Here is a 57,303-nt window from a genome sequence, read left to right as displayed (position 1 = left end):
CCCATTGTCAGGACGACGTCAAATTTGCCAGCGAGAAGCGATGGAATCTGGCCATCCCAGTCCTGCGCCACGATATTGCATTCAAGCTCAGCCCGCTTGCAGACTTCCTTAATGACATCAAGATCAAGTCCCTGAAGCTCGCCGCTGGGCGTGGTCAGATTGAAGGGCGGAAAAGCACCTTCAACGCCAACGGTTACCGTTTTCCATTCTTTGGCAAGAACGCTGCCGCTGTAAAAAACGGACAAAGTGCAAAGGCTGATAGCTGCGATTTTTTTGAACATAGTTCCCTCGTTCTTATCGATATCGGGATGCGGTCTTCTGCTGAGAACCATTTTTCGCACCCGTCTCATCAATGAGTGTGGACCTGCTATCGGGTGATGAAAAGCAGAATATTGTTCACATATATGAATTTAATTCCGATTTTGTGAACGAGGCGATGGCGCAGGACAAAGCGGTATCACCCGGCCCGAATCCCGGACCAGGTGCAATATCTTGATCAGAAAAACCAGTCGTATCAGCCGTTTAGCGTCGCATACCGCGCAATGTCCGCATGTGTTGCGAACCAGATATCCTTGTGTTGACGAATGTGGCCAATCAGCTCTTTGAGTATCCAAATCCGCGACCGATGGCCGATTATGTCGGGGTGCATGGTCAGCTGGAAAATCCCGCCTTCTTCATAGGCCGCATCAAACTCGCGTATGAATATCTGGAGAATATCATGCGGCGCGATTTGCGGGCGCAGGCCGCCCCAACGATCCATCACAAGATAGGCCGCATCGTCGCGAATCCATTCGACAGGCAGTTCGGTTACACCAGAGGGTTCACCGTTGAGCAGCAGCTCATAGCAGTCGACATCGGCCATGAGGGATGAGTCATAAATCAGGCCCATCTCGGCTGTGATTTGCAGCGTGTTGTCGCTGAAGTCCCATGATGGTGTCCGGATGCCGACAGGACGAACTCCGGTAATCTTTTCCAGAGCATCAGCGGATCGATGCTGAAGATCACGTTCGGTATCGCCGTCGAGCAGGGTGTTGCGCTCATGAATCCAGCCATGCAGGGCAATCTCATGGCCTTCGTCGATCAGGGCACGCTGTTCTTCAGGATAATGTATTGCTGAAACCGCAGGCACAAAGAACGTTGCAGGAATATTGTCGCGGCGCAAAAGCTCGCGAATGCGTGGAATACCCTGTCTTGGTCCGAACTGGCCTTGCGAAAGGGCCGAAATAGAGCGGCCGCCGTCACGCAATTCAAACGTATCATGGTCGGAATCAAACGACAGGCCAACCGCGCATCTGGCACCTTCAGGCCAAACAGACGGTTTCAGACTGCGTCCAGCGCGCGCGCGGTTCATGATGGTCTGCAGCCGTTCTTCCGGCCACGTCCATGTTGGAACAGGTGTTTCTGTGGTCATGTTGTTGGCCCTCCACTAACCGACAAGGTCTGCCCGGTGATCCAGCTCGCATAGGGGGAAGCCAGGAACAGAACGGCGTTTGAGATATCTTCCGGCAACCCGATCCGGCGCAGCGGAATTTCATTGAGCATCGCGGCCTGGCCGTCGTCTCCATATGAGGCCCACTGACGTTCGTAATCGGGGCTTGTGCGCAGGAAACCGGGTGCGACGGCATTCACATTGATGCCGAATGGCCCAAGTTCATGACCAAGCTGGCGCGCAAGACTGATGAGAGCCGCCTTGGCGCTGGCGTAAGCTTGAATCCCGGTCAGGCTGACACCGAGACCGGCACCGCTCGAAATGAAGACCATTTTGCCTGAGCCACGGCTTTTCATCGCCGGGACGATGGCGCGCGCAACGAGAAAAGCGCCGCGCACATTGATATCATAGATGCGATCCCAGTCTGCGGCGGGCACATCTTCCAGCGGGCGCTTTTTCTGACCCAGAACACCACCGGCCACATGTACGAAAACATCGAAGCCGCCTTCGGCCTCGGCCTCAGATGCCAGTTTCGCGATCGCGGCCTCATCGGTTACATCGAGATGAACTGCGCGAATTGATCCACCGCGTGCAGGACGCGCTTGGCTGACAAGGGTTGCGAGTTCGTCGTCAAGAACATCGGTGGCGGTCACATGGGCGCCATCGGCGGCAAATGCCTCGCATATTGCACGACCAATTCCCCTTGCGGCACCGGTCACCAGGACTCTTTTTTCTTCGAAATGAATGTCCATTTTACTGCTTGTCTGTTGTGGATGGTTTGTGTCCGAGGCGCGCGCTCAGTTCGCTCGCATGCTTGACCACAGCGTCGATCATGCGCTGTCGGCAAGCGGTGAAGCGTGATGAAATCGTAGCCATATTGAGTGTTGCGATAACCTCGCCGCTGGCGTCAAACACCGGCGCAGCAACGCCCGAGCCGCCAATAACGGCCTCTTCATCGCAAATCGCGTAACCGTTCTCGCGGGTCGCATCGATGATACGGCGGATTTGCACGCGGTCGATCACGGTCTTGTCGGTCAGGGGAATGATGCGCTCTTTTGCGAGATAGCTCGCAGTCTTTTCCGGCTGCCAGTGTGCGAGAAGGACGCGTCCCATTGCCGTGCAATATGCGGGGTCTGAGCCAGTGAGATCGGAATCAAAGCGCACGACCTGATGGCTGGCACTCTTGGCGAGAAGCTTAACCCGGCCATCTTTGCGGCGCGTGCCGAGAAACACGGTCTCCCCTTCAGTGTCGCGCATGGCATCCATGATCGGCTGTGCTGTGGCAATCAGATAAGCGTCGCTGCCGCTGCACCAGCCGGGACCGTTCCGGAATGTATCATGAATTTTATAGGATTCAGTGTCGTCGCGAACGACATAGGCGCGGGCCACCAATGTGGCGAGCAGATTGAAGGTGCTGCTCTTGGGATAGCCCAGCTCCGCAACGATTGCTTTCAGCGTTACTGGTTTGTGGGCGCGCGCAAGGAACTCAAGGATTTCGAGAACCCGAACCGCGGATTTCACTTCGCCGTTATTTTCAATGTTCATATATGTGAACCAAATTCCTGTTGTGGAATAATGTGACAGACATACCATCACATGGCAACACAAAAGGAGCACGTTTTGAAATGAACACTGAAAACAAGGTTGCCATCGTCACCGGAGGCGCGCGGGGCATCGGAAAGGCTTGTGCTCTTGATCTGGCGCGTGCCGGTTATCACGTCACACTGGTCGATTTGCTGGAAGCGGAACTGGCGGATACGGCTGCCGAAATCGAAAGCCTTGGTGTGCGTGCGCTGCAATGTGTTGCGGATGTTTCGAGCCATAAGCGGGCAGGCGAAGTTGTCGCCGAAACCGTTGATGCGTTCGGTCGTGTCGATTTCCTTCTCAACAATGCCGGGCGTTCCGCACCTGTCGGCATTCTTGATATTTCGGAAGACGAATTCGACCGCGCCATCGCGATCAATCTGAAAAGCTGCTTCAACTACATTCAGCATACTGCACCACATATGCTGAAGCAGGGCGGTGGCCGGATTGTTTCGATGTCGTCGCTCAATGCCTATTCAGGCGGCGTGACGGCTGCGGTCAGCAAGTTCGCTTATGCGGCAGCAAAGGCCGGTATCCTTGGCATGACTCGTTCACTTGCCAAGGAACTGGGACCAAACATTGCTGTTAATGCCATTTGCCCCGGTGTTATTCGTACCGAGATCGATACGAATGTGACCGAACGTGCGGATGAAGTTATCAGGGGTATCGCGCTGGGACGGCTTGGCTGTGCCGACGATGTTGCCCGTCTGGTAACTTTTCTGGCGACCTCCGAGCCTTGTTTCATCACGGGACAAGCATTCACGGTTGATGGCTTCCAGTTCAATGTTTGAATTTTTGCGCGCGAGACATGGATGAAGTTGAGCTCGAAAGCGCTCACCTACCCATCGGAGGCTGTGTCGGTTCTCACCGGGACGGCCTTCGGTCGGGGTCTTACTTGATCTTCTCTTGCAAGAGATTTCGCGTTCATGTTCGCACAAGTGCTTATCAATCCGGCAACTCTTGCTGGCCATAATGTCGATTTTGAAGGGGCTTTTGAGCAATTTCACTTATATCTGTTGCCACAAGTTTAGAGTACCTCTAGTGGATTGAATTTGGCGTTTGAATGCCGGCTGACATACACGCTGTTTCAAACGTCAAATTCGAAAAACCCACTGGATTCATGAACTTGCTAGTGGTCTGATTCCGACATTTGTCCGGCACTTGTAACAGCGCGATGCAAATGTCGAAATCAGACAACTAGTACAGCTCGGGAGGAGCGCTCTCTTCTGTGGCGGCAGTCATATCGGATTGTTTCAGCCATAAAAGCCGATAAAGCAGAAGCCGGAATGTGGGACTTCTCTATTGTCCATGATCTGCTTCTTCCGTCCAAAATGTTAAAACCTGAGCCGAGAGCGTGAACCTCAAGTTGAAGAACCACCACGACATCTGGGATATTGTCGACGCGAAAAGCGCCGCCTATTTTGAACTGAGCGATGCGGTTTGGGATACCCCGGAAACGAATTTCGAAGAATATAAGTCCAGCGACGCTCATGCAGCGATGTTGCAGGCCGAAGGCTTTCGCGTCGAGCGCGGTATTGCTGGTCTGCCGACCGCTGTAATGGGCGAGGCGGGCGATGAGGGTCCGGTCATCGCTATTCTAGGTGAGTTCGACGCGCTTCCAGGGTTGAGCCAGTTTGCAGGCGTTGCCGAAGAACGACCAATTGATGAAGGCGGCAATGGCCACGGCTGCGGCCATAATCTGTTGGGTTCAGGCTCGTTGCTGGCAGCAAGTGCGGTCAAGGATTACCTCGCTGCTCACGGCATCAAGGGTCGTGTACGTTATTATGGCTGTCCTGCCGAAGAAGGCGGGTCGGCCAAGGGGTTCATGGTGCGCGAAGGCCTGTTCGACGACGTCGATATCGCTTTCTGCTGGCATCCGGCACCTTTTGCTGGTGTGAACGATCCGGTTTCACTGGCCTGCAACGAAATCAATTTTCACTTCACGGGTCGCGCCGCCCACGCAGCTTCTGCACCGCATCTGGGGCGCAGTGCGCTTGATGCGGTCGAACTGATGAATGTCGGCGTCAATTATATGCGTGAGCATATGCCGTCTTCGGCACGCATTCATTATGCCGTCACGGATACGGGTGGATTTGCACCCAATGTCGTGCAGGCAAAAGCCAGTGTCCGCTATCTGATCCGCGCGCGAAACCTGCCGGAAATGCAGGTGCTGCTTGAGCGGGTTAAAAAGATTGCCGAGGGCGCTGCCTTGATGACCGAAACTTCGGTCAGGAGCGAGATCGTCAGCGGTGATGCTAATCTCGTTGGCAATGCACCGCTGGAACAGCTGATGCAACGTGAGCTTGATCGTCTTGGCCCGCCAGTTTTTGATGAGCAGGACCGCGAAACAGCACAACGCTTTCAGGCGACACTGTCAAAAGAAGATATTTCCGATGCGTTCCGAAGGTTCGGGGTTGAACCCAAGGCAGAACTTGCGCTTTGCGAAGGCGTCTATGAGCTTTATAAGGGCGATAACTCGCTCGTCGGCTCGACGGATGTGGGAAGTGTAAGCTGGGTTGTTCCGACTGTGCAGATGCGAGGCGCAACTTGTGCAATCGGAACGCCGCTTCATTCATGGCAGATGGTGGCGCAGGGTAAACTGCCCGCGGCCCATAAGGGCATGGCGCATGCGGCAAAGATTATGGGAAGTACGGCTATCGAGCTGTTCCGGAATCCGGAGCAGATTGTCGAGGCCAAAAAAGATCATGAGAAAAAGCTCGGCGGTGCCGTTTTTGTGAATCCTATCCCCGATAGTGTTCAACCTGCCTTGCCTGTTTCTGCTAAAGCGCATCCCGAAAAGTGAAAGCGGTTTTCGGATAAGATGTGCGTTGGATTAAAATATCAAGACACGCGCTAAATTCAGTACCAGCCTAAAAGAGATTTCCGGAAAACAATATGACGTTCATTTCCTTATGCCCCAAAAGGCCTGATGCATCATGAAGGCCTTTCTAGATATCCTGAGTTTCGGGCCGGACGGCTGGGGCCATGTGCTGATGATGGCCGCCCTGGTAAGCGTGTCGCTTGCCGTTCTCGGCTTTCTGCTTGGCGCAATCATCGGCGTGTTTGCAGCCTGGGCGAAGATTTCGGGCGGTCTTGCGCTGCGCGGCATTGCCGATGGTTACACGACAATCATCCGCGGCATTCCTGATCTGCTGGTGATCTATCTGTTTTATTTCGGTGGCAGTGCCGCCGTGACAGCGATAGGCCGCATGTTCGGAGCGCAAGGCTTTGTTGGCTTTCCGGCATTTCTTGCAGGTGTGCTGGCAATTGGCATTTCCTGCGGCGCGCATCATACGGAAGTGTTTCGCGGTGCATTCCGTGCCGTTTCCAAGGGCGAGCTTGAAGCAGCTTCAGCTTGCGGCATGGGGCAGGCGCTTAAGTTCCGCCGCATCATTGCTCCCTTGTCGCTGCGTCACGCGCTGCCGGGTCTGGGCAATGTCTGGCAGGTAGCGCTTAAGGAATCTGCACTGATCTCTGTCGTCGGCGTGGTTGATATTTTGCGCCAGTCACAGATTGGTGCCGGCTCGACGGGTTTGCCGTTCAACTTCTATCTCATTGCCGGTGCATTGTACCTGCTGATTTCATCGGTCTCAGGCACTATCCTGCAAAGAGCTGAACGCCACTTCTCGCGCGGCGTCAGGAGGGCAAAATGAACCTCGAATTTTACTCCGAAGCATTCATGCAGATGTTGAGTGGCGTGCCGCTCACCCTGAAGCTTGCCGCAAGCTCGATTGTGTTTGGCGCTATTCTGGCACTGCTTTTTGCCATGATGCGTTTGTCGGGTATCGCTGTTCTTGACTGGATTGCACGGCTCTATGTGTTCGTGTTTCGCGGCACGCCGCTTCTGGTACAGATTTTCATCATCTATTATGGCCTGAGCCAGTTTCCGGTCATCCGCTACTCGTTCCTGTGGCCGATCCTGCGGGAGCCATATTGGTGTGCGATCATTGCGCTGACCCTGAATAACGCGGCTTACGCCAGCGAAATCATCCGTGGTGGGCTTTTGTCGGTGCCAAGCGGCCAGATTGAAGCAGCAAAAGCCTGCGGCATGTCGCGCTTCACCAGCTTCCGCCGCATCGTCATGCCACTGGCAATTCGTCAGGCACTTCCCGGGTATGGCAATGAAATGATCTCCATGGTCAAGGCAACGTCGCTGGCCTCCATCATTACGCTGATGGAAGTGACAGGCATTGCCGCCAAGCTGATTGCGGAAAGCTATCGTGCGATTGAGGTGTTCGTCATTGCGGGCGCCATCTATCTCGCCATCAACTTCGTTCTGACGCGCGCACTGATGTTCGCGGAATACAAGCTGACGCCATATCTGCGCCAGCCTGTCGTCAAGATCACCACCGAAGGAAAAACATCGTGAGTAAAGTCGCCTCTCCCAATGCCCCGATGAAGACGAACGTGGCGCTGAAAGTAGAAAACCTGCGCAAGAGCTTCGGCGCCAATGAGGTGCTCAAAGGCATCTCGCTTGAAGCACGCGAAGGCGAGGTAATCTCGATCCTGGGTTCGTCAGGTTCCGGCAAATCGACCTTCCTGCGTTGCATCAATCTGCTGGAAATCCCGACATCGGGCACGGTAACTGTTTCTGGCGAGACTATTCGCATGGCGAAGAACTCAAAGGGCGAAGCCTATCCGACTGACAAGAAGCAAGTCTCGCGCATTCGATCCGAGCTTGGCATGGTGTTCCAGAGCTTCAATCTCTGGTCACACAAGACCATTCTCGAAAATATCATTGAAGCGCCAATTTACGTTCAGGGCCGTTCGCGCGCTGAATGTGTTGAAGAAGCGGAAGCGCTTCTGGCCAAGGTTGGCATCGCAGACAAGCGCGACTTCTATCCCGCCCATCTCTCCGGTGGTCAGCAGCAGCGTGCAGCCATCGCGCGTGCGCTCGCCATGAAGCCGAAAGTCATGCTCTTTGATGAGCCGACATCGGCGCTCGATCCGGAACTGGTTGGCGAAGTGTTGCGCGTTATGCGTGGTCTGGCTGAAGAAGGCCGAACCATGCTGGTCGTCACTCACGAAATGGGCTTTGCCCGCGATGTGTCCAATCGTGTGGTCTTTGTTCATCAGGGATTGGTCGAAGAAGATGGCGCCCCTGAAGACGTGTTCGGAAATTCAAAATCCGAGCGTTTCCGCAAGTTTATCAGCCACGAAAATGCAGCCTGATCATTTCAAACAACGCTGATCTATGCCACAAGGCGCGTCAGCAAATAACTGCGTAAGGTAATTCAAATGAAGACCATGGGATTGTTCAAAGCCCTGTTTGTTTCTGCGCTGGTTCTCACGACTGCTTCTGCTCACGCAGAAGAAAAGAAGTGGACCAAGATCACTATCGCAACGGAAGGCGCTTTCCGTCCGTATAACTTCACCAAGCCAGATGGCACGCTGGATGGTTATGAAGTTGATCTCTACAAGGATCTCTGCGCACGCATGAAGGTCGAGTGCACCATGGTTGCACAGCCATTCGACGGCATTATCCCGGCACTCAACGCGGGTAAATTCGATGCGATCATGGCCGGTCTGACTGCGACCCCAAAGCGCGAAGAAACCATCGACTTCACGGTTTCCTACGGCTTGACGCCACAGACCTTCGCAACGCTGAAGGATAGCCCGTTCGCCAAGCTGCCACACACTGGCGAAACGCTTTATCTTGCAAAGGATGAAGAAGCCAGCCAGAAGGCAATCGACGAAATCGCTGCCGAAATCAAGGGTCGTACAGTTGGCGTTCAGACCGCTTCGCTTGGTCTTTCCCTTCTTGACAAGTACTTCAAGGATTCTACAGAAATCCGCGAATACAAGACCACGGATCAGCATGACCTCGACCTCAAGTCGGGCCGCGTCGATCTGGTCGTTGCTTCGCTGGCTTATCTTAGCGATGCTGCCAAGAAGCCAGGCAATGAAGACCTCATCATGACCGGTCCTTACTTCAAGGGCGGCATTCTCGGTCGCGGTGTTGCAGTTGGTATCCGTAAGAACGAGCCTGAACTGCAGAAGATGTTCAATGAAGCGATCGAAGCTGCCAAGGCTGACGGTACGATCAAGAAGCTTTCCGAAAAGTGGTTCGGCTTTGACGTAACGCCGTAACCCGGATAGATTATTCCAGATTGAACGCCGCCCATTGGGCGGCGTTTTCTTTTTGAAGAATAAAATGCACCCAAGAAATTGGTTTTGTATGTTTTCTTCGTTGGCCTGAAAATAACTGGTATTTCACTCAGGTGTTTCCTTCAGGTATTTTGATGCAAAAAATTTGCTCTTCCTTTCTTCTGGCTTTTGCCAGTGTGTTTTCTATCGCTACTGCCGCAATCGCCTCGGAACTTCCGCGGCTTGCTATTGCGACAGAAGGCTATTTGCGGCCCTATAATTTGACGCGGCCAGACGGCACGCTGGATGGCTACGAGATTGAACTCGGAAATTATCTCTGTGCACACATGAAGGTGACATGTACCTTTGTCGCGCAACCCTTCGATGGGATGATAGCCGGTCTGAATGTGGGTAAATACGATGCGATCATGGCGGGGCTATCGGCCACGCCTGCACGTGAAAAAGTCATCGATTTTTCGACTTCATACAGTCTCACGCCGCAGGTGTTTGCGACTATGAAGGGCAGCCGTTACGATCCTTTGCCGCATACGGGGCAAAGCTTCTACCTGCCCCAGGATACATCAAACGCGAATGGAACGATCCGCGATATAGCACAGGCAATTAAAGGCGCGAAAGTTGGCGTTGTCATCGGCGCCATTAATGCGGCACTTGTCGATCAATACTTTAAAAGCGGCGTGCAGGTCGTGTCCTATAAGACCGCTGAAGAAGCGGTCATGGACCTGAAAGCGGGCCGGATAGATTTGATCGTGCATTCCCGGGCTTTTCTGAATGCTTCTGAGAATATGCCGGAATACAAAAGTCTCGTCATGACCGGCCCCTATTTCAAAGGCGGCATTCTTGGGCGGGGAGTGGGTGTCGGTATCCGAAAGAACGATCCGAAACTGCGGGAGAAATTCGATGATGCTATCGCCGCCGCAAAAACCGATGGCACCATTACAAGATTGTCCATGAAATGGTTTGGTTTTGATGTGACACCGTGACAGGCCGTTTTGGCTGTGCGAGGTCCAGAATCTTGTTCCCATCTCATTGGATACGGTAGCGCGATATGATGTCATGTCTTATTACTGGCATGACATGAAACCTGTTTACTGGCGCGCTCATGGCAGATCGCTCAATGACCAGAGGCAGTTGAAGAAAGATACGCCCTTATTGACTGACGATATCGCCCATACCGAGCTGATCGCTGTTTTGACTGCCGTTACTGGGGAGCAGCCACGCGTCATGACCGTGCGTCAGGGGCAGGCTTTGCCATCCGGTCCGTTCGAGACGGAGCATCGTTCGTTGCAAGCGGGGTTGCGGGCATGGGTGCAGGCCGAAACCGCACATCCTGTTGGTTATCTTGAGCAGCTTTATACATTTGCTGATCGTGACCGCCACAGGCAGGGCGAACGTACCATTTCGATCAGCTATCTTGGCCTTGTGCGCGAGGACGATGCGGCGGGTCAACAGGCGAGCTGGCGCGGCTGGTATGATTATCTGCCGTGGGAAGATCACCGTCAGGGTGTGCCGGAGGTTGTGGGTCATTTGAGCAATGGCCTGCGTGTCTGGTCACATCAGGCTGCATCCGCAGAGCTGACCGCGCAGCGCTTGCGGCGTATTGCATTTTCGTTCGGGCTGAACGGGGAGCGCTGGAATGAAGATCTTGTGCTTCAGCGCTATGAGTTGCTCTATGAAGCGGGTCTGGTGAGTGAGGCCGGGAAAGGCGATGAAGAAAACGGTCGCCATATGTTTGCCGATCATCGCCGAATTCTTGCAACAGCCATCGCGCGGTTGCGTGCGAAGATCAAATATCGCCCGGTCGTTTTTGAACTAATGCCTGACAGTTTCACGCTGTTGCAGTTACAGCGCACGGTCGAGGCCCTGGCTGGTCTGCGATTGCACAAACAGAATTTCCGCCGCCTTATCGAACAACAGGACCTCGTTGAGGAAACGGGTGATAGCGATAGTGAAACGGGCGGTCGCCCGGCAAAGCTCTTCCGGTTCCGCTATTCGATCGTTGAAGAACGCGCCCTTTCTGAACGCCATCTGGCTGGAACAAAGCTCCCAATTTCCCGTGATTGACAATATACTCGAATCGAGTATAACTGCACATCTATCAAATACTCATTTTGAGTATAAATAGGCTATTCCACTGAGGTGGAATTTTATGCGCTGCTCGGGAGGCCGCCATGAATGAATTCGTTTCCGTATCAAAGCTTTATGATCGTGTAGCGTCGGTGCTGCCCAAAGCCGAATGGATGGGTTTTGAAGACGATGTCGCGGCGATCCTCGAGCTCAAACGCAAGCGCAATGCAGTCATTCTTGCGCATAATTATCAGACCCCGGAAATCTTTCACTGTGTAGCGGATATCGTCGGCGACAGTCTCGCACTTGCCCGCAAGGCGATCGATGTTGAGGCCGATGTGATCGTACTCGCGGGCGTCCATTTCATGGCCGAAACGGCCAAGCTGCTGAACCCGAAAAAGACTGTGTTGATCCCTGATCTGGGCGCTGGATGCTCGCTTGCGGATTCAATCACGCCGCGAGATGTGGCGCTTCTGCGTGAGGCGCATCCGGGTGTGCCGATCATTACCTATGTGAATACTTCCGCTGCGGTTAAGGCTGCATCCGATATCTGCTGCACATCCGGCAACGCGAAGAAGGTGGTCGAGTCGCTCGGCGTGCCGCGCGTGCTGATGATCCCAGACGAATATCTCGCGCAGAACATCGCGCGTGAGACCCATGTGGAAATCCTCGCCTGGCACGGCCATTGCGAAGTGCATGAGCGTTTCACACCTGACGATATTCGCGAATTGCGTGAAAGCCATCCCGGTGTGATGGTGCTGGCGCATCCGGAATGCCCGCCGGAAGTGGTGGAAGCAGCAGATTTTGCCGGATCAACGGCTGTCATGTCGGACTTTGTCGGCGAGAAGAAGCCACAACGGGTGGTTCTGCTAACTGAATGTTCGATGAGCGATAATGTTGCCGTTGATCATCCTGAGGTCGAGTTCATCCGGCCCTGCAATCTGTGTCCGCATATGAAGCGTATCACGCTTGCCAATATTCGCGATGCACTGGAAAATAACCGGCATGAAGTAACGGTTGACCCGGCGATTGCCGGGCCTGCGCGGCGTGCCGTCGAACGGATGCTTGCGGTATGAGCGCCGCTCCAGTCATCGTTATCGGCAGTGGCCTTGCCGGGCTGATGACAGCACTGACCATTGCGCCGCAGCCGGTAATGCTGGTGACAGCGGGGACCTTTGGGTGCGATGGCTCAAGCACTCTTGCGCAGGGCGGTATCGCGGCAAGCCTTGGTGAGGACGATCGCCCCGCATTCCATCTGGCGGATACATTGGCCGCCGGCGACGGTCTTTGCGAGGCAAGTGTTGCAGCAGACATAATTGAAGCCGCTGCAGAAACGATTGCGGTTCTCGAAAATTACGGTGTTTATTTCGACAAAAGGCCGGACGGGTCATATGCGCTCGGTCTTGAGGCAGCGCACAGCCGCCACCGCATTGCCCATGTCGATGGTGATGCGACGGGAGCGGGCATCATGCGCGTTCTCGCTGCCAAAGTACGGACGACCCCATCTATAACCGTTAAAGAAAACACCCGTGCGCTGCGTCTTATCAAACAAGACGGTCGCGTTGCGGGCGTTGATCTGGAAGGTGTTGGACCAGTTGCGGCTTTTGCTGTGGTGCTCGCAACAGGTGGTGTGGGCGGCCTCTATGAAGCAACCACCACCCCGCTTGGTAATCTCGGTCAGGGGGCAGCACTTGCCGGGCGCGCCGGAGCTGTGCTTGCGGATATGGAATTTGTGCAGTTTCATCCGACGGCTCTGGCGGTGTCGGCATCGCGCTTGCCTTTGATCAGCGAGGCTGTGCGGGGTGAAGGTGCGATACTTGTCAATGATCGCAGCGAGCGCTTTATGCGCGATATTCCGGGGCAGGAATTGGCTGCACGCGATGTTGTTGCACGGGCGATTGGTCGGGAACTTGCGCAAGGCCGCAAAGTTTTTCTTGATGCACGCTCGTCTCTTGGCGCTGGTTTTGCAACGCGGTTTCCCGGCATCGATGCCCTTTGCAAGCAATATGGTATTAATCCGGCTTGTGATCTGATGCCTGTGCGCCCTGCCACCCACTATCATATGGGTGGGGTGGCAACCGATGGTGCCGGGCGCACCAGCTTACCGGGGCTTTGGGCAGTTGGAGAAGCGGCCTGCACGGGGTTACATGGTGCGAACCGCCTGGCGAGCAACTCACTTCTGGAAGCGGCGGTCATGGGACTTCGTGCCGGGCACGCGATTGCATGTGCACCGCACGCCGTCGCTCTGCCAGTTGCACCCGTTGCCGCATCTTCATCGTCCAGTCTGCCTTATGTGAGATCGATTGCTTCCCGGCATCTGGGTCTTTTGCGCGACGAGGATGGCTTACGTGCGGCGATAGCAGCGCTTCTGCCGCTCGCTCAGACGGATGATGCAGCTGTAGTGGCACTTGTCATGAGTGTTGCAGCATTTGAGCGGCACGAGTCTCGCGGCAGTCATGCCCGAACAGATTATCCGGGGAAATCTGCTGCGGCCGAGCGCAGTTTTTACACTTTTGAAAATGCATTCGCATTGGCGCGCGAAATTGCTCTTCCTGAACCTTTATCGAGGACTGCATGATGGATCTGCCTCGTCTTTCGCCTTTGCTCATTGAACCGCTGGTGCGTGCTACACTCCTTGAGGATCTGGGTCTTGCAGGTGATATCACCAGCAATGCTGTTGTACCTTCGGACCATCGTTCAACGATGGCTTTTTGTCTTCGTCAGCCGGGTGCTATTGCAGGACTGGACGTCGCTGAAATGGCATTTCGGCTTGTCGATCCTTCGGTGGTCTTTGAGCGAATGGTCAGTGACGGAGACGTTTTGCAGGAGGGCACAACGATTGCTCGGGTATCCGGCCTGTCACGCAGCATCCTTGCTGCCGAACGTACCGCGCTTAATTTTCTCGGCCATATGTCTGGTGTTGCTACCGCAACGGCTAATCTGGTCAGGGCCGTTCAAGGCACGAAGGCCGCTATTGTTTGTACGCGAAAAACCATACCGGGACTGCGAGCCCTGCAAAAATATGCGGTGCGGGCAGGTGGGGGCATGAACCATCGGTTTGCGCTTTATGATGCCGTGCTCATCAAAGACAATCATATCGCGGTTGCAGGCGGTGTTGGTGAGGCTATCCAGCGTGCCAAGGCGAATGCCGGACATATGGTGAAGATAGAAGTTGAGGTCGATACGCTCAAACAATTGCATGAAGCAATGGCGATTGGTGTTGATGCGGTGTTGCTTGATAATATGTCGCCTGCGCAACTGCATGAAGCCGTGAAAATAATCGACGGTCGTGCAATCGCCGAAGCCTCCGGCGGCATTACCCCAGAAAAGGTGGCTGCTGTCGCCGAAAGCGGTGTCGACCTTATCTCCGTTGGCTGGACGACACACAGCGCCCCCAACCTCGATATTGGTCTGGACTTCAGTTTTGCCTGATAGGCTCAAGCCTATTCACTAAGGTGATGGGCAAAGGTATCGCCAGTATAATCCGATCGAAGCAACCCTGCTTCGCTCAGCCTTGGCATCAGTTCGTCAAGCGCCATATGCATCGATGATGTCGAACCGCCGGGCGCAGTGATGAAGCCGTCAATGGCTCCAGCTTCCGACCATTGGCGAATTTCAGCAACGGCATCATCGACTGTGCCTATAATCTGCCAATGGGCCGCGCTGATAACCTCTGGGCGACGCAACAAATCTTCAAGACGGAGCGTCTCTCTTTGCAGAAGGCGCTGCAACAATCCGGCATGGGTTTTGCTGCGCACTTTTTCCGGCGGCGGCGGAAGATCGGATGGGCGGATCAATCGGTCCTCGGGCCAGTCTGTCAGATCAAGGCCGGTCATATCGCGAATATAGGCGATCTTGCGGGAGTGGTCGCCGCGCGCATGGGTATAGGAAAACAGCTCTTCAGCTTCCTTGCGTGTTGGCGCAAGATAAAGACTCAAGCCCGGAAGCAGGCGAACATCATCCGCGTCGCGGCCATGGGATTGTGCGAGCGTTCGCAGATCATTGCGCAGATTAATGGCCACATCGATATCGGGTGTCGCAGAAAAGATTGCATCCGCAACAGAGGCCGCAAAACTGCGACCGGCTGGCGAGGCGCCAGCCTGCACAAGCGGGATTGGCACATTCTCAAGCGAAGGAATGTTGAGTGGTCCTTTGACCTTGAAAAAACTACCTTCATGATTGATCGGCTGAATGCCCGCTGTGTCGGCATAGCGTCCGCTGTCCCGATCGCGCTTGAGGGCGGAGCCGGGAAAGCTTTCCCATAATGCGCGCACGACTTCAGTAAACTCGGCTGCTTTCGCATAGCGTTCATCTGATGTCGGCATTTCATCGAGGCCGAAATTCACATTGCCATCAAGCGCTGTCACGATGTTCCAGCCAGCCCGGCCATTGCTCAGATGGTGCAGTGACAGGACTTGTCGTGCGACGGTATAAGGCGGCATGAAAGTCGTCGAAATGGTGGTGAGCAAACCAATTTTTGATGTTTCACGAGCCAGCGTCGCCATCAGCAAAGTTGCATCGAGACTGGCAAAGCCCGGTGTTGTCTCCATGATGGGGCTGTTGAGAAACAGGCTGTCGGGGCGGAATACGAAATCGAGTTTGGCTGCTTCCGCACGTCTGGCGATATCGAGATAAAAGTCTGATCCGAATGCGCCTTCGATGTCGCTGTTTGCGTGGCGCCAGCCATCACCGCTAAGCCAGGTGGGAGCGAGAGACATACCGATATGGAGCGTTTTGCGAGGAGCCATGATCACTTCCGGTTCAGGTTTTAAGCCAAAAACCGCGAGCCGAAAGCCCGCGGTTGTTTTGTTCGATTTTGAGCACGTCCCGAAAAATGAGAAACGATTTCCGGGGTGTGCATAGAGAGTAAGCGATCAGACGCTACCCTTGATGCCAATGCCGAATGTGCGTGGCATGGTCATGCTGGCCTGGGTGGTTGCCCCACTGATACCGCGAGTTGCCTGCAAAGAGGTTGGTGCACGTTCATTGAAGATATTCTTCACAAAGCCATAGAGCTGGAATTTTTCAGTGAAATCGTAGCTCATCCGGGCATCGGCAATTGTATAGGCGCCGACCCAATATGCCTTCGTGTTCGCAACGTCTGAATAGTAGCCGTCTGTGTGGCGAACATTACCCGAGACGTTGAATTTTTCGGTTACGTCCCAGCTTGCGCCGAAGCCCAGCATATAACCAGGAGATTTCGCGAATTCGTTGTCTTCATATGAAGCGTTGCTTGAAATCTCATCAATCTTGGTGCGCAGAATACCCGCACTCGATTTGAGCGTCAGATTGTCAAGAATACGATAGTCAGCACCGATTTCGAGACCGTAAGCGTGGGCCTTCTCGGCATTGATGGTGTAGGACTGGACGATGTTATTCGGCAGGACAACGGGAATGTTATACTGCGCATTTTTCATGTCCATGTAGAACAGGTTGGCGTTCAGAACCAGCTTGTTATCCAGCACTTCAGCGCGCGTGAACAGCTCATAATTCCACAGAGTTTCCTCATCAAACTTATTCCACTTGCTCGATGCAGGATTGGTCGTGTTCAGGTAGAGTGAGACGCCGCCCGGATTATATCCGCGGCTTACAAGACCCCCGACGGTCAGGTCAGGCGTGATAGCATATGCCAGCGAAACTTTCGGCAAGAATGCAGAGAAAGTCTCGTCAAAGTTGACGGGCTCATACGAATAGACGGAAACACCATCACGCTGAATATTATCCTGCTGATAACGCATACCACCGGTGAGTGTCCACTGATCGTTCATGCGCCAGCTCAACTCACCAAACAAACCGAGATTTGTCTTCTTGTCGTCAAACGTTGAGAGATAATTGTTCGCGGTTTTGTTGCTGGCGTTCAGCAAATACAGTTCTTCGTCCGTTTTTGTATGCGCGTAATAGATGCCTGCTACGCCACTGATAACATCTTCCTGATCGCCATAGGTGACACGTGCTTCATTTGAAATATTGGTTTGATCGATATTGGCATCGCCACCGTTCACCATCCCCGTCGTGCGTTCGACACTGGAATCGGAGAACTGCGTCTGGTTGAAGAGCTTGAATCCATTATCGAAATCATAGCTGACGTCCAGAACGCCCGTATTGGTTCGTTGATCCCATGTCGGCATACTCTGACCGTTGTAGTCCAACTCGTAGTAAAGAGGTGTTGCTGCCTCATATGTCGGGCGATTGCTCTTGTTGAAAGAGTAGGTCAGCTTGGCCTCAAGGCCAGGGAGTTCGGCAGGCTGCCACAAAAGTTTCGACCGAATGTTCAGTGACTGGAAGTCGTGATCGGTACCCGATGAGTAGAAGCCAGGATTGATATAGTCGATGAAAGTATCGCGACCCGAATAGTCGATAGCAAGGCGTCCCGCGACCTCATCCTTGTAGAGCGGAGTATTGAGCATGATCGAAGTGCGCTTGGCATTGTAATTGCCAATCTCGACCTGATATGCGCCTTCCTGTTCGAATTTTGGGTCTTTGGTGTTGACCACAATTGCACCGGCAATAGCATTCGCGCCCTGCGACGTGGTTTGAGGGCCACGGAAAACTTCGATGCTGTCGACATCCCAGATTGGCGCGGAACCAAAAACGAACTCGTTATAGTTCAGGTAATGACCGTCGAGGCTGATCGTGGCGCGCGGAACTGTTCCGGAGAAGAAGGCTGTCGCACCGCTGTTTGGTCCCTGGCTGTCCTGGCCGCGAATGACCGGTGCGCCAACTGTGTCGGAATAGACGACATTGGGCGTACCGCGAACCACTTCTGCCACCGAAGAATCGCCGGTCTTTTCCCTGTCGATTTCCTTGGCGGTAATCACAGTAACCGATGAGGCGGTATTCTTGATGTCACGAGCGACTTTCTCGCCGGTAATGACCAGTGTATCGAGCACCAGGGTTTTGGATTCGGTTGACGTCTGAGCATCTTGCGCACGAGCAGGCGATCCAGCAAGTGCGACAAGCGTCAACGCGCTGACACTATAGAAAAAGCCACGGGTAGAACGGATATTCATAGGACGCCCCAAACATGAGTGTGTAAGTCATGTTCTGTTATTCCTATGATTATGATTCCGCAATAAGGAATGCATACCGCAATACAGTATGAGTGCAAGCTGACTGGTGATGTTGCACATTGGCAACGCATTGCCCCATCGGCGCGGGTGAAGCACAGACTTTTGAAGCGAGATCATGGAAATAGGTTTCATGTCAGGCATGACTTTATGTGATCTTGACGCTACACATCGCTCAAAGCGCAAAAAAATGACCGAATGGTATTGATGATCTGGGACTGTTCGGGTGGGAGGCGGAGCATTTGAAAGAACAGGATGAATTTCCGGCTGATGAGGCAGAGACTGCGGGAGATAAACGCTCCGGCACGATCCAGTCGGTATCGATTGCGGCGCGGTTTCTGAAAATTCTGGCCAATGCCGAGAATGAACTCGCTTTGGGAGAAGTCGCAAAGCGTGCAGGTACAGGCGGATCGACAGCGCATCGCTATATGCAAAGTCTCGTAAAGGAAGGGCTCGCAAAGCAGGATCCGGTCAGCGGATTTTACGATCTCGGACCAACTGCGCTCAGCATCGGAATCGGAGCGCTCAAGCGGGTCGATGCGGTGGAAATTGCAGCGCAGCATATGAAAGCATTGGCGCAGCGCCATGCAATGAGCGGTGGTGTGGCGATCTGGACGGATCGGGGACCGACGCTGGTGCGCTGGTATCGCAGTGCCTATTTTTCGGTTAACCCGTTGGCGCTTGGCGATACGTTGCCGGTGGACAACACGGCTTGCGGTCTGGTCTTTCAGTCTTTCCTGCCCAAGAGCAGTATTGATGCGGTCCGCAAGGTGCAGCCAGCAAATTTTCGCGGCACACCACCCACAAAAGCTGTTCTGGATAAAGTGCGCGGCGATCGCTGGTCGGAGATGACCAGCCATCTTTTGTCGAACGTTACCGGGCAGGCTTCACCTGTGCTGGATGCGCAGGGCGAAATCGTTTGCGTCATGACGACAGTTGCCGATCTTGGCCAGCTGCGCACCGATGAGGAGCGCAGGGCGCTTTTTCATGAAGCTTGCATTGTCAATCAATCCACGGGTGGGCTGATTGTCGATACAAAGCTCGAAATGCCTGAAAGCTAAGTTGTTCTAGACGCCTTCGGCAATCTGCTGCGCAGCGCTGCTCTTCGGAACAATGAGTGGCGTACCGGAAACCGGGTCGGGGATGATGATCGAGGTAAGACCAAATACCTCTTCGACCAGCTTTTCCGTGACAATATCGGACGGCTTGCCTTGCGCGATCAAAGCGCCTTCGCGCATTGCGATCAGATGTGAGGCATAGCGGCAGGCATGATTGAGTTCATGCAGAACGGCGACGACAGTACGCCCCTGCTTGTTAAGCTGTGCCAGAAGATCAAGCAACTCGATCTGATGCGCGATATCGAGATAGGTTGTCGGCTCATCAAGGAGCAGTATCGGCGTATCTTGTGCCAGAACCAAAGCGATCCAGACGCGCTGGCGCTGGCCGCCCGAGAGTTCATCCACGGGCCGGTCAGCAAGTTCGGTGATCCGGGTTGCTTCCATGGCCCGTGCCACGGCGATCTCATCCGCTTCCGACCATTGCCGCAAAAAGGATTGATGCGGATAACGACCGCGCGCAACCAGATCGGCTACCGTGATCCCTTCGGGTGCGATCGAGCTTTGCGGCAATAAGCCGAGCCGGCGCGCTGTTTCCTTCGCGGGCAGGCTTGCGATATCGCCACCATCGAGAATGATCTTTCCGGACGTTGGTTTCAACAGACGCGACAAAGCCCGGAGGAGTGTCGATTTTCCACACGCATTCGGCCCGACAATGACCGTGAAGGATGCATCCGGAATAGCCACGGACAAATCCGTTGCGACTGTTCTTTCATCATATTTCAGCGTCACGGTATCAGCGTGAAGGCGATGCATCATTGCTTTGGCCTCAGTGGAAAATGAGTCGACGAGCCGGTTTCTGTCGGCAATAGTCTGTGTAGTCGCGTGGTGTCGCGTATTGCTCCTCGTATTGCATTGTAGAATGCGTTCTGCAATATGGAGCGGAACATTCATGTTTTAGCAGAGCGGTTTTATCTTGTCAGAACCGCATAACATCGATCTCATGTAAGGGTCGGCCGTGAAATCCTGGAAAATCATCGTTTCACTCCTGATTATGCTTGCGGCCTTTGCGCTGCCTTTTAAAGCTGCGCTGGCACAGGATGGTCTATGGCCGCGCACGATCAGGCACTATTCCGGCGAGCTGACGTTAAAGTCAAAGCCTTTGCGCATTGTTTCAACCGCTCCGAGTCTCACAGGAATTCTGCTTGCAATCAATGCGCCGGTTATTGCAAGCACGGCGACCACGCCCAGCATTCTGACTGACGATAAGGGCTTTTTCTCGCAATGGGCAAAGGTCGCGGATGAGCGCGGTGTCGAAATCCTCTATTCCAATCTCGATTTCGATATTGAAGCGATCATTGCACTTGAACCCGATCTTGTTGTGGCATCTGCAACGGGTGCCGACAGTGTTCTCCAGCATTATCCCGAACTGGAAGCACAGGGCATTCCAACGATGGTCGTCAATTATTCCAACCAGAGCTGGCAGGATATTGCAGCCGAATTTGGGAAGGCAACCGGCCTTGAAGATGAGGTTGTGGCAGCGGTTGCGCGCTTTGACGATTATGCAGCCAAAGCTGCCGCCACCATCACGCGCTCTGAGGCACCCGTGAGCATTGTCGGTTACAATATCGGTAGCAGTTATTCGATTGGCAAAGCAACAAGTGCTCAGGGGCAGCTGCTTGAGGCGCTTGGTTTTAAGGTCGAAGGCTTGCCTGAAGCGCTGGCCAAACAGGTGACACGCAGTTCTGACTTCGATTTTATCTCACATGAGAATCTGTCTGCTGCGATCACTGGCAGAAGCGTGTTTTTAATGCGCGGGATGGATGCTGACGTAACGGCTTTTCTGAACGATCCGGTTCTGGCCAATCTGCCTGCCGTTAAAGATAAGCAGGTCTACCCATTGGGTGCCACGTCTTTTCGGATCGACTATTATTCCGGAATTCAGCTGATTGATATCGTCGCCGCACATTTTCGTAAATGACACCTGTTCTGACATCGCTTTCGGATAGAAGCCGGGCTTCGCGCGTCTCTCTGCGCCAGCGGCGGATGTGGGGTCTTGGTGCAGGTATATTTGTGCTTGGAATTGCGGTTCTTGCCAGTCTTGCACTTGGCTCCCGATCCATACCTCTTGGCGATACATTGCAAGCTTTGTGGTCGCCCGATCTTCAAAACGATCAGCATCTGATCATTCGCGAGCTTCGGATTCCACGCACAATCGTTGCAATCCTCGCGGGCCTTGCTCTGGGCGTAGCGGGTGCCGTAATGCAGGCGGTTACGCGCAACCCATTGGCAGAGCCGGGACTGCTCGGCATCAATGCTGGTGCGGCGGTCGCCGTCATTCTTGGCATCGTTGCATTCAATCTCACAACAATGGCGCAATATGTTTGGTTTGCGTTTCTGGGGGCCGGGCTTGCAGGCGTTGCTGTGTTTATTCTCGGGCGAAGCAGCGGTGTTGGGACAAATCCGGTGCGGCTTGTTCTTGCGGGTGCGGGCGTGTCCGTGGTGCTTGCATCTGTCACCGGGATCATCATTATCAATGCGCCTTTGGCGGTCTTCGATCAGTTTCGCCACTGGTCTGCCGGTTCGGTCGAAGGCAGGGGGTATGATGTTATTGCCGTATTGGCTGTTTCCGTTGTTGCTGGATTGATCATTGCCTTTTCCATATCAGGCAAACTGAATGCTATTGCTTTGGGCAAGGAGCTGGGAGCAGCACTCGGGGTCAATGTCTATGCAACATGGTTGTTGTCCTGCCTGACTGTGATGCTTTTGGCAGGCGCTGCCACCGCCGGGGCTGGGCCGATAGGCTTTGTCGGCCTCGTAGCGCCGCATCTCGCACGTGCAGTCGTTGGGCCAAATTACCGCTGGATTTTGCCTTATTCTGCATTGTTCGCAGCCATTCTGCTGCTGGGTGCAGATATCATCGGTCGGATGATTGCGGCCCCTTCGGAAGTGGCGGCAGGTATCGTCTCAATGCTGATCGGCGGTCCGTTCTTTATTTTCGTTGTACGTAGATTCCGGTTGTCCAAGCTATGAGTGACGTGAACCGCTCCGTTTGTCGCATTGGCAGCTTCTCGATTCAGTGGCGAATGAGAAGCCTAGTCATCTGTGGTCTGTTGCTGCTTGTCGCCCTGATATTCGGCATCCTGCATATTGGTACGGGCACAATGTCTTTCACGCCGGGCGAGATCATCAGGAGTCTGATGGGTGAAGGAGCCAATCCGACAGCTGACCGTATCATTATGCGTGTGCGTCTTCCGCGTCTTGTGACGGCACTCTTTGTTGGTGCTTCGCTGGGAATGGCCGGATCGATTTTTCAGTCGATATCGCGCAATGCACTCGGGTCGCCGGACATTATTGGCTTTACAACCGGGGCTGCAACAGGCGCAATCGTCCAGATCATCCTGTTCAACGCAGGTCCGTTCGAAACAGCTTTGGCTGCGGTTTTGTCAGGCATAGGGACGGCGCTTCTTGTGTTCCTGCTGTCGATGAAAGGACGCACCACTGGCGGCTACAGGCTCATTCTGGTTGGCATTGGGATCGGGGCGGTACTGTCTGGCGTCAATACAGTCCTGTTGGTTGTGGGTGATCTGGATCAGGCAGCGTCCGCACAACTCTGGCTGGCGGGGTCGCTGAATACCAGAACATGGTCACATGCGATCCCTGCCATTCTGGGCTTTGTCGTCGTGGTTCCAATTGCGATTTACCACGCACAGCGCGTCAATCTGCTTGAGATGGGGGATGACGCAGCGAGCCAGCTTGGTGTTTCTGTCGAAGCGACCCGTCTGGTCATGGTCCTGGCTGCCGTTGGGCTGACATCGGTCGCGACGGCTGCTGCGGGCCCAATTGCCTTTATCGCGCTCGCCGCACCGCAACTCGTGCGACGATTAACTCGCGTTTCAGGCGTGCCGCTGCTCGCCAGTGCTTTGATGGGGGCGGTTCTGCTTGTGGGAGCCGATCTCGCCAGCCAGCACTTTCCGTTCAGTGTGAAAATGCCTATTGGCCTGACAACAGGTTTGTTGGGCGGTGTGTATCTGCTCTGGGTGCTCGCGCGTAGTCGACGGATTTCGTGAGAATCTATTCCGCGATCTGACAGGCTGGCTTATCGAAGTTCAATACAGATAAATGCATCTCACGCGCAGGTTTATCTGCTCGTTTGTGCCTGGCTTTATTATTTTTTGGAGGATCTGATCGGAAAACTGGAGCGGGCGAAGGGATTCGAACCCTCGACCCCAACCTTGGCAAGGTTGTGCTCTACCCCTGAGCTACACCCGCTCGCGCCAGTCATTTCCGTCAGGCAGGCGCTATATGGACTAACGACTTTGAGATTGCAACAGAGAATTTAGCGGAAAATGCCGTTTCTTGCGAAGAAAAGGTTGGTTTCGCTATAATCAATTGAAATTATTATATTTATTTTCGTTTAAGGAGCTGTTGATCAACTGCTGATCGACAAACGCAGCGCAACTTATGCGCTTTACATTGACGTCTATCCACTCTGAATCGCAACAAATTTCTGCCTTGAGTGATTCACCTGTACGAAGGGGAATCCTCCAGACCGGTCTTTGAGAAAGTCCACAATATTGCGTGTTCAGCTGATTACATTAAGAGTATATAAAACCACGAAACAGAGTGAGACAGTCTGGCTAGCTGGGGAGTAGGGTTAAGCATGCCTCTGACATCGCATGAACTTCACGACTATCTGAGAAACCTCGATATCGAGGTTAAAACGGTCGAGCATCCGCCTTTATTCACGGTCGCAGATTCACAGCACCTGCGTGGGGAAATAGCCGGCGGTCATACCAAAAACCTGTTCCTGAAAGACAAGAAGGACAATTTTTTTCTGGTCACGGTGGATGAGGAAGCTGTCGTCGATCTCAAGTCGATTCACCAGATAATTGGCGCCAGCAGCCGCGTTTCGTTCGGCAAGCCTGAAAAACTGATGGAATATCTCGGTGTGGTTCCAGGCGGCGTGACGGTGTTCGGCGCGGTGAATGATTCCGACCACAATGTGCAGATTATCCTCGATGCCGGTCTGATGGAAAATGACATCATCAATGGTCATCCTTTGACCAATGAAGCGACAACATCAATCAGGCGTGACGATCTGATCCGCTTTCTTGCTGCAACTGGGCACGAACCACGCATACTGGCTGTTTCAGAGGATGCGAAGGCGGCGGCATCGGTATAGACTGCGCTTACGGTTCTATTGCGAAAGCGGCTTGAAATTGACCGCTGTAAACACGAACTGAAATATCGAAGCCAGCTTGGTGCTGCCCTATATGCAGGCTGGAAGACATAAGGGATATCAGATGACGAGCCAGAACAATCCTTATTCGAGCGCAAGCGGACAAATGACCGGCAATGTGTCGTTTGGCACCACAACGCCAGCCGTTGGCGGTGGCGATCTCATCAAGGACACAACGACTGCGGGTTTTCAGGCGGATGTTCTGGCAGAATCGCGCAATCAGCCTGTGCTTGTTGATTTTTGGGCGCCATGGTGCGGTCCCTGTAAGCAGTTGACGCCAATTATCGAGAATGCCGTGCGTGAAGCGGGCGGCGCGGTCAAACTGGTGAAGATGAATATTGACGATCATCCGACAATCGCAGGTCAGCTGGGTATTCAGTCCATTCCGGCGGTTATTGCTTTCGTCAATGGCCAGCCAGCGGATGGCTTTATGGGCGCGTTGCCAGAATCCAAGGTCAAGGAATTCATAGCCAAGATTGGCGGCCCGAGCGATCAGGAAGCTGAAATCGCTGATGCAGTGAATGCGGCGAGGGAACTGGTTGAGGCGGGCGATTTTGTACAGGCCTCGCAGATATTCTCATCGATCCTGCAAGTAGCACCCGACAATGTTGATGCAGTTGTTGGTCTTGCGACCTGTTTGCTTGAATCCGGCGACGCAGACAAAGCGCGTGAAATTCTGGCAAGCTTGCCCGAAGACAAGCAGGATGCGGCATTAGTACGTGCGCTTGAAGCTCGTCTTGCGCTTGCAGATCAGGTGAAGCTAATTGGCGATCCAATAGAGCTGGAACGTCGTGTGCAGACTGACCCGAAGGATTATCAGGCGCGGTTTGATCTCGCGCAGGTGCGTAATGCTCAAGGACGACGTGAAGATGCGGCTGATGAATTGCTGGCGATCATGAAAGCTGATCGCAGCTGGAATGACGATGGCGCGCGTATGCAGCTTTTGCAGTTCTTCGAGGCGTGGGGCAATACGGACCCGGCAACTCTGGGTGCCCGTCGCAAGCTTTCGTCGCTCCTGTTTTCCTGAACAGGACGCGATGTAGCTGATTTTGACACGCGCCCCGACAAGGTTGAAGGGGGGCGTTCTAAGGGAGAGTGTAATGCAAGTGGGCAATGCCCGTTACCGGACGGGCGCCGATATACCGGATCTGGTGTCGATCTTTCCATTGAGAGGTGCGTTGCTTTTGCCCGGTGGACAGCTGCCGCTGAATATTTTTGAGCCTCGGTATCTGGAGATGGTGGAAGATGCGCTGGCCGGAAAGCGGATTATCGCGATGATCCAGCCGCGCATCGAAGAAAGCTCCGGTGGCGAGGATGAGGACGAGGATGACAGCGACCGGTTTGACGAGACTGCACGACCGCAATTAAGCCAGGTCGGTTGTCTTGGACGCATCACCACATATGCGGAAACCGGCGATGGACGTGTCCTTATTACGCTTCAGGGCATATGCCGGTTCCGGGTGCTGGATGAAATCAACTGCCGCAAGCCTTATCGGCAATGCCGGATTGCACCGTTTTTGACTGATCTGGAAAATGCGCCGGATCTGGGCGAGATTGACCGTGAAGCCCTTCTCCGCGCGTTCAGGGATTATCTTGAAGTGCACAATCTGGAAGCGGATTGGGACAGCATTTCGCGTGCTGGCAACGACACTTTGGTCAATGCCTTGTCGATGATGTCGCCTTTCGGGCCTGCAGAGAAGCAAGCGTTGCTGGAAGCGCCCGATTTGAAAACACGCGCAGCCACACTAATCGCTATCACTGAAATGGTTCTCGCCAAGGTCAAGGATGATTATGGCTCGCGCCTGCAATGAGTGCCAAAGTGGGTCGTATTTTATCTCATCGTGATAGGACAAGAATTCAGTCCGGTGACTGAGTTCCCTGCGAAGGCAGTTCCCACTTTTGGGAGACAAGCTTTAGGAAAAGCCAATGACTGAGCCAATGACTGAGCCCGGGACTGAGCCCGGAACTGAGAATGAAGATACCGGCAATCTGGACGTAAAGCTGCTTGAGTTGCTTGTATGTCCGCTGACCAAGGGATCATTGAAATATGATGCTGAGAACAGCGAGCTGATCTCAGAGAAAGCCAAGCTTGCATATCCGGTACGGGGCGGTATTCCGATCATGCTTCCATCGGAAGCGCGCGCTCTGGAATAGGGTGCGCGCGACCTCCTATCCGAGCTGGCAATTGCTGTTATAAAATTTCTACATATCCTCTGTTCTTTTTCATAAATTTCACGCCGCTGGTTGTTGCTTGCCACGCGAGGGGGCTCTATAACCCTCGCGGAACTTGAAAGCACGATTTCGGAATCTCATTTCCCTGCCGTTATTGTGCGAGAAAAAACAGAGGCTTGGCATTATGGCATCCAGAAAACTCCTTCTCCTGCCCGGTGATGGCATCGGTCCTGAAGCAATGGCTGAGGTCCGCAAAATTATCTCTTTCCTCAACTCCGGTCTTAATCTCGGTTTTGAAACCGAGGAAGGTCTGGTTGGCGGATCGGCATATGATGCGCACGGACAAGCCATTTCTGACGCTGATATGGAAAAGGCGCTTGCTGTCGATGCCGTACTTTTCGGTGCTGTTGGCGGTCCGAAGTGGGACAGCGTGCCTTATGAAATGCGCCCGGAAGCAGGTCTTCTTCGCCTGCGCAAGGATCTGGCACTCTATGCCAATCTGCGTCCTGCAATCTGCTATCCTGCGCTCGCACATTCGTCGTCGCTGAAGCCGGAAGTGATCGAAGGTCTCGACATTCTGATCCTGCGCGAATTGACCGGTGGTGTTTATTTCGGTGAGCCGAAGGAAATCATCGATCTGGGCAACGGCCAGAAGCGCGGTATCGATACGCAGATTTATGATACCTACGAAATCGAGCGCATTGCTGATGTGGCGTTTGAGCTTGCGCGCACCCGCCGCAACAAAGTCACATCGATGGAAAAGCGCAATGTGATGAAGTCGGGCGTTTTGTGGAATCAGGTCGTTACGGCGCGCCACAAGGAAAAGCATTCCGATGTGGAACTTGAGCATATGCTGGCCGATGCTGGTGGTATGCAGCTCGTCCGCTGGCCTAAGCAGTTCGACGTGATTGTCACCGACAACCTGTTCGGCGACATGCTCTCTGATGTTGCTGCAATGCTGACCGGTTCGCTCGGCATGCTGCCATCCGCTTCGCTCGGTGCTGCCGATGCCAAGACTGGCAAGCGTAAGGCGCTTTATGAGCCGGTACATGGTTCCGCACCTGACATCGCGGGCCAGGGCATTGCCAATCCGATTGCAATGATTGCCTCGCTGGCCATGTGTCTGCGCTATTCGTTCAATCTGATTGATGAAGCTGATCGTCTCGAAGCTGCAATTGCTGGTGTTCTTGATGATGGCTTGCGCACTGCTGACATCTGGTCGGAAGGCAATACCAAGATTGGTACAGTCGAAATGGGCGATGCGATCCTTGAAAAGTTCAAGGCACTTTCGGCTTAATCACTGATTGAGTAACTATGAAAAGCCGCCGTGTGAACACCGCACGGCGGCTTTTTTGTTTTAATGTTTAATCAAACTGCAATGTAAAATCTGCAAACACGCCAGCGATCAGCAGCGCGATAAAGAAATACTGAAATCCTTTGCGCTTTAAGCGCATGGCAAAGAGTATGGCTGCGGTTTCAGCTGCAAACAGGATAAACTCGCCCAGATAGGACTCTTTGTTGTCTACTGAGAATTGCGGACCTGTGCCATTCAGGAACTGTACCAAGTTGAGAAAGATGAAGAGCGAGAAAAGCCAAATCTTCCTCGATAGGAAATAGGTTTCGTAGTCGCCATATTCCTTGATATCATCGGGCGTCAACGTCACGCATACAAAGAAGAGGCTGAAGACATAGAGCAGGTCAAGAACATAGGTGTAGATATTGTAGCTCTTGGTCCCGCTTTGAAATAAATATTCCCACCAGAACTGGATGATCCAGAGGAAAACGACCACGATCCAGCCAATGTGCATATAAGAAACTTTATGCTTATTGGGATGCTGGACGAATTTGGATGCGAAGATAAGAAGTCGCGACAGGCACAGACTGATGCCCATGCCATTGATAATTCTCATATGAGAAAAAGCATCAGCGGCGCTGATGGTGGTCTCAACTCCAGAAGGCAATTTCCACCTGTATCTATAGTTTCTCAACGATGAGCAAGAACTGCTGTTTCCTGATGAATAGCGCGTTGCTTACTGAAAATGAAACGAATTGTTCTGTTTTGGTAAAGCGGTTGTCAGTACATGAGAGCACAAGTTAGCACTGGGCAGTTGATAGTGTAGCGGAAAATAAACGCCCGATTTCCGGCTGCAATTCCCGGCAGAGACGTTAAGAATGATAGGTATGTTGAACACACTCCCAGATATCAACGTTTTGTATGACGCATTGCTTGCCCGTGACGCCGCTTACGAGGGCAAAGCCTATGTTGGTGTCCTCTCGACCGGCATTTTCTGTCGGTTGACCTGCCCGGCAAGAAAGCCTCTGAAAGAAAACTGCAGGTTCTTTGCCTCTGTTCCCGAATGCATCGCAGGCGGTTTCAGACCGTGCAAGAGATGTCATCCATTACAGCCTGCAGCGGAAGCGGATGCCTCTGTGGAGCGTTTGCTGAAAGCGCTAGAGGCGCAGCCCCAACGACGCTGGAGTGAAGATGATGTGGCTGGCATGGGGTTGGACCCCTCGACCGTGCGCCGCAGTTTCCGACGGCATTTCGGGATTACGTTTCTGGAAATGGCGCGGCAGGAACGGTTGCGACAAGGTTTTCAGGCTTTGGCGCAAGGGGATCGCGTCATTGATGCTCAGGTGGATGCCGGTTTTGAATCACCCGATGCGTTCCGCAATGCGTTCGCCCGAATTTTGGGACTACAGCCAGCACAATTGCAGAAAGACGGATTGCTGCGTGCCGACTGGATCAAGACGCCACTCGGTACGATGATCGCGGTGTGTGATCAGTCGGCGGTACATCTTCTGGAGTTTGCGGACCGCAAGGCTCTGCCGCAGGAGCTCAAGAAGCTGCACAAGGCCTGTCATGGCGCGATCGGTATTGGACGTTATCCAGCCCATAATGTGCTTGAGAAGCAGCTTGAGGCATTCTTTGCAGGTCAATCCGCAAATTTCGATATTCCGCTTATTTATCACGGTAGCGAATTCACGCGTGATGTATGGCGAGAATTGCAGAATATCGGGGCGGGAGAGACACGAAGCTATAGCGAGATTGCAAGAGCGGTCGATAAGCCACTTGCGGTGCGCGCGGTAGCCCGCGCGAATGGTGCCAATCAGATTGCGATCATCATTCCGTGCCATCGGGTGATTGGTGCCGATGGATCGTTGACGGGTTATGGCGGTGGTCTTTGGCGCAAGCAGAAGCTGATCGAAATCGAAGCGCAATATCGTTGATAGTCCTTCACAAAAAAACGCCGCCCAAATGGGCGGCGTTTCTGCTTCAAAAATCTCGCGGATTACTCGATCTTGTTGAGGTCGACATCCTTGGTTTCCTTGACGAACATGATGCCAATAATCAGCGTGATCGTTGCAAGGATGATCGGATACCACAGGCCGTAATAGATATCGCCCTTAGCCGCACTCATCGCGAATACGGTTGCCGGCAGAAGGCCACCGAACCAGCCGTTGCCGATATGATATGGCAGCGACATGCCGGTATAACGGATGCGGGTCGGGAACATTTCAACCAGGATAGCTGCGATCGGACCATAGACCATCGTGACGTAGAGCACGAGGACGGTAAGAATGGCGATCGTCATGACCCAATTGATCTGGGCCGGGTCGGCAACCATTTTGAACGCACCGGCATTGGGGATGGTGTAGACGGCCTGCTCAGGCTGGGCTGCAGCATCGGCTTCTGCCTGGGTGACGATCTTGTTCTTGACGAGATCTGCACTCGACATGCTTGCCTTGTCGCCTGCGCGAACAGCTTCAGCATTGAGCTGCAGTTCCGGATTGGCCGCGATGAATGCATCGAGCTTTGAATCTGCAACTTTTGCCGGGCTGCGAACCAGCGGCCAACCTGCCTTCTGCAAAGCCAGATTGATGTCGTGTGTCAAACCAGCCTGCTTGGCAGTTGTTTCCGCACCAGCCTGGTTCGCATCGAAGGACGTAACAGTTGAATCGCCGATTTTGACGGTTGCAGGCTGTCCGGCAGGTCCGGTTACAACGTCATAAGGTACAGCGCTGCGCGACAGGAAGCTTGTTGCAATATCGCAGGAGCTGGTGAATTTCGACGTGCCGGTTGCATTGAACTGGAAGTTACAGTCGCCAGGTGCCGCAGAAACGGTGGCACGGATTGTCTGTTCAGCCTGAGCAAGTGCAGGGTTAGCCGCCTGCGTCAGCGCTTTGAAGAGCGGGAAGTAGGTGACTGCAGCGAGAAGCAAGCCTGCCATGATAATCGGCTTGCGGCCAATCTTGTCCGAGAGCCAGCCGAAAACGACGAAGAAGCCGGTGCCGAGAATAAGCGCGGACGCGACCATGATGTTTGCCGACTGATTTTCAACCTTAAGGACGTTCTGAAGGAAAAACAGCGCGTAGAACTGGCCGGTATACCAGACAACAGCTTGACCCATTGTCAGGCCGAACAGAGCGATGAGGGCAATTTTTGCATTCTTCCACTGACCGAATGCTTCTGTAAGTGGTGCCTTGGATGTCTTGCCTTCTTCCTTCATTTTCTTGAAGGCGGGGGATTCGCTCATCTGCAAGCGGATCCAGACCGAGATACCCAGCAGCACGATTGAAACCAGGAATGGAATACGCCAGCCCCAGGCAGCAAAGGACTCTGTCGTCATCACGTTCTGAATGCTTAGGATGACCATCAGCGATAGGAAAAGGCCCAATGTTGCTGTTGTCTGAATCCATGAAGTATAGAAGCCGCGTCGGCCATTCGGTGCGTGTTCGGCCACATATGTTGCCGCACCGCCATACTCGCCACCCAGCGCCAGACCCTGCAACATGCGCAGAATGATCAGGATTGCCGGGGCGACGATACCAAGTGTTGCCGATCCGGGCAGAATACCGACGAGAAAGGTCGAAGCGCCCATGATGACGATGGTGATGAGAAAGGTGTATTTACGACCGACGAGATCGCCGATGCGTCCGAAGACGAGTGCGCCGAACGGACGCACAAGAAAGCCTGCTGCGAAGGCGAGCAAGACGAAGATGTTACGGGTTGTTTCCGGATATTCATTGAAGAACGCGGCGCCGATAAAAGCAGCCAGCGTTCCATAGAGATAAAAATCATACCATTCAAATACAGTGCCGAGCGAAGAAGCGAAAATCACCTTCTTTTCTTCGCGCGTCATTTTAGGTGCGCCGGCCTTGGCGCTCGATTGAACTGACATTGGTTCCTCCCAACAGCATTTTTGCTGACGTGTGCGGACGTTCTCCTCCAACTTCCGCGCACTTTTTCCACGAGGGCATGATGAACTGAATCGTTTAATCCGTTTATTATCTTTTAGTATGAGAAAGCAGCGGCTTTAACTCAGAGAAGAAAGGTCATGTGCCCTGACCCAAAGTCAAATTGGACCGGATGGGTATTTGGGGGTAGCATTTCACTGGGGCGTTATTCGAGGAAGCTAGTAGATGGACCGTTTTACAGGTGGTTGTTTGTGCGGGGATATTCGATTTGTCGCGTCCGGATGCCCATATCGGGTTGGCATCTGTCACTGCCTCGATTGCCGCAAGCAGCATGGAGCGCTGTTTCATGCCTCAGCAATTTTCCCCGAGGCCTCCGTTACAATCGATGGCAATCCAGGCGATTACGAAGGGCGTTTCTTCTGCCCGCGTTGTGGGTCGTCCGTTCTTTCCCGTTCGGGCGATGAGGTTGAGATCAATCTTGGCTCTCTGGATGCTATCGATCAGTTGACGCCAACCTATGAGCTCTGGACCATTCGACGCGAGTCCTGGCTGCCGCCGTTTCCTTTAAACAATCACTATGAATGGGGCCGCACGACAATGAGTCGCTCTGAAGATTAGGTCGCGCAGCAGGCATTGGCACGTATTTTTGACGTTCGGCGCTGCTCTTCTGGCGGCGAACTGGAATGATTATCCAAATACGACGCAAATCAGCCTGTTTTCGTCGAATTGACTTTTTTCCCCGGGCTTTGGGTGCTAAGTCGCTCTCGCGATAAATGCCGACAAACTCATATGGCTGATATCATCAGCATGCCCCAAAAAATCGCGGTGACGACATTTGTGGATTGATCAATGTCGCTGAGCGAGCACTGTGCCCTGCTACATCATTCCTTAGATCTGGATCGGTTTAAGGCGAAATGATGCGGCAAATTTAAATTATTAGAGCGTCCTTTGTGCACCTGGCAGGACACGCGACGCTCTAGGCCTGAAAGCCCCAACTATGACTGCACGTCTTTCATTCGCGCGTGAGCGTATCAACGTTCTTCTTCTTGAAGGCATCAACCAGTCAGCTGTCGATTACTTCAAATCGTCCGGCTACACCAACGTCGTTCACATGCCGAAGGCGCTGGACAAGGCGGATTTGATCGAAGCGATTTCGTCGGCGCATATTGTCGGCATTCGCTCGCGCACGCAGCTCACCGATGAAGTGTTTGAAGCAGCGCAGCGCCTGATCGCGGTCGGTTGTTATTCTGTTGGCACCAATCAGGTTGATCTCAAGGCTGCCCGCAAGCGCGGTATTCCGGTCTTCAATGCGCCTTTCTCCAACACGCGCTCTGTGGCTGAGCTGGTGATTGGTGAAATCATCATGCTGATGCGCCGGATTTTCCCGCGCTCCAATTCAGCTCATATTGGCGGCTGGGATAAAAGTGCTGCTGGCAGCCGTGAAGTGCGCGGCAAAACGCTGGGCATCGTGGGCTATGGTAATATTGGCTCGCAGGTCGGTAATCTCGCCGAAAGCCTCGGCATGTCGGTTCGCTATTTCGACATGACCGACAAGCTGCAATACGGCAACGTGATTCCGACTGAAACGCTGGACGAATTGCTTGAGATTTCCGACGTGGTCAGCCTCCACGTACCGTCGACGAAATCGACTGCCAAGATGATCACCGAGGCGAAGCTGCGCAAGATGAAGAAGGGTGCCTTCCTCATCAACAACGCGCGCGGTTCCGTGGTCGATCTGGAAGCGTTGGCAAAGGTTCTGAAAGAAGGCCATCTTGCCGGTGCTGCAATCGATGTGTTTCCAGTAGAGCCTGCTTCGAACAAGGATCCGTTCGTTTCACCTTTGCAGGGGCTGGAGAATGTCATTCTCACTCCGCATATCGGTGGTTCGACTGAAGAAGCGCAGGAACGCATTGGTCTGGAAGTCACCCGCAAGCTGGTCGAGTATTCCGATGTTGGCTCGACGCTCGGTGCGGTTAATTTCCCCCAGGTGCAGCTGCCTGCACGCCCAAGCGGTACGCGTTTCATGCATGTGCATGAAAACCGTCCGGGCATCCTCAACAGCCTCGTCAATATTTTCTCCTCGCACAACATCAACATCGTCAGCCAGTTTCTGCAGACCGATGGTGAAGTCGGCTACGTTGTGATCGAAGGTGATGCGATGGAAGATCATGCGGAAGAGGTTCTGCAGGCGATGCGTGAAATTCCGGGCACAGTTCGCACCCGTCTGCTTTACTGATTTTGACCATCTGATCCTAAGTCCCGCGCAGCATTTGCCGCGCGGGACTTTTTCTTGTCTGGATGCTGCGTAATATGCGGCATTGTTCCTGTATTTCTGAGCAGTTTTGTTGCGCTTCACATCGAGAAATCATTGACTCTTTTTTCAGAAGGCTTAAAAGCGCAGTCGGAAAAGGAGACAATCCCGTGAACGCTTCTCGCGCATCACATAGCCTGTGTGGACTGAATGGCCTCATCGCCATTGGCAGCCCTATGGCGTCCGTTTCCAAAACTACCACGGCCACTTGCATTAAAACGACCACCAAAACGGTCTGACCCCTTGGCCTGCTCGCCCTCTCTCCCCGGGTCCGGCCCAGGGAAAAGGCCCGCTGGTCGCGGGTTTTTATGGAAGCGGAGAGGACAGGAGAAGGTAAATGGGTTTTAAGATTGCAGTCGTCGGCGCCACCGGAAATGTCGGTCGCGAAATGCTCAATATCCTCGAAGAACGCGGTTTTCCGGCTGATGAAGTCGTGGCTCTCGCTTCGCGTCGTAGCCAGGGTACGGAAGTATCTTACGGCGACAAGACGCTGAAGGTTAAGCCGCTCGACCAGTATGATTTCTCCGATACCGACATCTGCCTCATGTCAGCGGGCGGCAACATTTCCAAGGAATGGTCACCCAAGATTGGTGCGCAGGGCTGCGTTGTCATCGATAATTCGTCTGCATGGCGTTATGACTCCCATGTGCCGCTTATCGTTCCGGAAGTGAACCCTGACGCGATTGAAGGTTTCCGCAAGAAGAACATCATTGCCAATCCGAACTGCTCGACAGCGCAGCTTGTTGTCGCGCTCAAGCCTTTGCATGATGCCGCCAAAATCAAGCGCGTGGTTGTCTCGACCTACCAGTCCGTTTCGGGCGCTGGCAAGGAAGGCATGGACGAATTGTTCCAGCAGTCGCGTGCGGTTTTCGTGGCCGATCCAATTACGACGCAGAAGTTCACAAAGCGCATTGCGTTCAATGTGATCCCGCATATCGACGAGTTTATGGAAGACGGCTACACCAAAGAAGAGTGGAAGATGATGGCCGAAACCAAGAAGATGCTTGATCCGAAGATCAAGCTTACTGCGACGGCTGTACGCGTTCCGGTCTTTATCGGACATTCCGAGGCGGTCAATATCGAGTTTGAAAACCCGATCAGTGCTGAAGAAGCCCGCGAAATCCTGCGCGAAGCGCCGGGTTGTCAGGTCATCGACAAGCACGAAGACGGTGGTTACATCACGCCTTATGAATCGGCTGGTGAAGATGCGACTTACATCAGCCGTATCCGCGAAGATATCACCGTCGAAAACGGTCTCGCCATGTGGATTGTTTCTGACAATCTGCGCAAGGGCGCTGCTCTCAATACGATCCAGATCGCAGAACTTCTGGTTGCTCGCGGCTTGATCACGCCAAAGGCGCTGGCTGCTTAAATTCTGATCTATAATCTGAAAACGAAAGCGCCGGGAAACCGGCGCTTTTTTGTTAACGCGAGATACTATCGGTAAGATTGCCGCGAATTTCGAGCAATCGGGCACGCATATCTTGCAGGTCGTCCAATGGCTGGCCGAGTGCGCAGAAAATCTGCTCAGGGATACTTTCCGCAGCTTCGCGCAAAGCTCGCCCCTCATCGGTCAATGTGATACGCACCTGCCGCTCATCCTGTGGGTCACGGCGGCGTCTGATGCGGCCAGCAGTTTCAAGGCGCTTGAGGAGCGGGGTCAAGGTGCCGGAATCAAGATTAAGCTTTCCGCCAATTTCCGAGACCGTCTGGTCGTCCTTTTCCCATAGAACCAGCATCACCAGAAATTGGGGATAGGTGAGGTCGAGCTTGCTCAGGATGGGCTGATAGGCACGGGTAAGAGCATTCGCGGTCGAATAGATCGCGAAGCAGACCATATCTGACAGGTGCAAGTGGGAGTCTTTGCGGTCGTTGTTCATGATCCACCTTCCTTATCCCGACTATACGATATGCACAATTGAATTGCGCGTCACATAATCGTGAAAATATATTTTGCAAAATTAGATTGCGAACAATTTAAATATTTGCAATTTTAGATGCGGAGATAAGTTCACAAACAGGAGACGTCATATGTCCATTCTCTATACCACACAGTCTACCGCAACGGGCGGACGTACCGGTAGCGCCAAGACCGCTGACGGACGCCTCAGCGTCGTTCTTGATACGCCAAAGGAACTGGGCGGTTCGGGCGGTGATGGCACCAATCCTGAACAGCTTTTTGCCTCTGGTTATGCGGCTTGCTTTCTTGGCGCTCTGAAATTCGTGGCATCCAAAGAGAAGGTTTCGATTTCAGCTGACACCACTGTGACCGCAACTGTTGGTATTGGTCCACGTGACGATGGCACAGGCTTCGGCCTTGATGTTGCTCTTGAGGTTGCCCTGCCGGGTGTCGACAAGGCCAAGGCTGAAGAGCTGGTCAACGCCGCGCACATCGTCTGCCCTTATTCGCACGCAACACGCGGCAATATCGATGTTCGGCTGAGTGTAGCCTGATCTGAAGAATATAAAAGGCGCCCGATAAGGGCGCCTTTTGTCTGATCTGTTAGCGAGAGAGGCTGCCCAATTGGTTCAGAGCAGCTTCAACCTGGCTGCGTGCCTCTGCTGCCAATGGCAGAATGGGGCGCGGAGGCTCGATCTTTGCAAGGCCAAGAAGGTCAGCAATTACATACATCACGCGAAAACTGCCATAGGTTCTGAACAGGTCCCACAGCGGCTCAAAAGCTGTGTTGATGCGCCCTGCTTCAACCTTGTTGCCTGCTTGTGCTGCGCGCGTCAGAGCCAGTGCCTCGACAGGAAGGAGGCCTGCAATGACGCTATAAAAGGCATCACAGCCAGCCAGAAGCGCATCTTTTGCACCCCAGTCACCGCTATAGCCAATTGAGAAGTTTTCAGGTGTTTCAGAACGAAGTTTTGAAAGCTCGTCCGCATAATCGCCATCGACGGGCAATGGCATTTTGATCGCCTTGATATTCTCGACATGTGCCAATCGCGCGATCAGTTCATGGCTGAAAACAAATTTGGTGGTACCGGGATTATTATAGACGCACAGCGGCAGATCAGTCGCGTCAGCAACTGCCTTGAAGTGCTGAAAGCCTTCTTCCTGAGTTAGTGGCGTATAGGAAACGGGTGCAAGCAACAGCGCATCCGCACCGGCGTCTGCGGCATCGCGGGCAAGGGCTTGTGCCTCATCAGTGCGTAACGCGCCGACGCCAACGATCAGCGGTATTTTCCCACCTATGCATTGCACGGCACTCTCCACGGCATGCCGACGCTGTTCACGCGTGAGAAAGGCATAACCGCCGGTGCTTCCCAACAGGCCGATCGAATCCGCACCGGCTGCTTGAATGCGTGTGAGAAACGTGTTGAGAGCATCCTCGATGAGATTGCCAGCTGCATCGATTGGCGTGAGCGGGAACGCGGACAGGCCTTTGAAAATATTCATTGCGACACTCGTTTCTTAAACAGTTTCAGCGTGACAGAAGCAGACGGATACCCGCAAGAGCAAAGACTACGGCCAGCACACCTTCAATCCAGCGACGGGCACCGCGATACAAGCGCACCATCGGTGCAGTTGAGAACACAATCGCATAGCCGCAGAAAATAGTAACGCTGAGTACAATACAGCCACCCAGAAACGCAGCCAGATGAGGCCAGGACGAGTTGGTACCAAGGCCGAGTGTGACCAAAGCAATCCACGACAATATGGATTTGGGGTTGGAGAGATGCATCAGCAATCCACGCCGATAAAGCTCGCCGCCTGAGAGAAATGCATCGCCATTGGTCGCGCGGGCCGCGATTTTAGCATCCGATGTCATGGCGGCACGTACAGCCTTGAAGGCCAGATATAGCAGATAAAGACCGCCAAAGATTTTAAGGATAACCAGCGCTTCCGCAAAGCGTGTGAGGATGGCTGAGACGCCGGTTACAGCCATCAAACCCCAGAAGATCGAGCCGGTTACAACACCAGAAGCGAATATAAGCCCCGCCTTTCGACCCTGATTCATGGCGACGCCCATGATGCGCATAGTGCTTGGGCCGGGGCTGCCGGCGGCAATTACATAGGTCGTGTAAACGAGGAGAAGCTGGTAGACAGCCGGGGACATACTCATGATCGCTACTCTTGCTGCTGTGGGGAAGTTAAAATCATTCCCGCTCATCAATATCTGTATAGTATTATGTTAAAATCGGCGGAAAATGCCGAAGAGATCATGGTTTTATCAAAGCGAATAAAACACATGCATTTTGGTGCGGTCTTATTCGGCCTGCGTTTCGAGAGCTTCCATATCATCATCCGAAAGGCCGAAATGGTGGCCGATTTCATGGATAAGAACGTGGGTGATGATATCGCCAAGCGTTTCTTCGTGCTCAGACCAGTAGTCGAGAATGGCGCGCCGGAAAAGTGTGATGCGGTTGGGGGCATCGCCCGTTTGCAGGCTGAAGCGTTCGCCAATACCCACACCTTCAAACAGGCCCAGAAGATCGAAAGGCGTTTCCAGCCCAAGGTCTTCGACGATCTGTTCTTCGGGGAAATCGGAGATCTGGATAATGATATCGCCACAGAGCGTGCGAAAATCCTGCGGAAGATGCGCTAACGCTTCGATCGCAATAGATTCGACTTCATCAAGCGAGGGCGAGAGACGTGTCGCCCAGTCGCCGCTTTGATCTTCTCGGGCCATTTCAGCCAACCGGGTCCTATTCAATGGTTCAGGCCGCCGGGCTTTCTGGCAATGAGCTTAGGATACAAAAAGCCATTATGCCCAGGGACGCTGTTGGGCGTTCTTTGCTTCGAACGTATCGATGCTTGTCGCCTTTTCCATGGTCAGGCCAATGTCATCGAGGCCATTGAGCAGGCAATGACGCTTGAAATCGTCCACGTCGAAGGAAATCGTGCCGCCATCGGGGCCATGAATTTCCTTGGCGTCAAGGTCGATCGTGAGCGTTGCATTGGCACCGCGTGAAGCATCATCCATCAGTTTGTCGAGATCTTCCTGACTGACTTTGATCGGCAGAATGCCGTTCTTGAAGCAGTTGTTGTAGAAGATATCGGCGAATGAAGTCGAGATCACACAACGAATGCCGAAATCGAGCAGAGCCCACGGCGCATGTTCACGCGATGAACCACAGCCAAAATTGTCGCCGGCAACCAGAATCTGTGCATTGCGGTAGCCGGGCTTGTTCAGCACGAAATCGGGATTTTCTGTTCCGTCTTCGTTGAAGCGCATTTCAGCAAACAGACCCTTGCTCAGACCCGTGCGCTTGATCGTCTTCAGATAATCCTTAGGGATAATCATGTCCGTATCGATATTGACGATCGGCAGGGGGGCTGCAACGCCCGTGAGCTTGGTGAACTTATCCATGTCTGGAGCCTGTCAGTTTGGTATTTGTAAATTTGAAGACTGGTTTACATCAGCATGACACAGAGTCAATGTATCTGGCCGCAAGTGCCCAATAGGTCGCAACCCAGAGGCAGACCGTTTGTGGCCTGCTCGCGGAACAGGCCACCGGTATGTTTGGGTACGTTTACAGCTTCAGCGCAATGCCGCCGGCCTCAACGCCGGTGAGACGGCGCGACTTGCCATCGGCCCCCACGACAACGGTAAAGCGTCGGCGCAGCATCGACAGGTTTGGTGAAACTGCGACATTGATCGCAGGTTCAAACTGCAGCGTGATGCGCCACAGGTCGCGCTTGATCGTTTCTTCGACACCAACCATACGGGCATCGAAAGGTGTGGTATGGAACATGCCAGAGACATGTTGTCCAACACGATAAGGCGCTGTGTCTTCCTGAATGCCTGGCTGTGCGGTCGCCACGTCTTGGCTTTCGCCACTGGTGGCGGCAAGCGTATTCCAGTCACGCGTACCCGATTGGCGGGCGACAAGGTCGAGCGCCTTTCCGTGGCTGATGGTGATACCTTCTTCGCCCAGGGCCTGACGTAATCTACGGGCCTGATGCTTGAATTCAGTTGTCATTTGCCCAGCAGTTGCTGTGGTCATTGTTTTCGCTCCTGATTGTGAGCGGCGTTTTCATGAACGGGTGCCCGCATTGCCGTTTCTGCCGTCACCGGAACAAAAACGAGAAACCGGAATGCTTTACCATGGCCAGAGGCTGCGGACGGCAGGTGCATTCCAACCGAAGGCTGGAAAATAGGCAGACATGTGGCAGATTTCAAGCCCCATGAATGTATGCGGGGGACGCTTGCGCCCCGGCGCTGTTCAGTGCACAAATTGCGCATGAAAACAATTGCCCGTCCGCGTCGATCTGTGTTGTTCGTGCCTGCTTCCAATAGCCGTGCACTCGAAAAATCACTGTCACTTGCAGCCGATTGCGTGATCTATGATCTGGAAGACTCTGTCGCGCCTGAAGCTAAAGCGACCGCGCGCGACGCGCTTGCTGCGCATTTTTCTGCCCATCCGCAGGTTGGCTTTGAGCGAATTGTGCGGGTGAATGCAGCCGATACGGAATGGGCCAAGGCTGATGTTACTGCCGCCGCGAAGATCGGGGCTGATGCCGTGCTTTTGCCGAAGGTTGAACGGCCGCAGGATGTTATAGATGCGGCGAACCGGCTTGATCGGAACGACGCCGATCTCGACGTACGGGTCTGGGCGATGATCGAAACGCCGCGTGGCATTCTCAATGCAGACGAAATTGCTGTTCTCGGACATCGTTCTGCGGCCAGGCTTGGTTGCTTTGTGGTTGGACCAAACGATATTGCGCGGGCGACTGGTGTCCGCCAGCAAGCAGGGCGCCCTTATCTGATCCCATGGCTCATGCAGATCATTCTCGCAGCACGCGCTGGCAGTATCGATGTGTTGGACGGTGTCTACAACGACTTTCGCGAGAGCGTTGGCTATGAAGCCGAGTGCATGCAGGCGGCTTCAATGGGGTTCGACGGCAAGACGCTCATTCATCCTTCACAGATCGAGGCTGCCAATCGCGCCTTTTCGCCATCAGACGAAGATGTTGCTCATGCTCGCGCGGTGATTGCCGTATTTGCGCAACCAGAAAACGCGGATAAGGGCGTCGTGTCGCTGGATGGACAGATGGTTGAACGCCTGCATCTCGAAATGGCTGAGCGCCTGCTCGTGAAATCCAGAGCATTTCCTGTCTAGGATGATGCTCTACTATTTGCCTTTACGCATGTCTTTATCCCAAAACCGGTTCCCACTTTTGGGAGACTTGCTCTAATTCTGAATAATGACAAAGGAAGAAAGACTATGAAGCTCTACCGTTTCATCACTGGCCCGGACGATTCCGCGTTCTGTCACCGCGTCACTGCTGCACTGAACAAGGGCTGGCAGCTTTACGGCTCGCCGACCTATGCATTCAATGCGGCAACGGGTGTTCTGCATTGCGGCCAGCCGGTGGTGAAGGAAGTCGAAGGCGTCGATTACACACCAGACGTCAAGCTCGGCGAATACTGATGGTCGTCCGCCGCATCGTTTCCAATATAGCCGCTGATGATCTCACGGCAGCAAAGCGCTTCTACGGAGACGTTTTGGAACTCGATGTGGTGATGGACCATGGCTGGATAGTGACCTATGCCGCAGACGCGGAAGCAAGGGTGCAGATCAGCTTTGCCACTGAAGGCGGATCGGGCACATCAGTGCCCGATCTTTCCATCGAGGTCGATGATGTTGATGCAGTGCTCAAGCGAATGATTGCTGCTGGCTTTGCCGTCGCATATGGACCGCAGGATGAGGAATGGGGCGTGCGCCGCTTCTTTGTGCACGATCCTTACGGACGGCTTGTGAACATTCTCAGCCACAAGAACTGAAAAAGGCCGGTTTCCCGGCCTTTTTGGTTTAGTTGAGCCCGCGTTTTTCAATCATCGCGTCCGGCGTAGGCATCTTGCCGCGGAATGCCTTGTAAAGCTCCTCCGGATCGCGGCTGCCACCGGCTGAATAGATATATTGCTTGAGTTTTGCCGCCAGTTCCGGATTGAAAGCGTCTCCGGTTTCCTCAAATGCAGAGAATGCATCGGCATCCAGTACTTCCGACCACATGTAGGAATAATAACCGGCTGAGTAGCCATCGCCTGAGAAGACGTGAGTGAAGTGCGGCGTGCGATGGCGCATGATGATAGCATCAGGCATCGACAGCTTTTTCAGCGTTGCCGCCTCAAAAGCCAACGGATCGGTGATCTTTTCCTTGCCTGTATGGAAAGCCATATCGACAAGAGCGGATGAGGTGAACTCGACCGTGTTGAACCCGGCATTGAATGAGCGGGCGGCGAGCACCTTATCGAGCAATGCCTTTGGCATCGCTTCGCCCGTGCGATAATGCACGGCATATTTTTCCAGCACAGCCGGAACCGTCAGCCAATGTTCGTAAAGCTGCGATGGCAGTTCAACGAAGTCGCGCGAAACGGAGGTGCCCGATACTGCAGGCCACGTCACATCTGACAGAAGCCCATGCAGTGCATGGCCGAATTCATGGAACAGCGTGCGCGCGTCATCGAGCGAAAGCAGGGCAGGCTCGCCAGCTTTTGGCTTTGCGAAGTTCATCACATTGTAGATGAATGGCTTCTGCCCGGCATCGAGCTTATGGCTCGATTGCAACGCGCTCATCCAAGCGCCAGAACGTTTGGATGTACGGGCAAAATAATCGCCAAGGAACAGGCCGCGTTCACTGCCATCCGCGTTCAGGACCTGAAATACCCGTACATCCGGGTGCCAGGTGGTGATGCCTTTCTTCTCTTCAAAGCGGATGCCGAAAAGGCGGGTCGCCACATCGAAACTTGCGTCAATGATTTTTTCGAGCTGCAGATAGGGCTTCAGCTCTGCTTCATCAAAAGCGAAACGTTCAGCGCGAAGTTTTTCGGCATAGAACCGCCAGTCCCATGGTGCAACCTTGTGGTTGCCGCCATCGGCCACAATCAGCCGCTCCAGTTCGATTTCTTCTTCGTGCGCCTTGGCGCGGGCCTTGTCCCAGACAGGTTCCAGCAGGTCCATGACGGCCTTCGGCGTTTTGGCCATGGTGTCGTCGAGTTTGTAAGCCGCGAAATTGGCGTAGCCGAGCAAATGCGCCTTGCGTTCTCGCAGTTCCACCATCTCGCGCACGATCTCGCGATTGTCGGTCTCGCCGCCATTTTCGCCGCGCTTGCCCCACGCGTTAAAGGCCTGTTCGCGGAGTTCACGATTTTCCGAGAAGGAAAGGAAGGGCTCCACAATCGAGCGTGACAGCGTGACCGCCCATGCGTCGGGCTGACCACGTTCGGCAGCAGCACTCTGCATCGCATTCTTCAGAAAATCCGGAAGGCCCGCGAGGTCCGCTTCATCCGTGATGAAAAGCGCCCAGCTTGATTCATCCTTCAGCACATTCTGGCCGAAGCGCGCACCAAGCCCGGCAAGCTTTTCGTTGATGCCTGCCAGTTCCTTTTTGCCGGCTTCATCCAGCCTGGCACCAGAACGGACAAAGCCCTTCCAGGTCTTTTCCAGCACGCGCTTGGTTTCGACATCAAGATCAAGATGGTCGCGATTTTCATAAAGTGCGTCGATACGCGCAAAAAGCGCCGGATCCATCATGATACGGGAGTAATGACGCGACATTTTCGGTGCCATTTCGCGTTCCAGCGCCTGGATATCGTCATTGCTGTGTGCTCCAGCCCGCATCCAGAAAATCGAGGAGACACGGTCGAGAGATTTGCCTGAGAGCTGCAAGGCTTTCAGTGTGTTCTCAATCGTTGCATCAGCAGTGGCGTTGGTAATGGCTTCCACTTCGGCAAGGTCTTGCGCCAGTGCTGTATCGAAAGCAGGTGCGAAATCAGCATCCTTGAACGCGGCAAAATCCGGCAGCCCCAGAGGTCCGTTCCATTCGGTCAGTGCGTGATTGTAGGTGGGCTTGTCGGACATCAGAAAACTCCGGATCAAATGAATTCGATATGCATCAGACTTAGGAGTTCAATGCTGGCGGGGCAAGGGTAATTGCCAAGCTTTCAATTGCCGGGGAGCCTTTGCTTGACCCTGTCCCATACAGACCATAGGGATGAATGGCGGTCTTGCTCCCATGAAAATGCGGGCACTTAATAATTTTCTCAAGATGTGGCTTGCTGGTTGCGGATTTTCTCAACCGCCGTCGAGCCGAGAGCGATTGTTGTCATCCATGAATGTCGCGCCTGATCATCGTAATGCCCAAGACGCGCAGCCCGTGATGAGCGAATTGCGGGTTGGCGTTATCGGAGGTCTTCTGGCTGCATTGGGTCTCATGTCGATGGCGCTTTATACGCCCGCCATGACAGAGATCGTTCATGCATTCGGCACGACCGAGGCGCTCGTCAAGCTCACCATCTCTGTCTATCTCGCGGGCTTCTGTTTTTCGCAGCTTGTCTGTGGGCCTTTATCTGACGGTTTCGGGCGCAGGCCGATCACCATTGCATTTATGATGATTTATCTGGCCGCAAGCATTATGGCCTTGTTCTCGACCACCATCGATATGCTGTTGGTGGCACGGTTCCTGCAAGGCGTGGGAGCGGCTGTCGGCGTTACGATCTCGCGGGCAATCGTGCGCGATCTTTTTACCCATGACGCATCGGCCCGTGTGATGAACCTCATCGGCATTGTCATTGCAGTGGGGCCTGCTGTCGCACCGACACTGGGTGGTTTCACCATGGAGCTTTTTGGTTGGCAGGCGATTTTCATCGTAATGGTCTGCCTGGGCATTCTGGTCGTCCTGATGGCAATCTTCATCATCAAGGAAACGGTCAGTCGTGATCTTAGCCGGATCAGACCGACGGAATTGCTGCGCTCCTACCGCACATTGCTGACCAGTCGCCAGTTCATTTATGCAAGTCTCGGGGTCGGTGGCACAACCGGCGGGCTTTACACGGCGGCGACCATTCTGCCCTTCATTCTGATGGGGCGTGTGGGCATGACTGCCACACAATTTGGCATGGGACTGCTTTTGCAGACGAGCTGCTATTTTGCGGGCAGCCTGCTGTTTCGCCGGTTGATGCAGGTCTATCGTCCCCGTCAGCTGGCCGGTGCCGGATATGTCGCTATGGTCATTGCCAGTATTCTTATCGCAACGCTGCTGCGGATTTTTGAGCCGTCCTATCTGCTTGTCATGTTGCCGATGGCGCTGTTTGCGTTTGGGGTGGCGCTGGTGATGCCGGTGATGACATCGGCAGGTATGGCGCCATATCCCAAAATGGCAGGCGCTGCGTCCGCAATGATGGGGTTCTTTCAAATGGGAGGCGGGCTCGCTGGTGGTACAATTGCCGCTTTAATGGGCGATCCGGTCATTGCATTTGCAACACTTATCCCGGCACTCGGCTTCATTGCTGCAATTGCATTTCTGTTGTGGTTGCGTTTGCAACAGGCAAGCTGAAACCAGCATGAAAAAGCTTTCATGATTGCTCCCCGGGGCTTGACTTTAAGGGCAGTCGGGGGCACATCACGCTCGCAGCCGCATTCTATCTGGCCGCATTTCAACCGGAGCTTTATTCTCTTATGCCAAGCGACAGTCACAGTCGATTGTTTCAGCCGTCAAGGCAGTTCGTGATCTGATCGCTTGAGGTCGGCTTGCACGGTCTGTCTTCGACGGCGGATCGACAGAAAGGCAAGCCCTTATGACCGACAACAACTTCTTTTCTGAAGTGCTCAATGTTGCCGACCTCCCTGCTGCAGCAATTGCCAGCCGCATCGCCGATATTCGTACGGGCGACGCGGTCGAGATCGTCAATGAACTGGATGCCGATGACGCAGTAGCCGTTATCGCCCAGCTTTCGCACGAAGATGCCATCCGCCTGCTCGATCAGCCGGAGATGGAACGTGCAACCGAAATTCTGGCCATCCTTCCTCCAAACACAGCAAGCCTGTTGCTTGATGGCATGTCCGCGGACCGCGCGACTGACGTCTTTCAGGAGCTGGAAGATAGCGACCGCGCGCGCCTGTTTCCCATCCTTGCGCCTGAAACAAAGGCTGCACTGAAGAAACTTATGGGCTACCCGCCGAACACGGCCGGTAGTTTGATGACCATCGAGTTCATCACCGTGCCGTCAAATTGGAATGTCGGGCAGACGCTCGATCATATCCGCCAGGTCGAGCGCACACGTGAGACGGTTTACGCAATCTATGTGGTTGATCCGGAAACCCGCGTTTTGCTGGGCGTCGTCAGTTTGCGTCGTCTGATCATTCGTGAGCTGGACGAACCTATCCTGTCGCTTGCTCGCGATGATGATCCGATCACCATCTCGCCACATGCGGATCGTGAGGATGTCGCACGTCTGTTCCGAAAGCACGATCTGCTTGCTGTGCCTGTCGTTGATGACAGCCGCCATATCATCGGCATTGTAACTGTCGATGATGTGCTGGATGCCATGACAGAAGAAGCGAGTGAAGACGCTTACCGTTTCGGCGGTATGGAGGCGCTCGACAAGCCTTATATGCGCATCGGCTTTGGTGAGATGCTGAAAAAGCGTGCTGGCTGGCTGGGCATCCTCTTCCTGGGCGAAATGCTGACGGCAAGCGCTATGCAGCATTTTGAACTTGAGCTGGAAAAGGCGCTCGTGCTGACGCTGTTTATTCCGCTCATCATGTCTTCGGGCGGCAATTCAGGTTCACAGGCAACCTCGCTGATCATCCGCGCGCTTGCACTTCAGGAAGTCAGGCTGAAAGACTGGTGGCGGGTCGCGATCCGCGAAGTGCCGACCGGTCTGGCATTGGGCAGCTTCCTCGGCTTGATTGGTATGGTGCGTATCGCGCTATGGCAGAAGCTTGGCATTTACGATTACGGTGAGCACTGGATTCTGGTGGGTGCAACTGTCGGCATGGCGCTGGTTTGTATTGTGACATTCGGTTCGGTAACGGGCTCAATGCTGCCATTCATCCTCAAACGACTGGGCTTTGATCCAGCCAGTGCATCGGCGCCTTTTGTTGCGACTTTGGTCGACGTAACGGGCCTTGTGATCTATTTCAGTGTTGCGCTGGTTATTTTGTCTGGAACGCTTTTATAGGCCCTACCGACAAAAAACTGTCAGAATGACAGTGTAAAAATGCAATTAAATCCGGGCTTTTCGGGTTAATTGAGGGGCAGTTTCGCGCTGCCCCTTTCTAAAACGTAAAAAAACCTGTAAGAGCGCCCCATTGATTTTCCGTGCATCCATCTTGGCGCGGCTCCCAACTCATATAGAAGTGATCTCCATATGGAATTGCGTAATATCGCTATTATCGCACACGTCGATCATGGCAAAACCACACTGGTCGACGAACTGCTGAAGCAGTCCGGCTCTTTCCGTGACAATCAGCGCGTTGCAGAACGCATGATGGACTCCAACGATATCGAGCGCGAGCGCGGGATCACCATTCTTGCAAAGGCAACCTCGGTTGTCTGGAAGAACACCCGTATCAACATCGTCGACACGCCAGGCCACGCCGATTTCGGCGGTGAAGTTGAGCGTATCCTTTCGATGGTTGACGGCGCTATCGTTCTCGTTGACGCCGCTGAAGGCCCGATGCCACAGACGAAGTTCGTTGTTGGCAAGGCGCTCAAGGTTGGCCTGCGTCCGATCGTTGCGATCAACAAGATCGACCGTCCGGATGGTCGTCATGCAGAAGTCATCAACGAAGTGTTCGACCTTTTCGCTAATCTCGATGCGACTGACGAACAACTCGACTTCCCGATCCTTTATGGTTCGGGTCGTAACGGCTGGATGGCGCTGAACCCGGAAGGTCCTCAGGATCAGGGTCTGGCACCACTGTTCGATCTGGTGTTGAAGCACGTGCCTGCGCCAAAGGTTGCAGCAGGTCCGTTCAACATGATCGGTACGATTCTTGAAGCCGACCCGTTCCTCGGACGCATCATCACCGGTCGTATTCATTCGGGTTCCGTCAAATCCAACCAGCCTGTCAAGGTTCTGGGTCAGGACGGTACGCTTCTTGAAACTGGTCGTATTTCCAAGATCCTCGCGTTCCGCGGTATCGAGCGTCAGGCGATTGATGAAGCACATGCAGGCGATATCGTTGCCATTGCCGGTCTTTCCAAGGGTACGGTTGCTGACACGTTCTGCGATACATCGGTAAGCGTTCCGCTTGAAGCGCAGCCAATCGATCCACCAACCGTAACCATGTCTTTCATCGTCAATGACAGCCCTTATGCTGGCACTGAGGGCGACAAGGTAACGAGCCGCGTTATCCGCGATCGTCTGCTGAAAGAAGCTGAAGGCAATGTTGCGCTGAAGATCGAAGAATCGAGCGAGAAGGATTCCTTCTTTGTTTCGGGTCGTGGCGAATTGCAGCTTGCTGTGCTGATCGAAAACATGCGCCGTGAAGGCTTCGAGCTTGGCGTTTCGCGCCCGCGCGTCGTCATGAAAGAAGGCGAAAACGGCGAAATGCTTGAGCCGGTTGAAGAAGTCGTCATCGACGTTGATGAAGAATATTCCGGCACCGTTGTTCAGAAGATGTCCGAGCGCAAGGCCGAAATGGTCGAGCTGCGTCCTTCGGGCGGCAACCGCGTTCGCATGGTTTTCTACGCACCGACCCGTGGTCTTATCGGCTACCAGTCGGAACTTCTGACCGATACGCGCGGTACGGCGATCATGAACCGCCTGTTCCACGATTATCAGCCATACAAGGGCGAAATCTCGGGCCGTAACAATGGCGTGCTGATTTCCAACGATCAGGGTGAAGCTGTTGCTTACGCGCTCTTCAACCTTGAAGATCGTGGTCCGATGATCATTGACGCTGGCGTCAAGGTTTATCAGGGCATGCTGATCGGCATTCACAGCCGCGATAATGATCTTGAAGTCAACGTGTTGAAGGGCAAGAAGCTCACCAACGTTCGCGCCTCGGGCAAGGACGAAGCCGTGAAGCTGACCCCGCCGATCCGCATGACGCTGGAACGTGCTCTGTCGTGGATTCAGGACGACGAACTGGTCGAAGTGACACCGAAGTCGATCCGTCTTCGCAAGCTTTACCTCGATCCAAATGAGCGCAAGCGCTTTGAAAAGAGCGGCAAGTCAGGCGTTGCCTGATTTGCTATAAAAATTATGAAAGAACGGCGCCTTCTGGCGCCGTTTTTTTGTTTCGATTTTTAAGTAAAATTGCATTTAATATGAGTATCCTATAGATTAGTTATGATTAATATAAATATTGATAATTGATTTTAATTGATTGTTCGATTTTTTTATTGTTCCTTTCGGTGATTACGGCAAAGTATTCCCCATTTTATAGGAATTGCAACAATGTGTTTAGCCTGTAACCCCGGACTGATGGCTGTATTCAAGCACACCACTTCACGACGCGACTTCCTGAAATATATGGGGGGTGCCGCTGTTTCGACGTTTGCTGCAACCGCGGTGGAGCCAGCGTTGGCTATGGGCAACAGGTCGAGCGCCAATTCGTCGGCCGATGTGATCTTCCGCCGTGGAACCATTCTCACGCTCAATACTGAAACACCTCAAGCCGAGGCGATCGCCGTACGTGGAAACCGCATCGTCGCAGTGGGCACGTCGGAACATGTCGATAAGTTTCGCGGCCGCGCCACACGCATTGTCGAACTGGACGGCAGAACGCTGATGCCAGGTTTGATTGATCCACATATGCATTCTGTCTTTGTTGTCATGGACGACTGGATCGACGTAGGACCTATTACTACGCCAACATTCGACCAGGTCTGGAGCGCGCTGCGCAACGGCGTCAGCAAGGCCAGCGATGGCGAATGGGTGCGCGCCAAACAATTCGATCCGAGCATCACTAAGGGTGCTCATATTCCGACATTGGCAGAGTTGGATGCGCTGGCACCAAACAATCCGTTTTTCATGATGGAGAGCAACGGTCATATCGCTTATGCCAATAGCAAGGCCTTCGCTCTGGTCGGCATCACCGATACGACACCGAACCCGCCTGAAGCGCGTTACGGCAAAACGCCCGATGGCAAATTGAGCGGCCGTCTTGAAGAGCCGCCTGCATTCAATACATTTATTGAAAAAATGCCTTTGCCAACGGCTGCTGACGTCTCGACCAGTATCCGACGTATGCTCGACAAGGCCGCTTCGGTCGGTTGCACGTCGCTGCATGATTGCGGTGTTGGCATGATGGCACCTGCAGAACACATGGCATTGCTGGATCAGGTGATGTCGCAGAACCCACCAATACGCTATCGGGGAATGCTGGTTTCGACCGCTATGGATCAGTGGGAGAAGATGAACATCAAACCGGGCCATGGCACCGATCTTTATCGCTATGGTGGCGTCAAGGCCTGGGCGGATGGTTCCAATCAGGCCCGCACTGGCTATCAGCGCGAAAACTATCTTGGGACCAATGATCGTGGCGCGATGAACTATACGCCTGAACAGCTGACTGCAGCTATCCGGCGGGCACATCAGGGCGGTTGGCAGGTTGGCGTTCATGCCAATGGCGATGCAGCCATCGATGCGACAATTGCGGCCTATGAAACTGTGTTGAAAGAGATGCCGCGTGACGATCATCGTCATCGCATCGAGCATTGCAGCATTTTCCATCAGGATCAGATGCAAAAGGCAAAAGAGCTGGGGCTGCAGCCGTCCTTCCTCATTGGGCATGTGCGCTGGTGGGGCAAGGCGTTCCGTGATGAAATTCTCGGGCCTGAGCGTGCGAAGCTCTATGATCCCTGCGCAAGCGCGCTCGCTGAAGGCTTACGCATTTCTTTCCATTCCGATTGGAACGTGACGCCTATTGAGCCGCTGCGCTATGTCGAGGACGCTGTTGCACGTGTCATGAGTGATGGCGGTGAAGTCTTTTATCCTGACGAACGTATCCCGGTCGAGCAGGCGCTACGCTGTGTGACCATTGATGCGGCCTATCATTGTAAGATGGACGATATCGTTGGAAGTCTCGATGAAGGAAAATGCGCAGATTTCGCAATTCTCGAAGAAGATCCGACAAAGGTAGACCCTACGAAGATCAGCAAGATCAAGGTCAGCGAAACCTGGATGGATGGTCAGAAGCGGTATAGTGCCTGATCGGACTCTTCGGGTTGTGTCATAAATCAAAAGGGCGGCCGCAAATTGTGCAGCCGCTCTTTTTCGTTTATCTCTCGCCGCGACGATAGGGTTGCATCAGCGCCTGCGGTACGCGCGCGCGGCGCGCCATGACGATCAGAGCCACAATCGACATGATATATGGGATCATCAGGAAGAGCTGATAGGGAACCACCTTGCCGTAAACGGTCTGTAAGCGCAGCTGGAACGCGTCGAAGAGCGCGAAGAGCAATGCGCCGAGAAGTGCGCGCGCTGGCTTCCACGAGGCAAATACGACGAGTGCAATGCATACCCAGCCGCGCCCCTGCATCATGGTTGGGAAAAACGAGTTGAATGCTGAGAGGGTCAGGAATGCTCCACCCACCGCCATCAGGGCGCTTCCGAACATGATTGTGAAAATGCGAACGCGGATCGGGTTGATGCCTTGCGCTTCGGCGGCATGTGGATTTTCACCAGTCATGCGGATGGCAAGGCCGAGCGGCGTGCGGAAAAGCACATAGCCAAGCAGAAGTGCCAGCGGAATGGCAATCCATGTCAATGCTGTCTGCGTGCCAAGCACCTGCCCGATGAATGGGATATCGGCAAGCCATGACGGATTGACTGGCTGAAAGGGCGTAATCGTTGGCGGCGTTGATGACAGCGGCACCAGCAGGCGGAACAAGAAATAGCTCAGGCTTGATGCAAACAGCGTGATGCCGAGGCCAACCACATGCTGTGACAGGCCAAGCGGCACTGTAAGGGCTGCATGAAGCAGACCGAACGATGCGCCGGATGCTGCGGCTACAAGTACGCCTACCCAAAGATCGGCACCATTATAGACAGCTAGCCAGCCGATCATCGCGCCAAAGGTCATGATGCCTTCGATGCCGAGATTGAGCACGCCTGCGCGTTCACAATATAGCGCGCCGAGTGTGCCAAAAATCAGCGGCGTTGCAATACGCAGGACCGAGACCCAGAGGCCAGCGGAAAGCAGGATATCCATTAACTCGTTCATCGGGCTATCCTGTATTGGGTGAAGAACAACGCAACCAGCATGGTGAGCAGCGAAAGCGCTACCGTGACGTCGGCGATGAAGCTTGGAATGCCGATGGCGCGGCTCATTCCGTCCGCACCCACAAACATGGCAGCGGCGAAAAGTGCCGAAAATATTGCGCCGATTGGGTTCAGATTGGCCAGCATGGCGACGATAATACCGGAATAGCCGAAGCCCGGCGAAAGGTCGGTCGTCACATAACCTTTAACGCCCATGACCTGTATCGCGCCTGCAAGACCGGCCAGACCACCCGAGATGCAGGCGACCTTCACCAGTGTTTTTCCAAGTGGAACACCCGCGAAGCGGGCTGCTTGTGGATTAAGGCCAGCTGCTTTGGTTTCGAGGCCGAAAACGGTGCGTTTCTGCACATAGGCAATGATGAGTGCAAGTGCGATGGCGATTAAGATGCCGATGTGGAGCCGCATCCCGGCCATGATCTTGGGCAGGACCGCGGCATCAGGCACAGGTTCCGACTGGGGCCAGCCAAAAGCGAGCGGGTCCTTCATCGGGCCTTCGATCATCATCGAGACGAATAATACTGCGATGAAATTGAGCAGCAGTGTCGTCACGACTTCATCGACGCCAAAACGCAGGCGCAGACCAAGCGGGATCAGCAGAAAGATCATGCCAGCAATTGCGCCGACGATGAGCAGCAACGGAATGAGCAAAGGGGCGGGCAGCTGCAATTGTGTGCCGAAGGCCACGACTGCAAGCGCACCCATATAGAATTGGCCTTCAGCGCCGATATTCCAGAGTTTGGAACGAAAGGCCACAGCTGCAGCAAGGCCGGTCAGCATCAAAGGTGTGGCGCGCGTCAGGGTTTCAGTGATCGAGAGTTTGTTGCCGAATGCTCCAATTGCAATCTGGCGGAAGGATTCAAACACTGGTGCGCCAGCGCTGGCAATCAGCAGGCCCGCAAGCACGAAAGCAACCAGAACGGCAACAACCGGCGCAGTTGCCACCAGAGCCATTGGCCTTGTCTCGCGTCTTTCAATACGCATCAGTTGAGCCCCTTCGTGGTCTTTGTCTGCCATTCGCCGGCCATCATCATGCCAAGCCTTTGCGCATTCGCCTCGCTCGCGTCAATTGATAGCGAGAGCCTGCCTTTAACGATTGCCTGCACCCGATCGGCGAGACCAATAATTTCGTCCAGATCCTCTGAGATCAGCAGCACGGCTGCACCCTTGGCGCGGGCTTCCAGAATGCGGGCATGGATGGCTGCGACGGCTCCTTCATCAAGGCCACGTGTGGGCTGTGCAGCGATCAGAATGCGCGGTGCCGTTTCAAGATTGCGACCCAGAATGAGTTTCTGCATATTGCCGCCCGAAAGCAGTCGAATTCGGCTGTCGGGTGTTCCGCCGCGCACGTCAAAATCCCTGATAATGCGATCAGTAAATTCGCGCGCAGCTGTGCGGTTGACCAAAAGACCGTTGGAAAATTGCGGATCGCGTACGCGTTCAAGGACAGCATTTTCCCACAGTGTCAGATCGCCAATTGCGCCTTCCGCATTGCGATCTTCCGGAATACGACCGACACCTTCGGCTACAAACTGGCGTGGGTCGAATTTTGTGACTTGCTGTCCGAACATGACAAGCGCGCCATTGGCGGGCTGGTTAAGGCCAGAAACAAGACGCCCAAGGGCGGCCTGACCATTGCCCGAAACACCGATGATGCCAAGCGTTTCACCGGCGCGCAGGTGGAAGTCGAGGTCAGTCAGACGCGTTATGCCTTCCTCAACCACGGTCACATTCTTTGCTTCCAGCAAGGTTTCGCCGGGAGTTGCGAGCGCACGTGACGGGCGCGAAACGCGGCGACCGACCATCAATTCAGCAAGCTCTTCCTTGGATGTCTCGGAAGCTTTTCGCTCGGCCACCAGTTTGCCGCCGCGCAGTACCACAACGCGGTCCGCTGCCGACATGACTTCATGCAGTTTGTGCGAAATGAAAATAAGCGAGAGGCCCTGACGCGCCATCTCTTTGAGCGTCGCAAACAGACCTTCGGCTTCCTGTGTGGTCAGAACGGCAGTCGGCTCATCGAGGATCAGAATGTCAGCATCGTTATAAAGTGCTTTCAGGATTTCCACGCGCTGTTGTTCGCCGACCGAAAGATCACCAAGTCGCGCATTCGGATCGACCTGCAAGCCAAAACGCCTGGCAATCTCCGCAATCCTGGCGCGAGCAGCGCCATGCGATGATTTCAGCTTCCACAGGCTTTCAGTGCCGGTGATGATATTCTCAAGAACGGTGAGGTTGGGCGCAAGCGTGAAGTGCTGATGCACCATGCCAACACCAGCATCAATGGCCGCGCGTGGTTTACCCTGCGGGATTTCCACGCCTTTGACAAAGACACGGCCCTCATCCGGCACATAGTGGCCGAAGAGGATATTCATCAACGTCGTCTTGCCAGCACCATTCTCACCCAGAAAAGCAAGGATTTCGCCGTGCTCAAGCTTCAGCGAAATATCATCATTGGCGGTAAGCGCGCCAAACCGCTTGGTTATGTTTTGCAGTTCAAGAACTGTCATGGTCATGTGTTCAACCCCGCAACGGGAAATTTATGCTGCCAGCGATGGTCCTCCTCCATCAGCTCGCCCAGGTTCAGGAGAAGATTGTCCGCTCCTGTTCGTCCAATCAACTGAATTGCAAGCGGCATACCGTTTGCATCCTCACCAAAGGGCATGGAAAGCGCTGGGAAGCCTGAAATATTGGCCAGTGCCGCATAAGGTGCAAATTCATTCATCTTCTGCCAATGTGAGTCCACATCGTCATGATCCATAGGATAGGAGCCGACAGGTTGCGACGCTTGCGACAGCATCGGTGTGATCAGCACGTCGATATCGTGGAAAACCTGCCAGAGCTTGTATGCGGTCATAACGCCGCCATTCATGGCATCGTAAAGCTCAACGGCGTTCATCTTGCGACCGCGTGCAGCAACAGCGCGTGTCAGCTGTTCGAGTTTTTCTTCATCAATCGAAAATGCATCGATGGCCGATGCGAGATTGGCCGAGATGATGCGATCAAAGGCAGTCGCGCTGGCATCAATGAGAGGCGCGAGCGTTGCTGTTTTGATCTCACGGATCGTGTGACCCCGAGCTTCCAGAAAACGTGCAGCATCGGCAACCACTTGCTGACGCTCGGTCGTGATCGGATATCCAGTCAGATCGCCTGAAATAATGCCGATACGCAGCTTCTCAGGCCTGGTGTCTGAAGCAAGTACCACATCGGGCAGAAAGCTTTCGATGTTTCCCACCATAAGCGGGTACAGTGTCTTTGCATCACGGATGGAACGACAAAGGGCGAATTCGCTCGCAATGCCTGCAAGATAATTGCCGAAATGTGGACCGGCTGGCATGGCGCCGCGGCTTGGCTTCAGGCCGATAAGCCCGCAGGCGGCCGCCGGAACACGGATTGAGCCGCCTGCATCGGTTGCATGGGCTATCGAAACGATACCCGCAGCAACGGCTGCTGCTGCACCACCGGACGAGCCTGCAGGAGACAGCGTCTCATCAAATGGGTGGCGAGCGACAGGGCCATCAACAGGTTCACTGGCAAGTGCCATGCCGAATTCCGGCACAGTTGTTGTTCCGAAGAAGTTGAGACCGGCCTTGCGTAATCGTGCAGCCAGTTCTGAATCAAGCTCTGACGGCGCATCAGCACAGGCGCGTGAGCCGAGACGGATTGGCAATCCAGCGCATGGCCCGCCCAGGTCCTTGAACAGCGATGGCACTCCGGCAAAAGCTGCTTTGTTAGGGCTGGTATCGAACGCGGTCGCATTGTTGCGCCCAAGTTCTGTATCGAGATATGCAATGGCGCCCAGAGGGCGCCATTTTTCTGCGGCTTCAATAGCAGCATCCATGGCCTCTCGCGCAGTCAAAACGCCGTCTGCGATCGCTTTGGCGAGCGCCGTTGCATCCTGTTGCTTCATGTCGAGTGTCACTTCTGCTGCCCTGATCGTTTGTTATTTTGGCTCTGCCGGATTTGGCTCGATCTTGAAAGTACCGGCTTTGATCTCGGCGCGGCGCGCTTCCATCTTGGCTTCAGCTTCTGCAGGAGCAACGCCCTTGACGTAGACGATGTCGTTGCCGCCTTCCTTCATCAGGCTGAATGGGGTGTAATCCTTGCCGGTTGGCTGACCAGCCTTAACATCGGCAATGGCTGCATTGAGGATCGGGCGGAAATACCACATCGCATTGGCGAAGACGGTGTCAGGATAACGTGGGGTGTAGTCGATCAGCGAGCCGATCGCCTTGATGCCGCGTTCCTTGGCGGCATCTGCGGTGCCGATGCGTTCGCCAAACAGAATGTCTGCACCGGAATCGATCTGCGCCAGACCTGCTTCGCGTGCCTTCGGTGGATCGAAGAATGTACCGATATAGGATGCATTGAATTTCGCATCCGGGCGGGTTTCCTTTACACCATCCTGAAACGCATTGATCAGCATGTTGACTTCCGGGATTGGCACAGCACCGACCGAGCCGAAGGTCCCTGATTTGCTCATGCTGCCTGCCAGCATGCCAGCGAGATAGGCTGCTTCAAAATTCCACGTGCCGAACACACCGAAATTTTCACCCTGTGCCTTGCCGGACGACCCCATGATAAACGTGGTCTGCGGATAATCGCCTGCAACCTGTCGCGCTTCGCGCTCGACTGCATAGGATTCACCGACAATCAGCTTGATGCCCTGTTCGGCATATTCGCGCATCGCACGTGGATAATCGCTGGCCGAAACGCCTTCTGAGAAGACATATTCGATTACACCTTCGTCGTTGGCCTGCTTCAGCGCTTCATGAAGGCGCGAATTCCACGCGTTTTCAACCGGCGAAGCATGAATGCCTGCAACTTTGAGCTTTTCGTCCGCAGCAAAAACGCGCGTTGTGATGGCGGTTGCACCAAGAGCCGCAGACATCGCAAGAATGTCGCGGCGAGTGAATTTTGATGTTCTGGTCATAGGAACCCCTCTTGGGTGATTATAGGCGTGCATTTTTGCGCGACGGAGAGCACGTTAAAGCGCGGTTCGATCTGATAGAATAAGATCGGCGCTCTAACTTCTTCTATTTCAAGCATAATCTTATCGTGCCTCGTTTCACTCCGGTCGGATTATGCTCTAGAGCGTAGACTCATAAA

53 protein-coding genes and 1 tRNA gene (1 of these 54 only partly in view) are annotated in these 57,303 nt (G+C 53.9%); 32 read left to right on the top strand and 22 right to left on the bottom strand.

Annotation, left to right across the window (positions count from 1 at the left end; genetic code table 11):
- The 4 genes from CEV32_RS07480 to CEV32_RS07465 all read right to left on the bottom strand — a co-directional run.
- Positions 1-281, bottom strand: partial view of a transporter substrate-binding domain-containing protein gene (locus CEV32_RS07480; RefSeq protein ID WP_094575816.1) — the beginning only. 556 nt of this gene lie to the left of the window's left edge; the window shows 281 of its 837 coding nt (coding positions 1-281); its start codon is at positions 279-281; its stop codon lies off the left edge, out of view.
- 233 nt (positions 282-514) lie between these two features.
- Entirely contained in the window at positions 515-1,411 is an 897-nt protein-coding gene (locus tag CEV32_RS07475; protein ID WP_094575770.1) for a polysaccharide deacetylase family protein, read from the bottom strand.
- On the bottom strand, positions 1,408-2,148 hold the full coding sequence (locus CEV32_RS07470) for an SDR family NAD(P)-dependent oxidoreductase (RefSeq protein ID WP_235818761.1): 741 nt from the start codon (positions 2,146-2,148) through the stop codon (positions 1,408-1,410). The genes CEV32_RS07475 and CEV32_RS07470 overlap by 4 nt, the downstream gene beginning before the upstream one ends.
- A 34-nt stretch (positions 2,149-2,182) precedes the next feature.
- Positions 2,183-2,974 (bottom strand): IclR family transcriptional regulator, encoded by a 792-nt coding sequence (locus tag CEV32_RS07465; protein WP_094575766.1) that lies wholly within the window; start codon positions 2,972-2,974, stop codon positions 2,183-2,185.
- 80 nt (positions 2,975-3,054) lie between these two features.
- Between CEV32_RS07465 and CEV32_RS07460 the strand changes: the two genes are divergently transcribed.
- The 11 genes from CEV32_RS07460 to nadC all read left to right on the top strand — a co-directional run bounded on the left by CEV32_RS07460 (position 3,055) and on the right by nadC (position 14,617).
- Positions 3,055-3,804 carry an SDR family NAD(P)-dependent oxidoreductase gene (locus CEV32_RS07460; protein WP_094575764.1) on the top strand — a complete coding sequence of 250 codons (750 nt, stop codon included), beginning with the start codon at positions 3,055-3,057 and terminating at the stop codon, positions 3,802-3,804.
- Positions 3,805-4,367: 563 nt separating this feature from the next.
- Positions 4,368-5,816, top strand: coding sequence for a M20 family metallopeptidase (locus CEV32_RS07455; RefSeq protein ID WP_094575762.1), 1,449 nt, complete (start codon positions 4,368-4,370; stop codon positions 5,814-5,816).
- Positions 5,817-5,949: 133 nt separating this feature from the next.
- A complete protein-coding gene (locus CEV32_RS07450) occupies positions 5,950-6,666 on the top strand; it encodes an ABC transporter permease (RefSeq protein ID WP_094575760.1) in 717 nt (238 codons plus the stop codon).
- Positions 6,663-7,382 carry an ABC transporter permease gene (locus CEV32_RS07445; RefSeq protein ID WP_094575758.1) on the top strand — a complete coding sequence of 240 codons (720 nt, stop codon included), beginning with the start codon at positions 6,663-6,665 and terminating at the stop codon, positions 7,380-7,382. The genes CEV32_RS07450 and CEV32_RS07445 overlap by 4 nt, the downstream gene beginning before the upstream one ends.
- Positions 7,379-8,185, top strand: a complete 807-nt coding sequence (locus CEV32_RS07440; RefSeq protein WP_094575756.1) for an ABC transporter ATP-binding protein — start codon at positions 7,379-7,381, stop codon at positions 8,183-8,185. The genes CEV32_RS07445 and CEV32_RS07440 overlap by 4 nt, the downstream gene beginning before the upstream one ends.
- A gap of 66 nt (positions 8,186-8,251) precedes the next feature.
- The gene (locus CEV32_RS07435) at positions 8,252-9,103 is read left to right on the top strand and encodes a transporter substrate-binding domain-containing protein (protein ID WP_094575754.1); all 852 of its coding nucleotides are present in this window, start codon (positions 8,252-8,254) and stop codon (positions 9,101-9,103) included.
- Positions 9,104-9,255: 152 nt separating this feature from the next.
- Entirely contained in the window at positions 9,256-10,101 is an 846-nt protein-coding gene (locus CEV32_RS07430) for a transporter substrate-binding domain-containing protein (RefSeq protein WP_235818760.1), read from the top strand.
- Positions 10,102-10,270: 169 nt separating this feature from the next.
- Positions 10,271-11,182: an NUDIX hydrolase gene (locus CEV32_RS07425; protein WP_094575812.1), complete on the top strand. Its 912-nt coding sequence runs from the start codon at positions 10,271-10,273 to the stop codon at positions 11,180-11,182.
- 107 nt (positions 11,183-11,289) lie between these two features.
- Positions 11,290-12,261, top strand: a complete 972-nt coding sequence (gene nadA / locus CEV32_RS07420; protein WP_167382762.1) for a quinolinate synthase NadA — start codon at positions 11,290-11,292, stop codon at positions 12,259-12,261.
- Entirely contained in the window at positions 12,258-13,763 is a 1,506-nt protein-coding gene (locus CEV32_RS07415; protein ID WP_094575750.1) for an L-aspartate oxidase, read from the top strand. Before nadA ends, CEV32_RS07415 begins: the two co-directional genes overlap by 4 nt.
- A complete protein-coding gene (nadC, locus tag CEV32_RS07410) occupies positions 13,763-14,617 on the top strand; it encodes a carboxylating nicotinate-nucleotide diphosphorylase (RefSeq protein ID WP_094575810.1) in 855 nt (284 codons plus the stop codon). The genes CEV32_RS07415 and nadC overlap by 1 nt, the downstream gene beginning before the upstream one ends.
- A gap of 11 nt (positions 14,618-14,628) precedes the next feature.
- Here nadC and CEV32_RS07405 read toward each other — a convergent pair whose 3' ends face one another.
- Both CEV32_RS07405 and CEV32_RS07400 read right to left on the bottom strand, forming a co-directional pair.
- The gene (locus CEV32_RS07405) at positions 14,629-15,933 is read right to left on the bottom strand and encodes an NtaA/DmoA family FMN-dependent monooxygenase (protein ID WP_094575748.1); all 1,305 of its coding nucleotides are present in this window, start codon (positions 15,931-15,933) and stop codon (positions 14,629-14,631) included.
- A 126-nt stretch (positions 15,934-16,059) separates the two neighbouring features.
- Entirely contained in the window at positions 16,060-18,195 is a 2,136-nt protein-coding gene (locus CEV32_RS07400) for a TonB-dependent receptor (protein ID WP_094575746.1), read from the bottom strand.
- A gap of 299 nt (positions 18,196-18,494) precedes the next feature.
- On the opposite strand from CEV32_RS07400, the gene CEV32_RS07395 reads away from it, so the two are divergent.
- Positions 18,495-19,313 carry an IclR family transcriptional regulator gene (locus CEV32_RS07395; protein ID WP_094575744.1) on the top strand — a complete coding sequence of 273 codons (819 nt, stop codon included), beginning with the start codon at positions 18,495-18,497 and terminating at the stop codon, positions 19,311-19,313.
- Between the two features lie 6 nt (positions 19,314-19,319).
- Here the strand turns inward: CEV32_RS07395 and CEV32_RS07390 are convergent, their stop codons facing one another.
- Positions 19,320-20,126 (bottom strand): ABC transporter ATP-binding protein, encoded by an 807-nt coding sequence (locus CEV32_RS07390; protein WP_094575742.1) that lies wholly within the window; start codon positions 20,124-20,126, stop codon positions 19,320-19,322.
- 199 nt (positions 20,127-20,325) lie between these two features.
- Between CEV32_RS07390 and fepB the strand changes: the two genes are divergently transcribed.
- The 3 genes from fepB (at position 20,326) to CEV32_RS07375 (ending at position 23,377) form a co-directional block, all read left to right on the top strand.
- Positions 20,326-21,288 carry a Fe2+-enterobactin ABC transporter substrate-binding protein gene (gene fepB / locus CEV32_RS07385; protein ID WP_235818759.1) on the top strand — a complete coding sequence of 321 codons (963 nt, stop codon included), beginning with the start codon at positions 20,326-20,328 and terminating at the stop codon, positions 21,286-21,288.
- A 65-nt stretch (positions 21,289-21,353) separates the two neighbouring features.
- The gene (locus CEV32_RS07380; protein ID WP_208620818.1) at positions 21,354-22,340 is read left to right on the top strand and encodes a FecCD family ABC transporter permease; all 987 of its coding nucleotides are present in this window, start codon (positions 21,354-21,356) and stop codon (positions 22,338-22,340) included.
- Between the two features lie 53 nt (positions 22,341-22,393).
- Entirely contained in the window at positions 22,394-23,377 is a 984-nt protein-coding gene (locus CEV32_RS07375; protein ID WP_235818758.1) for a FecCD family ABC transporter permease, read from the top strand.
- 127 nt (positions 23,378-23,504) lie between these two features.
- Here CEV32_RS07375 and CEV32_RS07370 read toward each other — a convergent pair.
- Positions 23,505-23,579, bottom strand: a tRNA-Gly gene (locus tag CEV32_RS07370).
- Between the two features lie 391 nt (positions 23,580-23,970).
- On the opposite strand from CEV32_RS07370, the gene CEV32_RS07365 reads away from it, so the two are divergent.
- The 5 genes from CEV32_RS07365 (at position 23,971) to leuB (ending at position 28,018) form a co-directional block, all read left to right on the top strand.
- Positions 23,971-24,492 (top strand): prolyl-tRNA synthetase associated domain-containing protein, encoded by a 522-nt coding sequence (locus tag CEV32_RS07365; protein WP_094575734.1) that lies wholly within the window; start codon positions 23,971-23,973, stop codon positions 24,490-24,492.
- Positions 24,493-24,613: 121 nt separating this feature from the next.
- Positions 24,614-25,576 carry a thioredoxin gene (gene trxA / locus CEV32_RS07360; protein ID WP_094575732.1) on the top strand — a complete coding sequence of 321 codons (963 nt, stop codon included), beginning with the start codon at positions 24,614-24,616 and terminating at the stop codon, positions 25,574-25,576.
- A 73-nt stretch (positions 25,577-25,649) separates the two neighbouring features.
- Positions 25,650-26,360 (top strand): LON peptidase substrate-binding domain-containing protein, encoded by a 711-nt coding sequence (locus CEV32_RS07355; protein WP_094575730.1) that lies wholly within the window; start codon positions 25,650-25,652, stop codon positions 26,358-26,360.
- A 127-nt stretch (positions 26,361-26,487) separates the two neighbouring features.
- Positions 26,488-26,703: a Trm112 family protein gene (locus CEV32_RS07350; RefSeq protein ID WP_094575808.1), complete on the top strand. Its 216-nt coding sequence runs from the start codon at positions 26,488-26,490 to the stop codon at positions 26,701-26,703.
- Between the two features lie 202 nt (positions 26,704-26,905).
- Entirely contained in the window at positions 26,906-28,018 is a 1,113-nt protein-coding gene (gene leuB, locus CEV32_RS07345) for a 3-isopropylmalate dehydrogenase (protein WP_094575728.1), read from the top strand.
- Positions 28,019-28,085: 67 nt separating this feature from the next.
- Here leuB and CEV32_RS07340 read toward each other — a convergent pair whose 3' ends face one another.
- On the bottom strand, positions 28,086-28,631 hold the full coding sequence (locus tag CEV32_RS07340; protein ID WP_143128797.1) for a hypothetical protein: 546 nt from the start codon (positions 28,629-28,631) through the stop codon (positions 28,086-28,088).
- Between the two features lie 271 nt (positions 28,632-28,902).
- Between CEV32_RS07340 and CEV32_RS07335 the strand changes: the two genes are divergently transcribed.
- Positions 28,903-29,952, top strand: coding sequence for a bifunctional transcriptional activator/DNA repair enzyme AdaA (locus CEV32_RS07335; RefSeq protein WP_094575806.1), 1,050 nt, complete (start codon positions 28,903-28,905; stop codon positions 29,950-29,952).
- Positions 29,953-30,014: 62 nt separating this feature from the next.
- Here CEV32_RS07335 and CEV32_RS07330 read toward each other — a convergent pair whose 3' ends face one another.
- Positions 30,015-31,904 carry an MFS transporter gene (locus CEV32_RS07330; RefSeq protein WP_094575724.1) on the bottom strand — a complete coding sequence of 630 codons (1,890 nt, stop codon included), beginning with the start codon at positions 31,902-31,904 and terminating at the stop codon, positions 30,015-30,017.
- A gap of 241 nt (positions 31,905-32,145) precedes the next feature.
- Here CEV32_RS07330 and CEV32_RS07325 point away from each other — a divergent pair, with 241 nt between their 5' ends.
- The 3 genes from CEV32_RS07325 to CEV32_RS07315 all read left to right on the top strand — a co-directional run bounded on the left by CEV32_RS07325 (position 32,146) and on the right by CEV32_RS07315 (position 35,603).
- Positions 32,146-32,538, top strand: a complete 393-nt coding sequence (locus tag CEV32_RS07325) for a GFA family protein (protein ID WP_094575722.1) — start codon at positions 32,146-32,148, stop codon at positions 32,536-32,538.
- A 379-nt stretch (positions 32,539-32,917) separates the two neighbouring features.
- On the top strand, positions 32,918-34,156 hold the full coding sequence (gene serA / locus CEV32_RS07320; RefSeq protein WP_094575720.1) for a phosphoglycerate dehydrogenase: 1,239 nt from the start codon (positions 32,918-32,920) through the stop codon (positions 34,154-34,156).
- A gap of 412 nt (positions 34,157-34,568) precedes the next feature.
- Entirely contained in the window at positions 34,569-35,603 is a 1,035-nt protein-coding gene (locus tag CEV32_RS07315; protein ID WP_094575718.1) for an aspartate-semialdehyde dehydrogenase, read from the top strand.
- 52 nt (positions 35,604-35,655) lie between these two features.
- On the opposite strand, the gene CEV32_RS07310 is transcribed toward CEV32_RS07315, so the two are convergent.
- Entirely contained in the window at positions 35,656-36,111 is a 456-nt protein-coding gene (locus CEV32_RS07310) for a MarR family winged helix-turn-helix transcriptional regulator (RefSeq protein ID WP_094575716.1), read from the bottom strand.
- 151 nt (positions 36,112-36,262) lie between these two features.
- Between CEV32_RS07310 and CEV32_RS07305 the strand changes: the two genes are divergently transcribed.
- Positions 36,263-36,685 (top strand): organic hydroperoxide resistance protein, encoded by a 423-nt coding sequence (locus CEV32_RS07305; protein ID WP_094575714.1) that lies wholly within the window; start codon positions 36,263-36,265, stop codon positions 36,683-36,685.
- Positions 36,686-36,734: 49 nt separating this feature from the next.
- Here CEV32_RS07305 and CEV32_RS07300 read toward each other — a convergent pair whose 3' ends face one another.
- The 5 genes from CEV32_RS07300 to CEV32_RS07280 all read right to left on the bottom strand — a co-directional run bounded on the left by CEV32_RS07300 (position 36,735) and on the right by CEV32_RS07280 (position 40,186).
- The gene (locus tag CEV32_RS07300; RefSeq protein WP_094575712.1) at positions 36,735-37,634 is read right to left on the bottom strand and encodes a dihydrodipicolinate synthase family protein; all 900 of its coding nucleotides are present in this window, start codon (positions 37,632-37,634) and stop codon (positions 36,735-36,737) included.
- Positions 37,635-37,659: 25 nt separating this feature from the next.
- On the bottom strand, positions 37,660-38,301 hold the full coding sequence (locus CEV32_RS07295; protein ID WP_374883552.1) for a LysE family translocator: 642 nt from the start codon (positions 38,299-38,301) through the stop codon (positions 37,660-37,662).
- Between the two features lie 144 nt (positions 38,302-38,445).
- A complete protein-coding gene (locus tag CEV32_RS07290) occupies positions 38,446-38,868 on the bottom strand; it encodes a metallopeptidase family protein (RefSeq protein ID WP_094575802.1) in 423 nt (140 codons plus the stop codon).
- 75 nt (positions 38,869-38,943) lie between these two features.
- The gene (gene leuD, locus CEV32_RS07285) at positions 38,944-39,549 is read right to left on the bottom strand and encodes a 3-isopropylmalate dehydratase small subunit (RefSeq protein WP_094575710.1); all 606 of its coding nucleotides are present in this window, start codon (positions 39,547-39,549) and stop codon (positions 38,944-38,946) included.
- A 163-nt stretch (positions 39,550-39,712) separates the two neighbouring features.
- A complete protein-coding gene (locus CEV32_RS07280) occupies positions 39,713-40,186 on the bottom strand; it encodes a glyoxalase superfamily protein (protein ID WP_094575708.1) in 474 nt (157 codons plus the stop codon).
- Between the two features lie 237 nt (positions 40,187-40,423).
- Between CEV32_RS07280 and CEV32_RS07270 the strand changes: the two genes are divergently transcribed.
- The 3 genes from CEV32_RS07270 to CEV32_RS07260 all read left to right on the top strand — a co-directional run bounded on the left by CEV32_RS07270 (position 40,424) and on the right by CEV32_RS07260 (position 41,967).
- Entirely contained in the window at positions 40,424-41,302 is an 879-nt protein-coding gene (locus tag CEV32_RS07270; protein ID WP_094575704.1) for an HpcH/HpaI aldolase/citrate lyase family protein, read from the top strand.
- 105 nt (positions 41,303-41,407) lie between these two features.
- Entirely contained in the window at positions 41,408-41,614 is a 207-nt protein-coding gene (locus CEV32_RS07265; RefSeq protein WP_094575702.1) for a DUF1737 domain-containing protein, read from the top strand.
- Entirely contained in the window at positions 41,614-41,967 is a 354-nt protein-coding gene (locus CEV32_RS07260; RefSeq protein WP_094575700.1) for a VOC family protein, read from the top strand. The genes CEV32_RS07265 and CEV32_RS07260 overlap by 1 nt, the downstream gene beginning before the upstream one ends.
- A 28-nt stretch (positions 41,968-41,995) precedes the next feature.
- Here CEV32_RS07260 and CEV32_RS07255 read toward each other — a convergent pair whose 3' ends face one another.
- Positions 41,996-44,044, bottom strand: a complete 2,049-nt coding sequence (locus CEV32_RS07255) for a M3 family metallopeptidase (RefSeq protein ID WP_094575698.1) — start codon at positions 44,042-44,044, stop codon at positions 41,996-41,998.
- Between the two features lie 250 nt (positions 44,045-44,294).
- Between CEV32_RS07255 and CEV32_RS07250 the strand changes: the two genes are divergently transcribed.
- From CEV32_RS07250 to CEV32_RS07235, 4 genes are all read left to right on the top strand, one after another.
- On the top strand, positions 44,295-45,518 hold the full coding sequence (locus tag CEV32_RS07250) for a multidrug effflux MFS transporter (RefSeq protein ID WP_094575800.1): 1,224 nt from the start codon (positions 44,295-44,297) through the stop codon (positions 45,516-45,518).
- A gap of 241 nt (positions 45,519-45,759) precedes the next feature.
- Positions 45,760-47,145: a magnesium transporter gene (gene mgtE / locus CEV32_RS07245; RefSeq protein ID WP_094575696.1), complete on the top strand. Its 1,386-nt coding sequence runs from the start codon at positions 45,760-45,762 to the stop codon at positions 47,143-47,145.
- A gap of 189 nt (positions 47,146-47,334) precedes the next feature.
- Positions 47,335-49,161, top strand: coding sequence for a translational GTPase TypA (gene typA / locus CEV32_RS07240; RefSeq protein WP_094575694.1), 1,827 nt, complete (start codon positions 47,335-47,337; stop codon positions 49,159-49,161).
- A 210-nt stretch (positions 49,162-49,371) separates the two neighbouring features.
- Positions 49,372-51,129: an amidohydrolase gene (locus CEV32_RS07235; RefSeq protein WP_235818757.1), complete on the top strand. Its 1,758-nt coding sequence runs from the start codon at positions 49,372-49,374 to the stop codon at positions 51,127-51,129.
- Between the two features lie 67 nt (positions 51,130-51,196).
- Here the strand turns inward: CEV32_RS07235 and CEV32_RS07230 are convergent, their stop codons facing one another.
- The 5 genes from CEV32_RS07230 to CEV32_RS07210 are packed head-to-tail and all read right to left on the bottom strand — an operon-like array spanning position 51,197 to position 57,127.
- Complete coding sequence (locus CEV32_RS07230) at positions 51,197-52,141, bottom strand: ABC transporter permease (RefSeq protein WP_094575692.1); 945 nt, start codon at positions 52,139-52,141, stop codon at positions 51,197-51,199.
- Entirely contained in the window at positions 52,138-53,181 is a 1,044-nt protein-coding gene (locus CEV32_RS07225; protein WP_094575690.1) for an ABC transporter permease, read from the bottom strand. Before CEV32_RS07225 ends, CEV32_RS07230 begins: the two co-directional genes overlap by 4 nt.
- Entirely contained in the window at positions 53,181-54,710 is a 1,530-nt protein-coding gene (locus CEV32_RS07220) for an ABC transporter ATP-binding protein (RefSeq protein ID WP_094575688.1), read from the bottom strand. Before CEV32_RS07220 ends, CEV32_RS07225 begins: the two co-directional genes overlap by 1 nt.
- A complete protein-coding gene (locus CEV32_RS07215; protein WP_094575686.1) occupies positions 54,707-56,104 on the bottom strand; it encodes an amidase in 1,398 nt (465 codons plus the stop codon). The genes CEV32_RS07220 and CEV32_RS07215 overlap by 4 nt, the downstream gene beginning before the upstream one ends.
- 33 nt (positions 56,105-56,137) lie before the next feature.
- Positions 56,138-57,127, bottom strand: a complete 990-nt coding sequence (locus CEV32_RS07210; protein WP_094575684.1) for a BMP family protein — start codon at positions 57,125-57,127, stop codon at positions 56,138-56,140.
- Positions 57,128-57,303: the final 176 nt, after the last annotated feature.

The organism is Brucella rhizosphaerae, assembly GCF_002252475.1.
GTDB classification, from domain to species: domain Bacteria; phylum Pseudomonadota; class Alphaproteobacteria; order Rhizobiales; family Rhizobiaceae; genus Brucella; species Brucella rhizosphaerae.
This window is presented reverse-complemented; position numbering and strand designations above follow the sequence as displayed.

What these genes read in the sequence shown, in the direction of transcription:
- CEV32_RS07390 (WP_094575742.1), bottom strand. Translation starts at nt 20,126, where the DNA reads ATGATGCATCGCCTTCACGCTGATACCGTGACGCTGAAATATGATGAA.
- serA (WP_094575720.1), top strand. Translation starts at nt 32,918, where the DNA reads ATGACTGCACGTCTTTCATTCGCGCGTGAGCGTATCAACGTTCTTCTT.
- CEV32_RS07335 (WP_094575806.1), top strand. Translation starts at nt 28,903, where the DNA reads ATGTTGAACACACTCCCAGATATCAACGTTTTGTATGACGCATTGCTT.
- CEV32_RS07270 (WP_094575704.1), top strand. Translation starts at nt 40,424, where the DNA reads ATGAAAACAATTGCCCGTCCGCGTCGATCTGTGTTGTTCGTGCCTGCT.
- CEV32_RS07315 (WP_094575718.1), top strand. Translation starts at nt 34,569, where the DNA reads ATGGGTTTTAAGATTGCAGTCGTCGGCGCCACCGGAAATGTCGGTCGC.
- CEV32_RS07220 (WP_094575688.1), bottom strand. Translation starts at nt 54,710, where the DNA reads ATGACCATGACAGTTCTTGAACTGCAAAACATAACCAAGCGGTTTGGC.
- CEV32_RS07405 (WP_094575748.1), bottom strand. Translation starts at nt 15,933, where the DNA reads ATGGCTCCTCGCAAAACGCTCCATATCGGTATGTCTCTCGCTCCCACC.
- CEV32_RS07250 (WP_094575800.1), top strand. Translation starts at nt 44,295, where the DNA reads ATGAATGTCGCGCCTGATCATCGTAATGCCCAAGACGCGCAGCCCGTG.
- CEV32_RS07260 (WP_094575700.1), top strand. Translation starts at nt 41,614, where the DNA reads ATGGTCGTCCGCCGCATCGTTTCCAATATAGCCGCTGATGATCTCACG.
- CEV32_RS07465 (WP_094575766.1), bottom strand. Translation starts at nt 2,974, where the DNA reads ATGAACATTGAAAATAACGGCGAAGTGAAATCCGCGGTTCGGGTTCTC.
- leuD (WP_094575710.1), bottom strand. Translation starts at nt 39,549, where the DNA reads ATGGATAAGTTCACCAAGCTCACGGGCGTTGCAGCCCCCCTGCCGATC.
- CEV32_RS07210 (WP_094575684.1), bottom strand. Translation starts at nt 57,127, where the DNA reads ATGACCAGAACATCAAAATTCACTCGCCGCGACATTCTTGCGATGTCT.
- CEV32_RS07215 (WP_094575686.1), bottom strand. Translation starts at nt 56,104, where the DNA reads ATGAAGCAACAGGATGCAACGGCGCTCGCCAAAGCGATCGCAGACGGC.
- CEV32_RS07400 (WP_094575746.1), bottom strand. Translation starts at nt 18,195, where the DNA reads ATGAATATCCGTTCTACCCGTGGCTTTTTCTATAGTGTCAGCGCGTTG.
- CEV32_RS07375 (WP_235818758.1), top strand. Translation starts at nt 22,394, where the DNA reads ATGAGAAGCCTAGTCATCTGTGGTCTGTTGCTGCTTGTCGCCCTGATA.
- typA (WP_094575694.1), top strand. Translation starts at nt 47,335, where the DNA reads ATGGAATTGCGTAATATCGCTATTATCGCACACGTCGATCATGGCAAA.
- CEV32_RS07430 (WP_235818760.1), top strand. Translation starts at nt 9,256, where the DNA reads ATGCAAAAAATTTGCTCTTCCTTTCTTCTGGCTTTTGCCAGTGTGTTT.
- CEV32_RS07330 (WP_094575724.1), bottom strand. Translation starts at nt 31,904, where the DNA reads ATGTCAGTTCAATCGAGCGCCAAGGCCGGCGCACCTAAAATGACGCGC.
- CEV32_RS07355 (WP_094575730.1), top strand. Translation starts at nt 25,650, where the DNA reads ATGCAAGTGGGCAATGCCCGTTACCGGACGGGCGCCGATATACCGGAT.
- mgtE (WP_094575696.1), top strand. Translation starts at nt 45,760, where the DNA reads ATGACCGACAACAACTTCTTTTCTGAAGTGCTCAATGTTGCCGACCTC.
- leuB (WP_094575728.1), top strand. Translation starts at nt 26,906, where the DNA reads ATGGCATCCAGAAAACTCCTTCTCCTGCCCGGTGATGGCATCGGTCCT.
- nadA (WP_167382762.1), top strand. Translation starts at nt 11,290, where the DNA reads ATGAATGAATTCGTTTCCGTATCAAAGCTTTATGATCGTGTAGCGTCG.
- CEV32_RS07225 (WP_094575690.1), bottom strand. Translation starts at nt 53,181, where the DNA reads ATGCGTATTGAAAGACGCGAGACAAGGCCAATGGCTCTGGTGGCAACT.
- CEV32_RS07230 (WP_094575692.1), bottom strand. Translation starts at nt 52,141, where the DNA reads ATGAACGAGTTAATGGATATCCTGCTTTCCGCTGGCCTCTGGGTCTCG.
- CEV32_RS07325 (WP_094575722.1), top strand. Translation starts at nt 32,146, where the DNA reads ATGGACCGTTTTACAGGTGGTTGTTTGTGCGGGGATATTCGATTTGTC.
- CEV32_RS07255 (WP_094575698.1), bottom strand. Translation starts at nt 44,044, where the DNA reads ATGTCCGACAAGCCCACCTACAATCACGCACTGACCGAATGGAACGGA.
- CEV32_RS07265 (WP_094575702.1), top strand. Translation starts at nt 41,408, where the DNA reads ATGAAGCTCTACCGTTTCATCACTGGCCCGGACGATTCCGCGTTCTGT.
- CEV32_RS07235 (WP_235818757.1), top strand. Translation starts at nt 49,372, where the DNA reads ATGTGTTTAGCCTGTAACCCCGGACTGATGGCTGTATTCAAGCACACC.
- CEV32_RS07340 (WP_143128797.1), bottom strand. Translation starts at nt 28,631, where the DNA reads ATGAGAATTATCAATGGCATGGGCATCAGTCTGTGCCTGTCGCGACTT.
- CEV32_RS07310 (WP_094575716.1), bottom strand. Translation starts at nt 36,111, where the DNA reads ATGAACAACGACCGCAAAGACTCCCACTTGCACCTGTCAGATATGGTC.
- CEV32_RS07295 (WP_374883552.1), bottom strand. Translation starts at nt 38,301, where the DNA reads ATGAGTATGTCCCCGGCTGTCTACCAGCTTCTCCTCGTTTACACGACC.
- nadC (WP_094575810.1), top strand. Translation starts at nt 13,763, where the DNA reads ATGGATCTGCCTCGTCTTTCGCCTTTGCTCATTGAACCGCTGGTGCGT.
- CEV32_RS07435 (WP_094575754.1), top strand. Translation starts at nt 8,252, where the DNA reads ATGAAGACCATGGGATTGTTCAAAGCCCTGTTTGTTTCTGCGCTGGTT.
- CEV32_RS07460 (WP_094575764.1), top strand. Translation starts at nt 3,055, where the DNA reads ATGAACACTGAAAACAAGGTTGCCATCGTCACCGGAGGCGCGCGGGGC.
- trxA (WP_094575732.1), top strand. Translation starts at nt 24,614, where the DNA reads ATGACGAGCCAGAACAATCCTTATTCGAGCGCAAGCGGACAAATGACC.
- CEV32_RS07450 (WP_094575760.1), top strand. Translation starts at nt 5,950, where the DNA reads ATGAAGGCCTTTCTAGATATCCTGAGTTTCGGGCCGGACGGCTGGGGC.
- CEV32_RS07445 (WP_094575758.1), top strand. Translation starts at nt 6,663, where the DNA reads ATGAACCTCGAATTTTACTCCGAAGCATTCATGCAGATGTTGAGTGGC.
- CEV32_RS07290 (WP_094575802.1), bottom strand. Translation starts at nt 38,868, where the DNA reads ATGGCCCGAGAAGATCAAAGCGGCGACTGGGCGACACGTCTCTCGCCC.
- CEV32_RS07305 (WP_094575714.1), top strand. Translation starts at nt 36,263, where the DNA reads ATGTCCATTCTCTATACCACACAGTCTACCGCAACGGGCGGACGTACC.
- CEV32_RS07300 (WP_094575712.1), bottom strand. Translation starts at nt 37,634, where the DNA reads ATGAATATTTTCAAAGGCCTGTCCGCGTTCCCGCTCACGCCAATCGAT.
- CEV32_RS07280 (WP_094575708.1), bottom strand. Translation starts at nt 40,186, where the DNA reads ATGACCACAGCAACTGCTGGGCAAATGACAACTGAATTCAAGCATCAG.
- CEV32_RS07380 (WP_208620818.1), top strand. Translation starts at nt 21,354, where the DNA reads ATGTGGGGTCTTGGTGCAGGTATATTTGTGCTTGGAATTGCGGTTCTT.
- CEV32_RS07475 (WP_094575770.1), bottom strand. Translation starts at nt 1,411, where the DNA reads ATGACCACAGAAACACCTGTTCCAACATGGACGTGGCCGGAAGAACGG.
- CEV32_RS07350 (WP_094575808.1), top strand. Translation starts at nt 26,488, where the DNA reads ATGACTGAGCCCGGGACTGAGCCCGGAACTGAGAATGAAGATACCGGC.
- CEV32_RS07365 (WP_094575734.1), top strand. Translation starts at nt 23,971, where the DNA reads ATGCCTCTGACATCGCATGAACTTCACGACTATCTGAGAAACCTCGAT.
- CEV32_RS07415 (WP_094575750.1), top strand. Translation starts at nt 12,258, where the DNA reads ATGAGCGCCGCTCCAGTCATCGTTATCGGCAGTGGCCTTGCCGGGCTG.